Raw genomic sequence first — 54157 nt, forward strand, 5'->3', positions numbered from 1 at the left:
AGCCTACCGAAGTATGGTGCTGGTTTATTAGCACTGTTTTATGGGGATCCCTCAGTGCCGATAGCGGGCAAATAAGAATAGATGATGTGGCGCTGGATTGCGCAAAAGCGGGAAAAAAGGAGATTGAAAAACTACGGTCAAAAACCGCTATGGTTTTTCAATCGTGGAATCTTTTTCATAACCTCACCGCACTGCAAAATATTACCGAAGGGCTGATATACGCTAAAAAGCGCCCGCGGCAGGAGGCGCTGGCTATTGCTGAACGACTCTTAAAGCAGGTGGGGTTGCTGCATAAAAAAGACCACTATCCGCACAGTCTCTCCGGCGGCCAAAAGCAGCGTATCGGTATTGCGCGGGCGCTGGCCATTAACCCCGCCGTTCTGCTGCTGGATGAACCGACCTCAGCCCTGGATCCGGAAAAAGTCGGTGAAGTGCTGGAGCTTATTCAGACCATTGCCGCCGCGGGCCAGACGATGATCATCGTGACCCACGAAATGGCGTTCGCCCGTCAGGTCGCTTCCCGGGTGGTATTTATGGAAAACGGCGAAATCGTTGAACAGGGCCCGGCGGAACAGATATTTGGCGCGGCGCAGCAGGGCCGAACCCGGGCGTTTCTTGCGCAACTGCACTATCATGCCTGAGGCTGATGATGAACAATAACCCGCTGTTTAGCTGGCAGGATATCGCCGGAATAGTGCCGAAGCTGCTGGAAAATTTACCCGTGACCCTCGGTATAACGCTGGCGTCGCTGCTGCTTGGTTTAACGATCGCGCTGCTGATTGTGCTGCTGCAGTTTAGCCGCTTTAGGCCGCTCAGCGCGGCGGCAAATGGGTATACCGACATTCTGCGCGGCGCGCCTCTGGCGCTGCTGATCCTGCTGTTTTTCTTCGGCGGCAAATTAATTTTGACCGCGCTGGCGCTGCCGCCGCTGTGGATTAGCGATACCACCTTTGCGGTGCTGTCTATTTCGGTCAGCATCAGTCCCTACTTTGCAGAAATGATGCGTTCAGCGTGGCGCGCGGTGGATAGCGGCCAGAAAGAGGCCATTATCAGCCTGAATATTCCCTGGCATCAGGGAATATGGCGGATTATTTTCCCCCAGGGGCTTATTATTGCTATTCCCGTCTTTGGCAATCTTTTAATTAATCTCGTGAAAATGACCTCGCTGGTCAATATTATTGGTATTGTGGATATTTTTGGGCGGGCACAAAAGATTTCGCAAAATAGCTACGGGGCTAAACAAGTCGCGGCATTTATTAGCGTCATTATCGTCTACTGGGTGCTGAATAGTATTATTCTCTATTTTACCACTCGTATTGAAAAGAAATATCAGTTCCTGCTGGAGTGATAAATTAACATGTTTAGCCTGGCGTTCATTCGCGACAATTTTACGTTTATTTTAAGCGCGCTGCCGGTCACCCTGACGATAACGTTATTATCCTTACTGTTTTCCACTTTGCTGGGCGCAGCGCTGGCGTGGGCGATTATTCGTCAGGTACCCGGCGTTCAATGGCTGGCGAGGGTATTCCTCTCCTTTGGCCGTTCGGTCCCGGTCCTGGTGATGCTGTATTTCTTTTTTTACGTCTGGCCGTGGATTGCCGCCGGGCTGTTCGGCGGCCCGCAGGACACGATGTACCGCTATAAACTCTCGCCGCTGGCGGCGGCGGTCACCGCGCTGTCGCTGATCTTCAGCGCTTATTTCGCCGAAACCTTTCGCGCGGGATGGAATGCGGTTGATAAGGGGCAGCGCGAGGCCGCATGGTCAATCGGGCTAAGCGGATTCACGCAGTTCCGACGCATTATTTTTCCACAGGCGGCGGTATCCGCGCTGCCGAACTTTACCAGCGTGCTGATCGATCTGATTAAAGACACCTCGCTGGTTTACACCATCACCGTTGTTGATCTGATGGCGAAAGCCAATATCGCCGCCGCGCGCGGGTTTCATTTTGTCGAAGCCTACTGCGTCGTGCTGGTGATTTATATCGTGCTGTGCCTGGCGATTGCCAGAGCATTGCGCAGTGCAGAAAGGTTTCTGAGCGCCCGCTGGCAAGGAAACGCAGAAAAGAGTGTTCCACGGTTATCATTTTGGGGAAGGTATTTTGAAAAATAAAATTTTACTGGTGAGTGCGCTGGCGTTGGCAATGGGAATGAACGCCGCGCAGGCTGTTGAAAAAAGCGCAAACGCGAAAACGGTTGAGGTTGTCGTCAATGCTAACGGTTTTCCCTTTAGCTTTGTTGACGATAACAACAATATTACCGGTTACGATGGCGACCTGTTAAAGGTGCTGGACCAGCGTTTAACCGACTATACGTTTCATTTTAATGCGGTCTCGCGCGATGCGATGATCGTCGGCCTATCGACCGGCGCCTATACCCTCGCGGCGGATCACTTTTATCTCACCAAAGAGCGGGCGGAAAAATACGACCACTCCGGCGAGCCGACAGGGATCAGCGATTTGCGCCTGATTGTGCGTAACGATGAGAACGATATACATAATCTCGGCGATCTCGCCAGCGGGAAGAAAAAGCTGGTGCCGATTCATACCTCCGACGCCCGTTATACGGTGATTGAAAACTACAATAAAAAACATCCAGGCCAACAAATTAACCTGCAGCCCAACGGCGAGCAGTCCGCCGCCGATATCTTTAAAGCGGTAGCCTCCGGGGAGTACGATGCGGCGATTTACCCCATTGGCGCGCTGCTGGCGTTAAATAAGGCGCTAAATCTTAATCTGAAAGCGTCGGATTCCGTCGGCCTGTTTCCTAACGTCTATTTGTATAAAAAAAATACCGATCCGCAGCTAATCAAAGCGATTGACGCGCAGCTGGTTGCCCTGAAAAAGGACGGCACGCTCGCTGAGCTCTCGCGGAAATGGTACGCCGAAGATGTGTATGCCCTGCCGGGCGCCAGCGACGTGAAAGTGAATACCGACTGGGAATAAGCGCATGACGCAAATAAGCTCGGAACCGGCGCATAACGCCGCCACCTTAAACGATGAGGTGACCCTGGCCCTGCGCGCCATTACTGAAAAACGCGCGGCAACGATTGGTTACCTGTTGGACGAAAGCCGACAACGCCATATCGCGGATGATTCTGTCCGTGAAGCAATACGCCACTATGGCCGCGATATCGGACATAAGCTGCGCGCGCAAATGCGCGATCGAAAAGATTTGCAGGAGTTTGCCGGGCTGTTTACCCGCGGTCTGGAATCTCAGGTTTATGAGATGGAGCCCGTTAGCGCCAGCCGGGCCGAATTTATCGTCCTGTTTCACTACTGTCCCTATGTCAACTGCTGGCGGCAGCAGGGGCGAGGCGCCAGCGAAATTGAGACGCTGTGCGATATCTGCATGGAAGGCGATCGTGCGCTAACCGACGCGTTTCCGGGGCTGCATTTAGAGGTGCAGACCGCGCTGGCTCGCGGCGATGCCGCCTGTCGGCTGCGTTTTTATCAGGCAGAGGAGCGGGAGGGCGAATGGCAACCTTAACGTGGGACCACGCGGTCCAGTTTGTTAATCAGCCGGAAGCGGCGATTCAGGCGCTGAGCGGGCAAAAGCTCAACGCGGTGGCCGGTGGGCGCCACCCGGGCTGGGGGACCAGGAATGCGCTGAGCTATTTCGGCCTGACCTATATCGAATTTCTGGCGATTGACGATGATGCAGAGCTGCTTTCCGCCGCGGAGACGTTTTTACTCTGCCGGGATGCGTCGCGGCTGCTGCCGGATAATGAAGCGCTGTATCGGGTGGCGCTGCGTAGCGACGATATTGAGCGCACGCATGCGGAGTTGCACGAGCAGGGCCTGCGGGTTTCGCCGATCGTCAACGGCCAGCGCGACGATCCGCAGGGCAACGTTATCCGCTGGCGGATCTTCACCATTGACGGCGATTTTGACGGCCTGGTCTATCCCTTTATTCTGCAATGGGGGGAAGAGGATGACGCCCGGTTGAGCCGCCTGCAGGCACAGGGTCTCGCTGCGCCGCATCCTCTGGGGGAGATTGAACTGCAGCGCGCGGTTTTCACGGTACAGCATCCTCAGGCGGTGCGCGACCGCTGGCAGCTGCTGTTTGGCTTTGCCCCGCAAGGCGAGCAGGGGCTGGCGGTGGGCGGTCGAGAGTTTCTTTTCCGCCAGGGCGCGGCGAACCAACTGACTGAACTGGTGTTTCGCGTTGCTGACCCGGCGCTCAAAGGCCGACGCTTTCGCGTTGGCAACGGCGAATATCTTTTTGAATAAGGAGTAAGACTCATGACCAGGGTACATTTTTTTGGCGCCGGACAGATGGCGGAGGCGATTATTCGCGCGTCATTAAGCCACGGTGCGCTGCGGGCGGACGCGATCTCGCTGGAGGATATCGACAGCGCGCGAGTCGAGGCTCTGCGCGCCCGTTATCGGCTGTCGGGCGACGGTGGCGTAAACGAAGCCGCTTTGCTGGTGCTGGGGATCCGTCCGCAGGACGATCTGGCGGGGGTGGCGAACCGCGTGCGCCCGCAGCTAAACGGCTCGACGACGGTGGTTTCTCTGATCGCGGGGGTGACCCTGGAAAAGCTGGCCTCCCTGTTTGGTGCGGCAACGCCGATTGCCAGGGCGATCCCCAATACCCTGACCGATACCGGATTTGGCTATAGCGGCGTGACCTTAAACCCCCACGCCAGCGCGGCTGAGATCGAGCCGTTTCTGCGCGGCTTTGGCAAAGTGCTGTATCTGCCTGAGCGGTTGATCGATATCTTTACCGGCTTTGGCGTCGCGGGCCCTAACTATATTTACTACTTTATTGAGTCCCTTACCGATGCCGGCGTACTGGCGGGGCTGCCGCGGCCCCAGGCAACGGAGGTGGTGCTGGAAAACCTGCTCGGCGCGGTCGAGATGCTGCGCCAAAGCCAAAAGCATCCGCGCCAGCTTCTGGATATCAACAACTCCCCGGCGGGCGTCGGGATCCACGGTCTGTATGAGCTGAACAACAGCGATTTTGCCGCTGGGCTTCAGCGCAGCGTACTGGCGGCGGTCAGGCGCACCCGTGAACTGGGACAGTGCTAAAATCCTTCTTCCCGCGACAGATCGCGCAGCGCGCCCGGCGCCTTTCCGATAATGCGTTTAAAGGCGCGGCTGAAGGCGGCATGAGAACTGTACCCCAGCCTGAAGGCCACTTTTTCCAGCGCCTGACCCTCATGGGAAATGTACTGCACCGCGAGGCGCATACGCAGCTCGGTGAGATAGCGGGCGGGCGTGGTGCCGGTGGCGGAGAGGAAGCGTTCAGCAAATACCGAACGCGAAATTCCCGCCTCGCGGGCCAGATCCTCGACTTTCCAGTTAATGCCCGGCTGCTGATGCATAACGTAAATGGCTTTAGCCAGCTTAGGATCGCGCAGCACCTGTACCCAGCCGGTGGCGTTGCCGCAGCCACACTCCACCCAGCCGCGGACAATCAGCGCGGCGACCACATCGGCCAGCCGCGCCAGAATGCCGGCGTAGCCCGCCTGTCGAGTGAGGCTTTCGCGTTCCATGGCCGCCAGCATCGGCGGGATCTCCGGACGGCTGGTCAGCAGGCTGCTGACCAGCATCACTTCGGGCATCGCTTTGACCAGCGGCTGCATACCGCCCAGCTCAAAGTCCATACAGGCGCTGAAGATAATAGCGCTGTCGCTTTTCGCGTCGTCGCAGGCGTTTTTGACGCAGCTTACCGAGCCGCAAACCGGTTCGCTGGGCAGTCTGGACACGTTAATCACCGTTGCCTGGTCATCGGAGAGCAGCACGTGACCATCGCCGTTCGGAATAAACAGCGCATCGCCGCTCTGCAGCATCAGGCGCTGGCCGCTGACCATGCGCAGCAGTACCGGTCCCCGGCTGATAAAGTGGAACTGCGCTTTACCGGGTACGAAGCCGAATTCGACGCCAAAAGGGCGGGAGGTTTCGATGCGGCGGTAGTTGACGCCGGAAAGGCGCATGCCGCGCAGAAGTTCGCTGGTGAGATCGAGGGCGTGCTGAGTCATAACATCATTCCCGGACGAATTATCAATAATCAAGGAGTATGCATCATAGATCGTCCGAACAGAACCGCCTAATCTTAACGAAATGTTAATTGTTCTGGAGAGATGTTTATGAGTTCCTGCATTGCAGCTGAAGAGAGCCAGGCCAACGCCAGGCCCGCGTGGCGCGCCGTCTATGCGCTGGCGCTGGGGGTGTTTGGCCTGATTGTCGCCGAGTTTCTTCCTGCCAGTTTGTTGACGCCGATGGCGGCAAGCCTGGGCGTTAGCGAAGGCATGGCGGGGCAGGCGGTCACCGCGACGGCGCTGGTGGCGTTAGTTACCGGGCTGCTGATCACCACCGCGACGCGAAATATTGACCGCCGCTGGGTGCTGATGTTCTTCTCCGTTTTGCAAATTATCTCCAGCATGATGGTGGCCTTCGCCGGTTCGCTGGAGTTTTTGCTGCTTGGACGCCTGCTGCTGGGGATTGCCATCGGCGGCTTCTGGTCGATGTCGACCGCGACCACCATGCGTCTGGTTCCGGCGGCGATGGTGCCGAAAGCGCTGGCGATTATCTTTTCCGCCGTTTCCATCGCGACGGTGGTTGCCGCGCCGCTGGGCAGCTATTTCGGCGCGCTGATCGGCTGGCGCAACGTATTTCTTATCTGTGCGCTGCCGAGCGTGGTTGCGCTGCTCTGGCAGCTGTGGGTTCTGCCTTCCATGCGTCCGGAGAGCGTCGGCAGCTTCGCTACCCTGTTTAAGGTGCTGCGTCGGCCAGGTATGATTGGCGGCATGCTCGCGACAATCCTGATTTTCAGCGGCCACTTCGCCTTCTTTACCTATCTGCGTCCGTTCCTCGAAACCGTGGCGCAGGCCAGCGTCGAAGGGGTTTCTCTGATCCTGCTCGGTTTTGGGGTAGCGAACTTTATCGGCACCTCGATTGCCGGACATCTGTTAGCCCGAAGCCTGCGCCTGACGCTGGCGCTGGTGCCGCTGGCAATGAGCGTGCTGGCGCTGATGATGGTAACGTTCGGTCACGTCGCGCTGCTGGACGGTCTGCTGGTGGCGATGTGGGGCTTTGCTTTTGGTCTGGTGCCGGTGGGCTGGTCGACCTGGCTTGCCACTACGGTGCCGGATGAAGCTGAAAGCGCGGGCGGCCTGCTGGTGGCGTCTATTCAGCTGGCGATTAGCGCCGGTGCGGCTGGCGGCGGTGCGGTATTCGATCTCAACGGCGCGAGCGGCGTTTTTGTCGGCAGCGGCGTGCTGCTGGTCAGCGCCATGGTGATAGTGCTGTTTGCGGTAAGAGTTAAGCCAGTCGTGAGTGAGGAGTAGGGCTACCGGGCTACAGGGCCGCAGATTGCTGTTAACCCGTAGCCCGGGTAAGGCGTTTACGCCGCAACCCGGGGAATATGCCGTGACGTGGCATTGTTGCGGCTTCTTCCCGGCTCGCGCTGCGCTTAGCCGGGCTACCGGGCCGCAGATTGTCGGTAACCCGTAGCCCGGGTAAGGCGTTTACGCCGCAACCCGGGGAATATGCCGTGACGGGGTATTGCTGTGGCTTCTTCCCGGCTTGCGCTGCGCTTAGCCGGGCTACCGGGCCGCAGATTGCTGGTAACCCGTAGCCCGGACAGATGCGCAGCATCGCCTCCGGGGAGGGTGTTAACTCTCGTCGATATCGTCGAGCAGATGCTGAATCAGTAGCGGAATCGGCCGGCCGGAAGCGACGCTTTTACCGCCTTCGCGCCACAGCGCCGTGCCGCTGACGTCGAGATGGGCCCAGGGGATCTCCGGCGGGCAAAAATGGTGCAAAAGCCAGGCGGCGGAGGCGCTGATGGCCGCATTATTGCCGGGCGTATTGCACAGGTCGGCGATTGCGCTTTCGGTCTGCTTCTTCTGCCTGCTATCCAGCGGCAGCGACCAGACCTCATCCCCGCTTTTTATTCCTGCCCGGGTTAACCCCGCCCGCAGCGCGTCGCTTTGCGTCATCAAGCCGCTCAAATCGTAACCCAGCGCCTTAACCACCGCGCCGGTAAGGGTCGCAATATCAATAATATAGTGCGCCTGCGGATGTCGCTGGCTCGCCCAGGCAATGGCATCGGAAAGCACCAGGCGGCCTTCAGCGTCGGTATTATTGATCTCTACCGTCAGGCCATTACAGGCCCGGGCGACGCTGCCCGGCTGCATGGCGGCGGGGCCAATCGCGTTTTCCGCCAGCGCCAGTACGCCCATTACCCGCACCGGTAGCGCCAGCTCGGCGATGCTCAGCATCAGGCCAAGGACGTTGGCCGCGCCGCACATATCGTACTTCATGGTGTACATCCCGGCGCCTTCCTTGAGCCACAGTCCGCCGGTATCAAAGGTGACGCCTTTACCGACGTAGCAGCGAACCGGGCCCTCGCTGACGCCATCATAATGAATCGCCAGCAGGCGCGGCGGGCGTTCAGCGCCTTTACCCACCGCATGCAGCAGGCCGAGCCCTTGTTCGACGATCGCTTTTTCATCCAGAACTTCGCAGCGCAGCGTGGGGATATCCGCGCACAGACGCCGGGCTTCTTCCACCACGTACTGCGGGGTACACTGCTCCGCAGGCAGATCCGCCAGCCGCCGCGCGGCGAGCATGCCGTGCGCCGTGGCCCGTTGACGATGGGCGAGGGTGTCCAGCGCCGACCGCTGTTCGGGTAAGGCGTAGAGGGCGAGCTGGCGCAGGCGTGGCCTGGCGGCTTTCACCTGATGCAGGCCCAAATCATCAAGCTGCCAGTCGAGGTTAAACAGTTCGCGCAGCGCTTTGGTTAACGCGCCGCTGCTCTCTTCCAGCGAAGCGTCGAGGATAAGCGTTTCGCTCACCGGCTTTTTGCATAGCGGCCGCAGCGCCTCGGCCAGGCCATCGTTCAGCGTATCCCTCCACAGCGGTGGCGGAATGAGGGTGATGCGGGCGAAGGGGGAGCAGCCGAAGCGGGTATCCGCCACCTCGCCGCGGGCGGCCTGTTCCACCATTTCCGCGAGCAGGGGAACGGCATTGAGCGGGGCCTGGGCCAGCAGCGTACTGCCGGGCCAGGTCACCAGATGCGCGCCGGTGCAGTCGCTATCCAGTTGATTAATCAGACGATAATCCAGCATGGCTTACTCCTCGATGGGGGCGCGAATGCGTGCGGCATAGGCCTGCATCCATTCGTCGTCCACCGGCCGGTAATGGGTTTTCTCCCGAACGCGCTCGGCGCAGAACACGGTGAGCGGCTGCGTCGCGCTGGCGACGACAAAGGAGAAGGTTTTGATGTTGGTGGCGGCGCCGAATTCGCCGCGCCGGTTCATGCACACCACCGAAAGGTCGCCCGCGCGGCCAAAGCGCGACATCAGTTTGTCTTCCAGCTCGCAGACCACCGAGTCCGCCGCCTGCTGCGGCGTCATTCCCTGGGCCATTCGCCGGACGATTTCGTAGCTGGTGCAGCCTTTCATCAGATCTTCACCGACGCCGGTCGCCGTGGCGGCGCCGGTCTCGCTATCGCAGTAGAAACCGGAGCCGATAATCGGCGAATCGCCCAGCCGTCCGCGCTTTTTCATAAACAGGCCGCTGGTGGAGGTGGCAACGCTCATGGAACCCTGTTTATCAAGGCCAATAATGCCCACGGTATCGTGGCCGTCGTAAGGACTGAGACCTTTATCCAGCGTTTCGCGACAGCGCTTCCGGTAATGCTGCATCGCGCGTTCGGTCAGCATCGCTTTGGCGGCGAATCCCTGGCTTATGGCCCACTCTCTGGCGCCCTGGCCGACCAGCAGACTGTTGTAGCGCTGGCGGCTCAGGGCGTGGGCGACTTTCACCGGGTTGGCAATATCCACCAGATTACCCACCGCGCCGAAGGCCAGGGTATCGCCATGCATAAAGGCGGCATCCAGTTCGACCTCGCCGTTTTCCGTCGGCAGGCCGCCGTAGCCCACCGATTTGTACAGCGGAAAATCTTCTACCGCCGCCACCGCATTGACCACGGCGCTGGCGGTATCAGCGCCGGATGCCAGCGCCGCCGCGGCTTCGGTTACGCCTTCCAGCGCCATTCGCCAGGTGGCAATCATTCCCCACATTGGTTTACTCCTGTTTTGCAAGCGTGTTGTCCGTTTCAGCACTGGCGGTGACTTCCGCCGCGCGATACTGCTTATCGACGATGCGCATGAAGGGCAGGTACAGCATGGCGCCAATCAGCAAATTGAGGATCTGCATCACGCTGCCGCTAAGATGCCCGGTGACGATAAAACCGCTGATCACCGGCGGCAGCGTCCAGGGGATAAAGACGCCGGTGGTGACGGCCACCGCGCCGATCTTCATCGCCGCGTACTGCACCGTGACCAGCACCAGCGGCACGAGGTTAAATGGAATCAGCATAATCGGGTTCATGATCACCGGCAGGCCGAAGAGGATAGGCTCATTGATATTAAAAATGGAGGCGCCGGCGCCGAGGCGGGCAACTTCGCGCATATTTTTGCTGCGGGCGAAAATCAGCATCGCTATCACCAGCGATAGCGTTGCGCCCGCGCCGCCCATCCAGATCATATCGAAGAACTGCTCGGTGATAATGTGCGGCGGGGTGACGCCGGCCTGGATAGCGGCGATGTTGTCGGTCTGATTTTCCATCCACAGCGGACGAATGATGCCGTTGATCATCGAACCGGAGTTAATGCCGACCGACCACAGAATGGTAATGCTGAAAACGGTCATCAGCGCGCCGAAATAGGAGGTACCGTAATGGCGTACCGGCGAGGCGACGACCTCATAAATAAACTGGTGGATGGTGGCGTAGTGCGTGTGCGCAAACCCGATGCGAATCGCCAGGATCAGAATCATCACCAGCAGCGCCGGGATCAGCGCGGCGAAAGACTCCTGCACGGCGGGCGGAACGCCGTCCGGCATCTTAATCACCAGCTTTTTGCGTTTTAGCCAGCAGAAGAGTTCGGTCCACAGCAGCGAACCGATCATGGCGACGAATAAACCTTTGGTGCCGATCCACTCCACGGGGATCACCGTGATGCCGCCGTTTTCTGCGACCTTAATGAACGGCGTGAGGATCAGAAACCCCACCAGCGAGAGGATGCCGCAGGAGATGCGGTCATCGCCGTAGTGCTCCGCCAGACGGTAGGCCACCAGGAAGCTGATAAACAGCGACATTGTGGAAAATACCGCGTTGAACGGGATTTCGATAATTGCGCTCCAGCTCGCGCCGAAGGTGCTGGCCATAAACTGCTGGTAGCTCTGATTGGGGAACGACGAGATCACCAGCAGAATGGAACCGACAATAATAAAAGGCATGAATGAAACGTAGGCGCCGCGAATAGCGCCGAGGTGACGCTGCTGGGCGGTTTTCGCCGCCAGAGGCATCAGTTTGGCTTCAAGAAATCCCAGAACATTGTTCATTGTGAACTCCGTACAAGATCGACAGGGCTGTGTGTGTTATCTATGGCGGATTATGAGAGAAAGCGGTGGGCTGAAAGGTGAAGCGGTTCACATTGTATTCTCTGCAATAATATATATCTCATATGATTAGTTATATTTCCTGTAGAGGATCGTATGGAAATTAAGCTGCACGCTAATGCCACCACCACCCCCAGAACGCGTAAATATCTTCAGGAATCGACGAAAAGCGACCGGGAACTGGCGCAGGAACTGGGGATTTCCATTACTACGGTTCGCCGCTGGCGCAACCGCAGCCAGATTTCCGATAACCACACCACGCCGCATTTGATACACAAAGTACTGAGACAAGAGCAGGAGATTCTCATTAACGCCCTCCGCGATGCGCTGCGCGCCCCGCTGGACGAACTGCTGTTTATGGTGAATGAGGGGCTGGGCATCGCTATTTCCCGCGCCACGCTAAACCGCTATCTGCGTCCGGCCCATGAAGGACGGAAAAATGCCGCGCTGCAGGGGAAAAAAGCGTTAAAGGCGGGAATGCGCGCGGATACCCTGACGCTGCACTATCGCCAGCTGGCGCTGTCGATGGACGACGGCGGTGAACATCATCTGCTCTGGGCGCAGGAGCCGATCAGCGGCTGGTGCTTTGGCCGCATCTATAGCGGGATCTCTCCCTCGCTGGTCGATAGCTGGCTGACCGAGGCGCTGAACGCCTGTCCGGCGCGTATACAATGTCTTGAGATTTATGCTCATAAAGGTTTCCAGCCCGCGCGCGCGGATCTCTCTTGCCGGACGGTGGCGATGGCGGAGCGCGGAGCGGTACAGCTCAGCGAACGATTAGCCGACGTTATTCCGGCGCTGGATGAACCGGACGCGACGCTGCAGCGGCTGTGCGCGCTGTGGAACCGGGGACGGGCGCAAAAAAAGCTGGGCGACACGACGCCCCAGGGCTTTCTTGAGTCGTTGAATCAGAACTAACGGTGGCGTCGGAGGCAGGCACGGCAGCCGCGTTTTGCCCGGGCCCCAGAATCTCTGCGACAGCAAAAGAGAGCGCGTTTTTTGTTGGGCCACGCCAGCGGCCCTGGAGGGTCAACCGTTTCGCAGGCCATCAATCGCGCTGTCGCTCAGCAGCATAACCGTTTTTACGCTGACGCTGATCCTGTCGATAATGGCCTGTCGCGGGCCTTCGCGCCAGGCGGGGCTTCTGTAGAAGTGCGCCTGGGATGCGTTTAAATGCGTCAGGTCCTCATAGGCCCGGATCAGGTAATAAGCGTCGTTGTCATCAACTGAATTGCCGAAGGAGACGATATCCATTCCGGCGGCGCGATGACAGGGGGCGCTTTGTTCCTTCATTATCCGGTGAAACTCGTTCCCGGTCCCCGGTTTAAGGGTGTAAAGCAAAAACTCTACCGTTTTCATCCTGACGTTTCCTGTTCACATTCACTGAGTTTGCTGCAAGAGAGCACTGTCCGGCTATTAGAACAACTCCCCGTGGTTTTGTCGCTTCTCTTTGGCATGAGGGCAGCGCGGGTTGCATTTCTCACCCATTTTTTGATATGTTATATCATAACATTTATGGCATTATAAAATATGTGACTATTTACCTTTCTTTTTAAATGATAATGATTATCATCACTACCTGCCGATCAAAATTCAAAAGAGCGCGTGTTTCGCTCATCCACGCTGAAGAGAGAGGGAGCGGCGGCTAATGGAGGAGAGTTTGACCAAGAGTGGAAAAGCCGATGATCCCGTGCTTAGCGTCAATATCGCATCATTGCCGCGGCCCGGCGGCGGGGAAATGCTCTCCGGCATTCATTTCAGCGCCGGTAAAGGAGAGTGTCTGGCCGTCATTGGGCCCAACGGCAGCGGGAAAACCTCTTTATTACGCGCGATAGATTGCCAACTGCCGTCGCGGGAGGGCGACGTTCGGTTATATGGCCGCTCCATTGCCGCATTAACCCGGCAGCAGCGAGCCCGGCAGATCGCGGTGCTTGCGCAGAATGATACCCCCGACCTGCGTCTGGCGCTTGAGGATTATGTCGCCCTCGGGCGGATTCCCCACGCCCGGGATATGTCGCGTCGCGAACACGACATCATCGTAACCCGCGCGATTAACGATACGGGATTGCAGAGGCTGCGTAAGCGACCGCTCTCCGCGTTATCCGGTGGTGAGAGACAACGGGCGGCGCTGGCGCGGGTACTGGCCCAGGCGCCAAAACTGCTGCTGCTGGATGAGCCCACCAACCACCTTGATCCCCACGGCAGAGTGGAGCTGCTGTCATTAGTGAAAAGCCAGGGAATCACGGTCGTTGCGGTATTGCACGATCTTTCCCTGATTGACGCCTTTGCCGATCGGGTTTTGCTTTTATCGCAAGGGCGCGCCGTGGCCTGGGATGTGCCGGAGCGCGTGCTTGTTTCACAACGGCTTTACCCGGTCTTCGGCTTGACCAGCTTTACCGTACCGCATCCCATGACCGGGAAGGCGCTGCGGATTTTTGAGGTGCCAGGCTATGCCTGATAAATTACCGGAGGATAACGCAGCATGAATAAATGGTTTGCAGGGACGATGGCGTTTCTTTTTATTTCAGCGGCGAACGCGGCGGATTTTCCCGTCACGATTGATAGCTGCGGAACGCCGGTGACCTTCACTCAGGCGCCGAAAAGGGCGGTCATCCACGACCTTAATATGTCTGAAATGGCTTTTGCTCTCGGGTTGCAGGACCGCATCGTTGGCTTAACCGGCATTACCGGATGGTACAAAATGACCCCGGAATTTAAACATCAGATGAGATCAATTCCCGAGCTGGCGCCGAAATATCCCTCTCTGGAGACGCTGCTGGCGGCAAATCCTGATTTCTTTTTCGCCGGCTGGAATTACGGCATGAAGGTCGGCGGGGAGGTCACGCCTTCCGTGCTCGAAACATACGGCATCAAAACCTTTGTGCTGAGCGAGAGCTGCGTCTTTACCGCCTCTCAGAAACAAAAAGCGAGTATGGACCTGCTGTATAACGATGAGCTGACGCTGGGTAAGATTTTTGGCAAGCAGCAAGAGGCCCGTACGCTGGTCGACGGCTGGAAAAAAACGCTGAATGCGCTGCCTAAGCCGTCGCAGGGCGTGCAGCCATTAAAGGTGTTTGTCTATGATTCTGGCGAAGATAAGCCCTTTACCAGCGGACGGTACGCCATGCCGACCGCGATTATCGAAGCGGCGGGAGGGAAAAACGTGATGGACGACCTGGAGATGAGCTGGGGGACCACCTCCTGGGAGAGCGTGGCGACGGCGGAACCCGATTTTATTATTCTTCTCGATTATCAGACCGGCAGCGGCGCTGATTCGCTGCGCCGTTTCCTCGAAAATCATCCGTTAATGAAACAGACGCCGGCGGTGAAGCAGCAGCGTTATCTGAAGCTGCAATATGCTGAGTTGACGCCCGGCCCGGCGAATATCAACGCGGCCGAAAAGCTGGCTCATGCGATGTATCCTGCGGCCCACCAATGAGCGGGACTCACTATCGCTACTACTGGGCCGCGTGGGGGGCGCTGCCGTTATTAGCCGGCTTGATGCTGCTCAGCGTGGCTAAAGGCAGCGTGCCGCTGTCGCTTACCCAGGTTCTCGGCGCCTTGCGGCTGCTGGATGTGCCGGTTTCGGAGATGATCGGACGTATTGTCATTGATTTGCGCGTGCCAAGAACGCTGCTGGCGGTGCTGGCGGGCGCGGTGCTGGCCATCGTGGGCGGTCTACTACAGACCACCACGCGCAACGATCTGGCCGATCCTTTTTTATTCGGGCTTTCCTCCGGCGCATCGGCGGGAGCGGTACTGGTGATCACCCGATTCGGTGAGCGGCTTGGCGCGCTGACGCTGCCGGTGTCGGCATTCGTTGGCGGCATCTGCTCGGCGGTGGCGGTGATGCTGCTGTTTCATTTTAAAAAGCAGCGTGGCGCAGAGCACCTGGTGATCTGCGGGTTGGCGATCTCCTTTTTATTCGGCGCGCTGACCAGCTATCTGATTTTCTCGGGCGACCAGCGGGCCGCCAGCTCGGTGCTGTTCTGGTCGCTGGGTGGGCTCGGTCTGGCGCGCTGGGATAATTTGCCCTACGCCCTGTTCAGTCTGCTGCTTCTAGGCGCATTCATACTCCTGCGCTGGCGCTCCCTGGATGGCTTACTGGCCGGTGAGCAGACCGCGCAGTCGCTGGGCATTAACGTTACCCGCCTGCGAATGGAGGTGTTTTTCTGCTGCGCGTTAGCAACGTCGCTGCTGGTGGCCCTGACCGGGGTGATTGGCTTTATCGGCCTGATGGTGCCGCATATGTGCCGCTATTTTTCTGGCGTAAAACATCTGCTGCTGCTTCCTTTATGCGGCCTGTGGGGCGCGGTGTTACTGTGCGGCGGCGATATCGTCAGCAGGACGCTGCTGGCTCCGCAGGAGCTGCCTATCGGGATCATTACGGCCGGCATCGGCGGTCTCTTCATTATTATTTTGCTGGCCAGAAACCGTTCATAAACTGAGTCGCGCCGGGTCGCTGCCTGGCGCAGACTTAAACGAAGGGCAAACAAATGCCCGGAAGTCAGCGCGCGCATGCGCTTCGGTTTACGCGCAATACACCCGTGCATGGTTTTATCTTTTGATAAACTGAATTTTTCAATTTTATTCGTTGAATATAATCTTTATCGCAGAGTGATATGCTGCTGATTTCTCTTTAACCGATGTCTCGTAAGAAAAATCCTAAAGTAAGTGTGGGGATGAGTGCTGTCTCCGGGCCAGTGAAAATCCCATGGTTTACATTTCGCAGGGATTTTTCTGAAATTCACTCGTCTGGACAATAAATATTAAACAAACTTATAATTCACCCACTTCACTCATGGGTATATCCCCATGGCGCCTATTATACGTATTTCTATAAAGGATGATTGCACTTTCATGAGGGAAAGGAATGTTAACTATTTTCAGCCATAATCATTTTTTTAAGAAAGCCATACGTCTGAAAATAAACGACATAAAAGCGGTCAGAAAGGCGAATCTGGTCGATTTGTGCTTAACAAAGTACGCATCCAGCAGCTGCGCGCAGTTTCATTTTTTGATAAATAGCTTTGAAATGAAAAAGAATTTTGTTTGTTTCCGGGTTGAAGGTAATATTATTTGTTTGATAAACAAAAGGCGCACCGCACATATCGCCAGTATTATCGCCAGAGTGACTGATGGCATCCCCGTGGGAGAGGACATCACGTTAACAGAGAGAGAGTTTCAGTATATTTTTATTATGAAATTTACCGTACTGGCAAAAGATTACCCGGAGCTGCTCGGCATTTCGCCCAAGGCCTACAGCAGCTATAAAAGAAGATTAATTGAGAAGTTCGGCTTTAACTCATTTCATGCGCTACTGGCGCTGTCTAATTATTTACACGCTTTTTCGCTGCTCGATAAATTTACGCCGGATTAATTGCTGCACCTGCATGCGTGACTATACCTTTATCTTCGCACTCTCATCTTATTTTTCCGCCTGCCACGACTGTTAAGGAGCGCACTCACAAAGTGACTCTTTTTCATGTCATCTATCCCATGTCTTACCTCAAAGGGCGAGCGGGGGACAACCGAACCCCACCACGATCTGTTCTCGTCATTTCTGGCGCTTTGGGACCGCGGCATCAGCGTCTATAATCCGCACAGCGATGTGTTCCGCGAGCGGCGAAGCTAATCGTCTGTTGAAAATAGCATTAAGCCTTACGACAACCTGATTGCCGTAAGCTGCCCAACTACAATAAAGGCTTATATGAAACAAATGACGTTGAGTGACCTTCGGCAACAAAGCGAACAGGCTGCAGCTTCGCCTCGCCTACGTGCCCATCGTAATTTCCACCCTGACTTAAGCGATCCGGTGCAACGCCTGGCCGTCGCTATGGAGCCGGGTACCTATGTTCGGCCTCACCGCCACCCGCACACTTTTGAACTGCTGACATCCCTTAGCGGACGTTTTGTGGTGTTGACCTTTGATGATGCTGGCAACGTGACCGAGCGCGTGGTGTTAGGCGAAGAGTGTAAGGCGCTGGAGATGGCGGCGGGTACCTGGCATGCCGTGCTGTCGATGGATAAAGGCGGCGTAATTTTTGAGGTTAAATACGGGGGTTACCAGCCGGTTTCTGAGCAAGACGCGGCCCCGTGGGCGCCAGCTGAAAACGCGCCGGGAACCGCCGAGCTAATGAAGTGGTACGCCCGGGCGCAAGTGGGTGATGGCGGTTTTACCCTGTAATCCAGGCATTGCGCGGGGAGCAGCCCCGCGCCAGCTTCCTTTACCCCCGATACAGATAAGCCGTTCCCGGCGCGTCAGCGGCTTATCAAACTGGTGACAAGCTCCTGGCTCTATTTATTCATAGCATTTATTCATAGTTAAACTTATCCCCTGAAATAGGGCTGACGATATCCCTTTCACGAAAGTGTTAAACACATCTTAAACCACTATGCTATAATTTTTACGGTTTTTGTAAAGAATCTTCAATAAAGAAATGTGGTCATTTCGGCACTATAATTTATCTGCGGGGAAGGATCGGAATATACTTATTAATAGCCGATCAGGGGAATCAGTGGCTTTATGAATAAACATTAATGATTGGTTGTGTAAATTATAAACTATTGATTTTTATTGTTTTTAACAAATTGCAATCTTTAATTTATCTAATCATTAGAATTTCCTTATGATAATTTATCTATTTTAGTCAAACCTTCTGCATCTCTGGGTTGCGTAAGGCGTGATTCGGAATATTTACCAACGCAAGCAGTGAATGATTGATGTACATCAATTAACAACCGCTGCTGTCGTCACAGTTATGGTATTTGGTCTAAAAAACTGGAACTTTTAATTTCAAGTCTCTTTGCGAATTATCGCATAATAGCCTCGCTCAGAAGGCATCTGAGATTTGATATTTTATTAATAGTTAGGGACGAAATAATATGAAATTAAAATTACTAACAGTGGCCGTCTCTACACTTCTTGCTGCAGGAACCGTGCAGGCAGCTGAGGTGTATAACAAGGACGGAAACAAACTCGACCTCTACGGGAAAGTGACCGGCCTGCATTATTTCTCCAGCGATAAGTCAGAAGATGGCGATCAGACCTATGCCCGTCTGGGCTTCAAGGGTGAAACCCAGATCAACGACCAGCTGATCGGCTACGGCCAGTGGGAATATAACTTCAGCGCCAATAACGTTGAAGGCGACAACTCCGGCGACAAAACGCGTCTCGCGTTTGCCGGCCTCAAGTTTGGCGAATTTGGCTCTCTGGACTACGGCCGTAACTACGGCGTCGCCTATGATATCGGCGCCTGGACCGATATGCTGCCGGAGTTCGGCGGCGATACCTGGACCCAGACCGATGTCTTCGCCACCGCGCGTACCACCGGCGTTGCCACCTACCGTAACAGCGGTTTCTTCGGCCTGGTTGACGGCCTGAACGTCGCCGTACAGTACCAGGGCAAAGAAGAGGGCAACGGTCGCGATCTGGCGAAACAGCATGGCGACGGCTGGGGTCTGGCCTCGACCTATGAGTACGAAGGATTTGGCGTAGGCGCGGCCTATGCGGCATCCGATCGCACCGATGCGCAGGTCAGGGAAGGGCGCGTGAATCCTGACTTCTACGCCCGTGGCGAAAAAGCGGAAGTGTGGGCGGCCGGTCTGAAGTACGATGCTAATAACATCTACCTGGCAACCACCTATGCGGAAACCCGCAACATGACGAAGTTTGGTAAAGGCTATATCGCCAATACCGCGCAGAACTTTGAAGTTGTGGCCCAGTATCAGTTCGATTTCGGCCTGCGTCCGTCCATCGCCTACCTGAAATCAAAAGGCAAAGATCTGGGCCGCTACGGCGACCAGGATCTGGTTGAATACGTAGATGTCGGCGCGACTTACTACTTCAATAAAAACATGTCTACCTATGTGGACTACAAAATCAACCTGCTGGATGACACCAGGTTCACCAAAGATGCCAGCATCAGCACCGATAACATCGTTGCCGTGGGCATAACCTACCAGTTCTAAGACAACGCCTTTTATTGAACCATGCCTGCCAGCTTACCCTCCTGGCAGGCATTTTTTGTGTTTGAACGCAGGGCGAGACGAAAAAGCCCGACGCCGTTTCCCGCGCCGGGCTGAGTGAGAAAAGAGGGAGTTTACGGCGCGGTACTGAAAAACTCGCCGAATTTCACCGCCAGCCAGCCCACCGGGGTGGTGGCTCCGCCCACGATATTAGTGATTTCCGCCATCCCTTCCGGCACCGGAATGTTAGAGTTGACCGCCGCCTGGGTGTATTCCCGCGAAATATCCGTCCCGACGTACAAAATACAGGTGACCACCAGCGTGCCGGTGATAAACATGCGGAACATATTGCGTTTGCAGAACGGCGTCACCATCGCCAGCAGGAACATCAGCGAGGCCAGATCGACAAACGGCAGCACGCGGTTGCCCGGCAAAATAATCGCCAGCACCACCGCCATGGGGATCAGCAGCAGCCCGGTCGCCAGCACCGAGGGTTCGCCAATAAGCAGCGCGGTATCCATGCCGATATAGAAGTCGCGGTTGGGAAATTTCGCTTTCAGCTTCGCTTCCGCGGCATCGCGCACGATAAGCAGACCCTGCACTAAAATTTCGATCATTTTCGGCAGCAGCAGCATGGCGGCGGAAACTTTAATCGCCAGCGACACCGCGGCTGCAACATCGTATCCGGCAAGGAAGGCCAGCAGCAGCCCCAGCACGAAGCCCAGGGTCAGCGGTTCACCGAAGACGCCGAATTTTTTATTAATACTTTCCGGGTCGAAATTAATTTTATTAATCAGCGGGATCTTATCAATAATATAGTTACAGGCAATACCAAACGGCACGTAGGTTATACAGGTAAGATGGGGGAATGATATCCCTTTAAGATTATAGTTTTTTTGCAAATACGGTGCGGTTAAATCCGCCGCCAGCAGGGTTAAGATAAATATGCCGAAGGTAATGCCAACGGAGAGCCAGTAGTTACCGGTGCCGGCATACACGACCGACCCCATAATCAGGAAAATCCAGTAGTTGAATATATCGATATTTACCGTTTTGGTTAATTTAAGCAGCAGCATGGCGATATTGATAACAATAAATCCCACGACCACTGGCAGCATCAGCGGCGAGCCCCAGCCGATAGTGGAGGCGGTCGGCCAGCCGGTATCGACCACCGTCAGGTGCAGACCGATGCGTTCAACCATGGCCTGCGACGCCGGGCCGAGGTTGGTCAACAGCAGGCCGATCACCAGACCCACCCCTTCAAAACCGATACCGACCAGCATCCCGGCTTTAAATGCGGTGCCAATTTTAACGCCGAAGCACAGGGCGATAATAAAGAATATTACTGGCATCATCACTGATGCCCCCAGACTAATAATGCTGTTGATAATATCCATAATATTTCCTTAAAAGGCGGCCGAATTGGGCGCGAGCGAACCCGTGCCCAATGGGCCGTAGCAAAAACCTTACGCGGCTCTTTTAATATTTAACCGAGTTGCTTCAGCAAGATCTCAGAAAAAATCTTCGGCGAATTGCTGAAGGCATCAATAGTACTGCCGGCAATATGCGGCGTTATCGTGACGTTATTCAGCGAATAAAACGCGCTATCCTCCGGCAGCGGCTCATCATCAAAAGTGTCGAGGGCGGCGCCCATGATTTTACCGTCCCGCAGCGCGGCGATCAGATCGCCTTCATTAATTAAGCCGGAGCGTGCGGTATTGACGATAATGGCGCTCTCCTTCATTAATTCAAAATGATGCGCGTTAATCAGGTTTTCCGTTTCCGGGGTCATGCGGGCATGCAGCGAAATCACATCCGCACGGCGAACCAGCTCATCGAGAGAATCCACCTTTTCATAGCTGTCATGGCCGGGGACGTACTTATCGTAAAAGATAATCTCGCTGCCGAAACCGCGCAGGAAGCCGGCCACCAGCTGAGCGATATGCCCCAGCCCGACCAGACCCACCACTTTGCCGCCCAGTTCAGGAATGGCCCGGTGGTTAGGACTCTCTTTGCGCCAGAACTTATCGCGCAGCGCATCGTGCGAGCGGGCGATGTTGCGCATTTCCGCCAGAATCATGCCGACGGTAAACTCCGCCACGCTGCGGGCATTACGTCCTGGCGTGTTCATTACCTCAACTCCGCGCGCTTTGGCCTCCGCCTGATTAACGTTTTCAATGCCGCCGCGCAGCACGCCAACGTATTTAAGCTTTGGCAGCTTGTCGAATACCGCCGCGTTAACCGGGGCGAACTGGACGATCAGGATCTCAACCTCCTCAGCGCCCTGAAGCAGGGCGGCAGGCAGCGCCACCGCTTCGGAGCCTTGCTGTTCAACCAGTAAATTATCCTCCTGCAGTTTTTCAATCGACTCGTGCGACCATTCGCGCACTTCCACTGTAATACCTTTATCTTTCAGCGCTTTCAGACCCGCGTCCATCATCGCTGCATTGATAAACAGATCGGCAATTGCCAGACATTTCATAATGATTCTCCATAAATTAACGCATCAACATACCGCCGGTGACATCCAGAGTCGCTCCCGTCATATAGCTGGTTTTCGGAGAGACCATGAAGACGCCGATGTCGGCAATTTCGTGCGGCTGGGCTACCCGGCCCACCGGAATACGGCTGACGTAATAGTCAGGATTCTGCTCAATGTTTTTACGGATCATCGCGGTATCCATAATGCCGACGGCGATGTTGTTGACATTGATTTTCTGTTTCGCCACCTCGCGCGCCAGCGAGATAGAAAATGCCACCAGGCCCGCTTTACTGGCCGCGTAATGCGCATGACCGGTGGTCGAACCGTGGAAGGCCGCCTGAGAAGTGATATTCAGAATGCTGCCGGCCCGATCTTTCGCCAGGCAGTGGTTGACAAACAGCTGGCTCAGGTGGAAAACCGCCTTCAGGTTGACGTTCATCACGCTGTCCCACTCCTGCTGGGTGATTTCAGTGACGTAGCCGCTTAGCCAGATCCCGGCATTGTTGACCAGAATATCGGCGTTCCCCAGCCGCTCAATGCAGGTCGCGAACAGATTCTCCCGGCTTTGCTCATCGGAAAGATCGGTTTTCACCGCAATAATCTCGACGCTGGCGCTATTTTTTACCGTATCGATCAGCTGCTCCGGGCGCTCCTCATCATGCATATAGGTGAAGCAGATGTTGACCCCTTCTCTGGCGAGGGAAAGGACAAACTCTTTGCCCAGTCCCGTTGCGCCGCCGGTGACGATAGCCGTGCGGTGGTGTAAATTCAGATCCATACTTTCCTCGCTTAATGCGTAATGTAGTTACTGCAGCTTTTCCACGGAGACTGCATTTCCGATAGCAGATTTTTGTAGAGCTGATACTTATCCTGATAGACCTTGTTATTGTCCGGGTTCGGCGTGACCGTTCGCGAAACGTGAACCATCTTATTTGAGGCGGCAAAGACATCATCAAACCAGCCAACCATGACCGCGGCGGTCATCGCGGTGCCCAGGGTGCCGTGCTCTTTCACGTCGACAATCTCCAGAGTGGACTGGAAAATATCGGCGAATATCTGCAGCCAGACCGCAGAGTTAGTGACGCCGCCCGCAATTCGAATGGTGCGGCTTAGATCAGGGTTGATGTTGCGCAGACGTTCGGTGTGATAAAGGTGGCTGAAGGCGACCCCCTCGTAGATAGCGCGCAGAAAATGCGCTTTTTTATGGAAGCTATTCAGGCCGATAAACCCCGCGGAGGCGTCCGGGATGGTGTTGGAGCCGAAGACAAACGGGAAGAACAGCAGGTGGCTCTCGGCGGGCGTTGTCGTGGAGACCAGATCATTGCACAGATCGTAGACTGACGATCCCTGCGCCGCCGCGGCGGTGCGATCGCCTTCCATAAAGTTATTGATAAACCACTCCAGATTACTGGCGGATGTGGGGCTGGCCTCGGTAATTAACCATTTGCCCTCAATCGGATAAATCGAGGTCATAAAGAGATCCCGGTCGATAACCGGATGGTCGGTCACGTATTCATTGATGCTCCAGGTGCCGGTAATAATCGCCAGCTTATTCAGAGTATTGATGCCGGAAGCGACGGATGACGCCGAGATATCAAACACGCCACCCGAGACAGGCGTTCCGGCACACAAACCGGTTAGCTGCGCGACGTCGTCGGTAATGTAGCCGCAGCAATCGGTGGAGCGTTTAATGGGCGGAAGCTTGTCGCGCAGATCGCCGAGCCCCCACCAGGCCAGCAGCGAGACATCATAGTCACGGTCGCGAACGTTGATCAGGTTAGTCCCTGAGATATCGGTAAGTTCGAGAAAGGCTTCGCCGGTCAGATAAAAACGAATCAGATCTTTGACCATGAATATGTAGCGCGCGTTGTTCAGCGCTTCAGGCTCGTTCTCTTTCAGCCAGGCGAGGAGGGCGACGGGCTGGCCTGCCCAGATGGACTGCATGGTTTTGGGCAAAATGTCGCTGACAAACGTCGGGTCGCGGTACCACTTTTCAACCCAGCCCTTAGCCCGGCTATCGGTGGAAATGATCCCGTTGCGCACCGGGGCGCCCGCTTCATCCACCATATACAGCCCGTTGCCGTGGCCGGTGACCGCCACGCCTTTGATCTGGCTGGCGTCGATCCCCGACTGCGCGAGGGCCGTTTTAATGACTTCAACGTTGGCCGCCCAGAGTTCGTTGATATCTCGCTCGGTGTGAAATTCCTTCGGGGTCAGCATTTGCGTTGACTTCGACGCGCTGGCCACCACGTTGCCGGCGCGATCGTAAATCGCCGCTTTTGTGACGGTGCCGCCGTTATCAATGCCCATGACGTAGTGTTGTTTCATTGGCGTGGACTCCTTATGCGTTACCATAAACCGGGTTCGCTGGTGGTAATGCCTTTAAATCCGGCATGGAAAATTTTATCTACAAGGTATTTCCGCTTTACAAAGCCTCCGGCGATGAATATCACGTCAAAGCCTTTTAAATTCCGGCTAATCAATTCCAGACACTGGCAGGCATATTCAGCAGGTAAGATTTCAATAGCATCTGGCGGGTTATGCTTAACAATATCGATGGAGTGATCCAGCGAACGCGAGTCGATGAGCAATACCCGGAAGATAGTTAACAACCCCTCTTTTTTGGCATAGCGTAGGGCCGAGAGATTGGACGAAATAACACCATCAACCTTGTAGTAATTTTTGAGCAGACTGATCCCCGTCTGGTCGGGTTTAAAACCGCCCAGTAGCTCCAGGTGAATAAGCACTTTTTTGCCGCGCTGATGGCATTTGCCAATCAGCGATTGCAGGTTGCCGATATTTGCTTCGGACAGCAGTACGTATTCTGATGCGCAGGCCAACGCCTGTTCAAAATGTTTATATTTTCTGACGGAAGGAATGATGGTGTTATTTAAGAACATATTAATATCCGATGTTATTTAGCCATGTAGAGGCTGTAGGCATCTTCCGCTGTGGCATTTTCATGGATGATGGCGTTCAGACCTGCTACTACTTTTGCCGGCTGTGGGTCCTGAGTAATATTGCGGCCCACCGCCACGCCTTTTGCACCCACCTGCATACAGTGCTGCACAAATTTAAAATAACCGTCGATGCCGGTTTTCGGGCCGCCCAGCGCGAGTACCGGCACGCCGGCCGCTTCGACGATAAGCCGATCATCTTCGGTACCGGTAAAGCGGGTTTTGATCACGTCAGCCCCCAGCTCAACGGCGATGCGGGCCGAGGCGGCGATAACGGCCGGGTTGTTGGAGTCGTCGCTGGTGACGGGATAGCCGTACGGCAGGGATTCCACGATCAGCGGCACGTTCCAGCGATCGGCGGCCTGCGCCAGCTGCATCGCCATGATGTGCGTTTTCTCTTCATTGAACGCGCCGGGGAAGGTCATGCACACTACGCCTTCCGCAGCCACTTTCAGCGCATCCTCAATGGAAAAGACGGGAGTCGTATCGGGAACGGTATTATCAAAAATATTCACTGTGCTATCGACGCGTAATACAACGGGAACGCAATTGAAAACTTCGCGGAAATTTTTCAACATGCCATAAGTGACCAGCGCGCAGTCCAGGCCGCTTTCAACAAGGGCCGGAAGCTGATTTATCGTATTATCAATACCATTTGTTTTGCTTGAAAAATAGTAGCCATCCAGCGCCAGCGTGACGGATTTACCATCTTTTGCGAAAATGCGAGAGAGACGACGTTCTTTAGACATTTTTTGACTCCTGAGATAGAAAAAAACAAAAAAGGCCCTCAGAGACTTTCGTCTCTGAGGGCCTTCGATTCACTTACCCTTTTGATAATCGTTCAGTAATCCAAACCATTATCAATTAATTTTTCAGCCTGACGGGTAGGGTTTAAATGGTGTTTAATTTAAATCCGTTCCCTTGCTTGAATTAATTACTAGCATGCCTGCGTTCTTTTTGTCTAGCCGTTATTGATAAACTGAGATGCTTATCACGAATTAAACTTGAGTTTAATCTTATCGGCGCTTGCGAATTTGAACACCAACAGCCGATTTTATTGTGCTTATGCTAAGAGTAAAAACTCTATCGTCAACTGCGCCAGCAGCAGCAGCAGGGCAATCAGCGCCAGCCATTTCGCCGGACGCAGCTTATGCTGCGGAATAGAGGAATTACGCAAACGCACGAACCATGGATTGTTTTTCATTATTGACGTCCTGTCCCTGATGTCTGTTAACGGGATCGACAGAAACTGAATGACGATCTAATTAGCTGATATTAATGGATTAGTCGGCAATAACCCATGAATAAATGAAGCTGGTTTAGCTTTCATTCAATAATTGGGACTCAAATCATATACAACATAAATCAGGATAAGGGTCCGTCAATAAACGCTGTTTCAGACCCTCATCTGGCTGTCGGTTGCTGACAGAGCGTCCGCTGTCTTCAGAGTTCATGATCCCAGGGCGGGTTAGCGCCCGGCCTGGAAACCGTCACCGCGGCGGCGCGCATCCCCAGATCCACCGCCTGGCGAACCTGCTCACGTGACAGTGTCACTAGTTTCTCCTTCTCCAGGAGCCCGGCCTGCGAGAGGCTGGCGAGAATACCGGCATTCACCGTATCGCCCGCGCCGACGGTATCGGCCACCGCTACGCGAATAGCGGGCACATGCAGATGAAAATCAGCGGTCCAGGCATCAGCGCCGTCAGCGCCGCGGGTGACCACGATGAGCTTCGGCCCCCGCGCCAGCCAGCGGCCTATCACCTCATGCTCTTCGCCGGGTTCGGCAAACCACGCGAGGTCCTCATCGGAAAGCTTGACGATATCCGCCAGCGCAATCATGCGCCTCATGCGCGCCAGGTGTTTCTGCCGGTCCGGAATGAAAATTTCACGAATATTAGGGTCGAGGAACATCACCCGACGCGGCGCTTCCCTTACCATCAGCGCTTCATAAACGCTGCCGCACGGTTCGGCGATCAGGCTGATGCAGCCGAACAGAACGGCGGAGACGTCATCCCCGAGCGTCGGCAGGTCGTTTTCAGTCAGCATTCGACCGGCGCTATTCTCATCGTAAAAGGTATAGCGGGCCTGACCGCCTACCAGCCTGACGAAGGCGAGGGTGGTGGGCAGCGGCGCGCGGGTTGAGGGCGAATAATCCACGCCGGAGGCGTCAAGCGTGTGGCGCAGCATGTCACCCATAAAATCGTCCGATAAACCGGAAAACAGCGCGACCGCCATCCCCTGGCGACCCAGGGCGACGGCGGTATTGAACGCCGCCCCGCCAACGCAGGGAGTAAAGGCGGGGGCGTTCTCGCGGCTCCGACAGGGCAGCATATCGATGAGGGCTTCTCCGCAGCAGAGGATCATGGCTTTTCTCCCCGGCTCACCGCGACCACCGGCGGGGTTTCCAGCCGATCGGCTACCTGCATCCAGTTTTCGGCAAAACGTCCGCAGGCGGTCTTGATATCGACGCCGACGGGGAGCTCCGGACACTCGTTTTCGCCGTTGCTGCCCCAGTTAACCCATCCTGACTGGCGGCGCTGGACTATCTGAAACGCGCCGGAGGGGCGGGAGGTCCACCAGATCATCGCCCGGCCGCTCGCTGAATCATACTCGACGGTTTTACTGGCCGGCCCGGGAAAGATGGTTTCATCCGCGACGGCGGAAACGTCAACGGGCGAATCGGTCAGCAGCCATTCCCGCTCGGTGAGATCGGCTCTGCGATGCGCCCGGGCGCGAACCTGGCTCAGCCGTTCGCGAATCTCCGCCTCATCGAGCACGTTCTCCCAGCGGCAGAACATCCGCCAGTAGAGATCCCAGTGGGCGGAGGCCATATCGGCGAGCTGTTCGCGGAATTCGGTAAATTTCGGGCTCTGGTTTTCCGAGGTGGTGACGGTATTGGCCACCATGGCGACCAGCTCTTCGGCATAGGGGTCGCCCGCGCGATAGCGGGTGCCGCCGTACGCCGCGAAGCGATCGAACAGCAGTTTTCCCGGGCCGCTCTCAAATTCGTCGCCGACGGTGATCTTGTTGGTCACCGAACGGCCGTTAATCACCGTTGAAAAATCATCTACGCAGTAGCGCCGCTGAAACCAGGGCGTGTTCCAGCTAAATTTCCAGTCGATGGAGAAACGTTTACCGCGCAGCTCCGGTAATAATCCGTCGGGGATCGCGCCGCGCATGCGGTAGTGATGATAGACCGGGCCTTCCTCGAGGATCTCAATATCAACGAGGGTATGCTCCGGCGGGTTTATCAGCCCATTTTCCGGGGTGAAAAACGGGCCGTAAAACCCGCCAATGGCGTTATTTCCGGAAGGAAGCAGCTCGACGTTGTCCTGCAGCGCGCGAAAATGGCGCAGCCCCCACTTGGATGCACCGACGCCCTGGGCGGTTCCCCGACACATTTCCAGATCGAAACAGCCGGTATTGAGACGGACAAAACAGTCCTTTTCCCGGCCAGGCAGCCGGTGGATACCGGCGATTTCACCGACTTCCGCCGCCGTGAGCGGGCGGTCAAGCCGCATCTTGAGGGTACCGCTGAAGCTGACCGTCGCGATAAAAGCGGTACTGTTTTGCGTCGACTCATGGGTGAGGCGCTGGCAAAGGATCCGCTGGTCCTCGCTGGTGATTGCCCACCACAGGGGCTCCTGCAGTTTCTCCGGGAGAGTAAACGTAATCGGTTCGCGATCACGGGTACCGTTCATCGGGTCCGTCAGCGTAATGTGATATGTCATGAGGGTATACTCCATTAAAATTTAAGCGTGCGAAGACCCGCCGCCAGCGCGGCGGATAAACAAAGCGTCAGGGAAAGCTAGCGGGTACGGGCGATCTCTTTTTTCCGCCAGAAGGTAAACAGCTCCGGATGCTGCTTCAGCCCGTCAATCGCCACGGCAAGAATGATGACGATGCCTTTAATCAATAGCTGGGTGAAAAAGGGCACGCTCAGCAGAATCAGGCCGGTGCTGAGTACGCCAAGAATAATTGACCCAATCAGGGTGCCGATAATCCGCCCGCGTCCACCGGCGAGGCTGGTGCCTCCCAGCACTACCGCCGCAATGGCGTCCAGCTCATATCCCGTACCCGCCGTGGGCTGGGCGGAAATCACCCTGGCGGCGAAGATAATTCCCGCCAGACCCGCGCAGACGCCGGCAATCATGTAGACCGCCGCCAGCACGCGTTTGACCCGTACGCCGGCCAGGCGCGCGGCCTGGGCGTTGCCGCCGACGGCATAGATATGACGGCCGAACCGCGTGCGCTCAAGAATGAACCACGCCAGCAGATAAACAATCAGCATAATAATGACCGGCACGGGGATACCGGCAAGATAGCCATTTCCCAGCTCGCGGAAGCTCAGGCTACTCGACACAATAGGCTGCCCTTCGGTAATGGTGTAGGCCATACCGCGCAGGAAGGTCATGGTGCCGAGAGTGACGATAAAGGGCGCGAGAGCGAGATAGGCGGTGAGCACGCCGTTAAGCAGACCGCACAGCGCGCCCACGCCAACGCCGGCCAGAATCGCCAGCGGCGCAGGGAGCCCGGCCATCGCCGCGACCACGGAGACTACGCCGGAAACGGCGACGATTGACCCGACGGATAAATCAATGCCGCTGGTTAAAATGACGAAGGTCATGCCCGCCGCCAGAATAGCGTTGACGGAAATCGAGCGGGCGATATTCAGTAGATTATCGACGCGGTTAAAGTTTGGCGCGAAGGTGGACATCAGGATCAGCAGCACCAGCAGAACGATTAAGATCCCCACCCGATCCCACCATTTCGCAAAATCAAACGGCGCTTTGACCGGCAGTTCCGTCACAGGTTTATTGTTGTCCATGGCATTCTCCGGATTGACTGGTAAAGGTTCCTGTTGCGTGCAGCATCACTTCTTCTTCCGTGGCTGAAAACGAGGGTAACTGATGAACGATTCGCCCGGCGCGCATGACCAGCACGCGGTCGCTAATGCCGATGGCCTCCGGTAAATCGGAGGAGATCACCAGAATGGCTTTCCCGGCGCGGGCGAGCTTGTCGATCAGTTCGTAGATTTCCCTTTTGGCGCCGATATCCACGCCGCGGGTCGGTTCATCGAGAATAAGCAGCCTCGAATCGCGCAGCAGCCAGCGCGCCAGCGCCGCTTTCTGCTGGTTTCCGCCGGACAGGGCGCTGACGGGCAGTGCAACCGCATTTTCCCGCAGCCGCAGCCTGCGCATCTGCTCAAGGACGGCGGCGCGAATCGTCTTGCGTTTCACCACGCCGCCGGCGACAAAGTTATCCAGCGAGCTGATATCAATGTTGTGCTCAACCGAATGCCCGAGAAACAGTCCCTGAGTTTTGCGGTCTTCGGTCACCATCCCGATACCGTCGGCGATAGCGGCGGTGGGGTCTACCGGATTGCTCGTCCGGCCGTCAATGCGCACGCTTCCCTGGGTGCGCGGGTCGGCGCCGAAGAGCAGGCGAGCGACTTCGGTTCGCCCGGAGCCCACCAGACCGGACATGCTGACCACTTCGCCCGCGTTGACCTCAAAGGAGACCGGGCCGGTCGCACTGCCTGCCAGGTCCCTGACTTCCAGCAGTACCTTGCCGGGCGTACGCGGCTCGTGCTGATAGAGATCGACGATTTGCCGGCCGACCATCATGCGGACGATATCGGTGGTTGAGACGTTGCCGAGGATTTCCGTGCCGATCCACGTGCCGTCCCTGAAGACCGTGACCCGGTTTGCCAGCTGCCATACCTCTTCCATGCGGTGCGAGATATAGACCATCCCGACGCCATCCTGACGCATCTGCTCGATCAGCCGGTATAGCTGGAGAGTCTCCGCCCGCGACAGGGCGGCGGTCGGCTCATCAAGCACCAGCACTTTGGCGTTTTCACTGACGGCGCGGGCGATCTCGACCATTTGCTGACGCCCGATACTCAACGAGCCGAGCGGCGCCTGCGGGTCGATGTCCGCGTTAATCCGGTCCAGCTTCTCCCGGGCCTCCCGGTGCATCCGTTTGCGATCGAGAATACCGGCGAAAGCGGTCGGTTCCTGGCCGAGAAACAGGTTTTCCGCCACCGTCATATCGGGAACCGTATTCAGCTCCTGGTGGATAATGGCGATGCCATATTTGCGGGCATCCCTGGGCGTGCGAATATCAATCTCCTGCCCGTCGATAAAAATAACGCCGCTATCGCGCTGCTCGTTACCGGAGAGGATCTTCATCAGCGTGGATTTGCCCGCGCCGTTTTCCCCCATCAGGGCATGGACCTCTCCGGCGAATAAATCAAAGCGTACGTTGTTCAGCGCCAGGGTCGCGCCGTAGCGTTTTGAAATCCCTTCCAGCCTGAGCAAGGGAGGTGATGTTGTATCGGCCATTGTCTTTGCCCTCCGGGATGAACCTGAGCGTCATCCCGTTTTTGCCTCTTAAAGTGACGAAGTGATTACCAGCCCGGATAGCTGTCGACGTTATCGCGGGTGACCAGTACGCTGGGGATCAGGACGGTATGGGAGGCGATCGGTTTGCCGTCGACCATATCCTGAGCAAGCGTGATGGCCTGGCGCACCATTTCGCCCGGATTTTGCGTTGCGGTACCGATAAACGGCGAGCCGCTGCGCTTAAGTTCTTCAACCGCTTCCGGGCTACCGTCGACGCCGGTAACTTTGATCGCGCCCGCTTTGCCCGCCTGTTCAACGGCCAGTACCGCACCGAGCGCGGAAGGATCGTTCATGCCGAAAATACCGGCGACGTCCGGATTGGCCGTGAGCATGTCGGTGGTCACCATCAGGCCGGAAGCGCGGTCGTTGCGCGATGCCTGCTGGCCGACGATTTTGATATCCGGGTATTTTTGCGCGACGTTTTTACAGCCTTTGATGCGGTCGATAATGGTCTGAATCGGCGTGCCATCCACCAGCAGCACTTTGCCTTTGCCGCCCATCTGGCTGAACAGGTATTCGCAGGAGGTTTCCCCGGCCTGGATGGCGTTGGTCATGATCGCCGCGTCTGCGCCTTTCGCGGGCGTATCGACCGCGATAACGATAATTCCGGCGGCTTTTGCCCGCTGAATGGCCGGCTCGATCCCGGACTCATCGACGGCGGAAATAATAATGAGATCCACTTTCTGCTGAATAAACGCGTCAATCTGCGTGTTCTGGTTTGCCAGATCGACCTGCGCATCCTGTACGTTAAGGGTTGCGCCGATTTGCGCCGCGGCCTGCTTAGCGTTCCTTTCCATTGCCGAGAAGAAGGGGTTGGACATGTCCTGCACCATTAAGCCGATGCGGGAGATTTTTTTGCCATCCTGCGGCGCGGCGCTGGCTGCGGGAATAAACCCTGTCATGGTGGTGATTACCGCGCTAACCGCGACAGCCAGCCATGCTTTGCGAAGTTTGGTCATATTCTGCTCCTTTCATTATCGTGTGGTATAAGGTACGGCCAGGTGTGGGGAAGCCTCAGAAATAATCCCCTGATGTTGTTTTTCGGTAGCGACTGAAATTCAGCCGTTATTTACATCGCTAAAATGATGAGCGCGTATAGCACGCCGTAGCCCGCTTTTTTGTCGGGTGGCGCCTTACCCGGCCGACGAAAACCGCAAGCGCCGTTTCTGTCGGCCCGTGCAGGGGAAGCGCCGCCGGGCAATGCCGTCCGGGCGGTACGTTGTCAGCAATCTTTTTAATAGTTATTCATTTTCTACAGCCGCAGGACTGGCGAATAACCAGTTCGGCGGGAACTTTACGCTGGGTATTAATTTCTCCTTTTCCTTCCGGATTAATTAACTGGATAAGCATTTCAGCCGACTGCCTGCCAATCTCTTCGCTGTTTTCATTGAGCACCGTTAGCGGCGGATTTAATAGCGGCGCCCAGTCGAATTCATCGTAGGCGATAAGCGCCATATCGTCGGGGATGGCTATCTGGCGCTGCTGAAGCTGTTTAAGTGAACCCAGCAGAATAGGGTTGTTACCGGCAATAAGCGCGTCCGGCAGCGATGTCTGGCGGTCCAGGTATCGGCTCAGGGTGTCCGCAGCCGACTGCGCGTCGTTCTCCGTTTCGACAACTTCAAGCGTTGCGCCGCAGCGCTCTGCGGCCTCGCGAATACCGCGCTCGCGTTCAAAACGCGTGGTCCAGCGGTCCGGGTAGATGAGGAGCAGCCAGCTTTTATAGCCGTGCTGCGCCAGATGGTTCCCCACCAGCAGGCTGGCCTGATAATTGTCGGTCGTGACGCTGGGAAAGTTGTGCTCGCCGCGGGGAGGTGAGTCAACGAAGACGATCGGAATATCCCATTTCGCCAGCAGGCTCAGGCTTTCCGGATGAAGCGTCACCGTCGAAATGATCCCGGCCATTCGCGACTCGATCAGGCGGTTAATCATGCGATCTTCCTGCGCACGGTCGTAGGTACCGTTGACCGCGATATCGCCAAGCACTACGGTCCACTGCGACGGCTGCAGCATCTGCTGAATACCGGACATCAGGTTGAGGTAGTAAGAGTTCGAGGCATGGGCGGTAATCACCGCCACCGAGTCCCTGCTTGAGCGGCGTAGCGCCTGGGCCGCGCGGTTAGGTACGTAGCCGAGTTCTCGCGCCACTTTTAAAATCAGCTCCCGGCTGTCGTCAGCAACGCCATCGCCACCGTTTAGCGCGCGTGAAACGGTAAACATAGAAAATCCCGTCGCTTCACTCACATCCCGCATCGTTGCTTTACGCATATTTCGCTCTCTGTATTTATGAAATTACCCGCGATACAGACGGCTATTTCCTTGACCTAAACGTTTATGAGGCTAAACATAAACGTTTAGGTTTGTTTGATCAGTGAGCCGCTTCTCGTTTTGTGAACAGAAGGTAAACAACGTCGTTTGTGAATGATTTCTATGTATTTATTGATTTAATGCATATTTAGCCCGCTTGGCGTTTTGCTACTCTTGAACGCATTCATTCACGGTCAGACAGGGTCGTCGCGTTGGAAATCTTTTTTTAACCCACTGAAAAGTATTCTCTAAATATTTTTCACATCGCAAAAATTACGGTCCGTTTTCGACGGATCCGCTTTTGTATGGGTTAAAAAAAGGTTCACCATGAAAATTACATGGAACGTCAGGCCAGTCGGCTATCAGCTGATTAGCAAGCGCTGCCCCGCCTGTCATGGGCAGCAGGATTTCATCCCATCCGGCGCCTTCCGGGTCAACTCGCAAAAAAAAGTGCTCGATGTCTGGAGTATCTATAAGTGCGTGCGCTGCGCGTATACCTGGAACATCAGCCTGTTCTCGCGTTTGCCCGTCAGCAAAATCAACCCGCAGCTCTACGCGCGATTTATCGCTAACGATAAATCTGCCGTCGAAGCTTACTCTCACGATCCGGTCGTTCTGCGGCGTAATCGCGCGGCGCTATCGGGTACGCCTGACTTTGTGGTTCAGGAACGCTGGCGCATCAACCTTGTTCGCGCTTCTCAGGTGAGGGTGGATGTCAGGGTCACGCGCGCCTTTCAGACCAGCCTGCTGTCGGTCCTGAGACGAGCGCTGCGGCTTAGCGGTAGCGCGATCCGTCAACGTCTTCAATCGGGAGATATCGTCGGTATTACGCTGAAAGAACTGCGGGCACCCAGGCTGCGGCCGGAGGGATATACGCTGTACATCACGAGAGAGGTTCTCCTGGCGCGCAGGCCTATTTCATTAAACGCGGGCTCAGCGCGCGGGAGACGATAGCTATTGCCCCGGATAGTTTTCTATCCGGGGAGCTGACTCGCAAAAATCGATTCGGGTTGCCGCAAGGGGCAAAATAGCCTTGCCTTTTATACTGTTAATTTATACAGTTTTTGGCGGCAGTACGGCGATAGTGTCCATCGGTACCCGGATGCTGCGACGGCAAATTCTGTTAATAAAAGGAGAGTGCGATGTCTATGGATACGCGTAAAGAAGTGCTGTTTGTCCTCATCCAGGAGTACGCCGACTGGGAGTTCGCGCTGCTGGCACCGGCGCTGCGCCGCGGGTTTGGCGTATGGGAACCGCGATACGAAGTCAGAACCGTGGCTGCCGATGAGGGGCCGGTGAGGTCAATTGGCGGGGTGCGCTGCCTGCCGGATTATACCTTCGAGACGATACCCGATGATTACGCCGCGCTGGTGCTGGTAGGCGGAATGAACTGGTGGGGAGAGGAGGCCCGGCGGGTTGTACCTTTGGTAGAACAAGCGCAGGCCCGGCAGATTGTGGTAGGCGCGATATGCGACGCTTCGGCCTTTCTTGGCGCGCATGGCTTTCTCAATGATGTCGACCACACCTCGAACGGGCTGGCCTACCTGCAGAGCCGGGCGGGGTCAGCCTACAGCGGCGCCGCGCGGTACAGAAACGAGCCTTCGGTACGCGACGGTAACCTGGTGACCGCCAACGGCGTTGGCTTTGTGGATTTTACCTGCAATATGCTTTCTGCCTTAAAGGCGGCCCGCCAGCAAGAGATCGAAGCCATGAGGGAGACGTTCAGGTCGGGAATGTTTACGGAAGGCTGATGCAGACAAGGCCGCGATTTGCATGGCCATTTGCCGAAATCGAATCATCTGGCTGAGAGCATCCGTCGCGATATTGAGAGATGCGCAGGGTTTCGCCATGCGCTAACCCTGCCTTAACTTTCCGGCGTGGGGCTTAGTCTGCGTTTGCGTAATAAACAAACGCCAGCTTATTGCCGTCCGGATCTCTGACGTAGGCGCTGTGGAAACCTTCACCGTACTGCGGGCGGTGTCCTGGGGCGCCTTCATCACTTCCTCCCAGGCGTAGCGCCAACTGATGCAGCTGCTGAATATGCTCAACCGAACGTGCGTTCAGGGCCACCATAGCGCCGTTGCCCACTGTTGCCTGCTGCTGGTTGAACGGTTTGCCAACGCACAGCCCGATGGTGCGGTTTCCGCTGAATGTCCCCCACGATGCGCCTTGCTCGCTGCGGCCGCTCCGGGGCTGCCCCAGCATCTCCATCAACGGGTCGTAAAAACGAATCGCGCGCGGCAGATCGTTAGTGCCGAGCATGATGTAGGAAAACATGACTCCTCCTCATTTTTCGCCTGAAGGTTGCTGCTGCCAATCTAGCAGCAAGGCGCGAGCACGGGCAGCCCGAGGAGCCAGAAATCATACCTCCGTCGCGATTCTTCAGCGATTTTGCCCGCGCGCGAGCCGACTGCTCAGCTCAGATCGTGCAAATCTTTATCATTCGGCGGCAGCAGTGATATCTGGTCGAAAGTAACCCGCAGGCCGCTGCGCTGCGGCGTGCAGCACATGATGCCGACCTTCGCCGCGCCGCCCGGAAAAGGGCACAGCCGCAGCAGCGGCCACAGTTGGCCATCCGTTGAATACTGCAGGCGCAGCGCTTCTCCGCGGCGGGTCAGACGCAGCCAGAACTCACCGGGGTCGCCCGGGAAAATACCGGTTGCCCAGTCTGATGTTCCCTGCGTCAGTACGCTACCGATAGCGGGCGCGCCGTCGTTGTACTCGATACCGGCCTTAATCCAGCGCCTGGCGTCCTGCATTAACATGATCCCTGCCTGGTCATACAGCGTACTGAAATCTGCTCGCACCCTTACCTGAAAGGTGAAGTCCCCCGCGGCTTCCGTGGCGTAGATATGCCCGGAAAAACGCTCAAACCCGTACCAGGTTTCGCGCCAGAAGTCGGTTTGCGCATCGGTCACTACGCGCAGTTCGCCGTCCTCTTCTGACCATGTCGCGGGTTCGTTAATCCATTGAAATATCTGATGCATCAGGCCTCCTGTCTTTGCTGAATAAGCGTTAAAAACCGCAGCGTGTCTTCGTCCGCCTGCTGCGCAAGGCGCGCATCCCACGCCGGACTGTCGGCATCGCAAAAGCCGTGCTGCGCATTGAACATCCGGCAGGCCACGGAGGGATATTTCTCCAGCTCGTTTTGCAGGGCGCGGGGATCGAACGCCGGTTCATGGCGGGCGAGAATCACCTGCGTTGGGCACGGAGGCGCCGCATCGCAGTACTGGCGGATCCGTGAACCGTAGTGGCAAACCGCACCGTCGCAGAGTCCGCTCCTGGCAGCCAGCCAGGCTAAGGTGGCGCCTACGCTGTAGCCGATAAGGATTAGCGTGCCGTATTTCGCTCTTAGTTCGGCCAGCAGCGACACGATGGCGGCGGTATCAAATCCGACGTTATCGGAAAAGTGGTGCCAGGCCTGCTCCTGCTGCTCATAGGCGAACGGCGCAGAGTGAGGGAAAAGCGCTGGCGTGTACGCATCGTAGCCGCGGCTGCGCCAGGTCGCGGCGGTTCGCTGAATATGCGCGTTGATGCCGTAGATTTCATGCAGCAGGACGATGGCTTTATCGCAATCAGGTAACATAAATGCGCCTCTGGCGGATAAAATGGGTTTATCTCCGGTCGGAAGGTCAGTTTATCAAGGCTGACGCCTGTAGTATAAACATACCGCCCGGAAGATTGCTCGTGCATCCAGGTCTTTGAGTTTCCTGGTCGGATCAACGTCACGATACGCCATCACATCAAAGTAACGTTGTTTTTTCAGCTTAAAGTCTATCCAGTTAGCGAGACCGTATGAATATAACCCGTGCCGACATGGCCGATCTTGTCTATTTTTTCGCCATAGCCCGCCATCAGAGTTTTAGTAAAGCTGCCGTTGAACTTGGGGTGAGCGCATCGACGCTGAGCCACGCGATCAAGGGATTTGAGGCGCGGCTGGGCGTGCGTCTGCTGAACCGTACGACCAAAAGCGTAACCCTGACGGCGGCAGGTGAGAGTCTGGCCAGCGCGGTGAGCGAGCCGGTGGCCGCCATAGATGGCGCGATTGAACAGCTCAACCAGTTTCGCGACTCGCCTGCGGGACATATTCGGCTCAACGTCGCCGTCGAGGCGGCCACGCTGCTGCTGGCCCCGGTCCTGCCTGTTTTTGCTGAACGTTACCCCGATATTGAGCTGGATATCGTGGCCAGCAACCGCATTGTTGATGTAACGGAAGCGCGGTTTGACGCAGGGATCCGCTATGGCGGAACCGTGCCTGAAGATATGGTGGCGCAGCGGCTGTCCGCCGATGTGCGCTGGGTGGTCGCCGCATCCCCGGAATATCTTGCCCGCTTTGGCGAGCCCCGGCATCCTCACGATCTTCAACAGCACCGCTGCGTCAGCAATCGTCTGGGAAACAACCGCATTTATAAATGGGAGTTTGAACGTGGCGAAGAGCAGCTCACCGTCAAAGTACCGCCGCTGTTAACGGTCGATCTGGCGGAGACGGGCGTGGTGGCCATTCTGCAGGGGTTTGGCCTGATGTACCTGCCGGAACCGCTGATAGCAGAGCACGTCAGCGCAGGGCGCCTGCGTCTGGTGCTGACCGACTGGGCCTCATACGGACCGGGATTCTATATCTATTACTCCAGCCGTCATCAGGTTCCCACCGGGCTGCGCCTGTTAATCTCCCTTGTGCGGGAAATGAAGCCGCTCGGTCTGTAGCCTGATTGATGAAAATAACTCACAGCCCCATTCGATAGCGAGGGCTGGCTCCTTCTTATTCCGCGCCTTACCCTGTGGCAAAAGATAAGGAGAGCTTGATGAACTATTCGCACCGCTGTATTCCCGGTCTGTTCTGGCTTTTGGCCGTCACCGCATTTCTGTTTAGCTTTACCTCTACCAGCCGCGCGGCAGAGGCTAACACGCTGGTTATCGTCTCTCATCCGTATCCCGAGCAATCTGTCATGACCAAAGGTCTTGAGGCCGCAGCGCAAAGCGTACCCGGCGTGACCGTACGCAATCTCGAGGCGCTTTACGGTTTTGACACCCGAAATATCAATGCCGATGAAGAGCGACGGCTCATGCGGGAACACTCGCGCATCGTTTTTATCTTCCCGACCCACTGGTTCAACATCACCCCGATGATGAAGGCCTGGCTGAACGATACCTGGGGCAGCGTAGGGCCGGGAGTATGGCAGGGCAAAGAGATGCTGATTGTCACGACGGCTGCAGGCGGTGACGCGACATACGGCGAGACCGGGCGAACGGGCGTCAGCCTGGCCGACGTCTTTACGCCAATGAAGGCCAGCGCGCTGCATGCGGGAATGACCTGGCTGCCTCCGCTGGTTTTTCAGCGCGCCAGCCGCGATCAACTGCCTGAATACCAGCGTCAACTGGTGGAAAGGCTGAAGAATTAACGTTCCGGGAAGGTGTTCAGAATGAAAGCTTTTATTGCCGTAGCTGCAATGTCGTTAATGCTGGGCGCGCCAGCCCTGGCAGAAGAAAAAAGAGGTGAAAAAATGGCTCCACGTAGTCCATCCGTATTGTCCGCTGAGGATATTCAATCCGTCGCGCCGGCGCTTGCCCGTTTCGGCAGCGAGGTGCTGATAGGGGATCTCTGGCAGAGAACAGAACTCTCGCGTCGCGACCGCAGCATCGTGACCGTGGCGATTCTTATCGCCCGTAATCAGCCGGCGGAGCTAAAACATAACGTTGAAGTTGCTCTGGATAACGACGTCACGGCGGCTGAAATCTCAGAGATCGTCACGCATCTGGCTTTTTATTCCGGCTGGCCCAACGCGATGGCCGCCGTTGCGGTGACGAAAGATATTTTTGTCGCGCGCGGCATTGGCCGCGAGCAGCTGGCTGCTGCCTCCCCGGAGCTGCTCCCTCTTAATCAGGCGGTGGAGAACCAGCGTTCAACAACCGTAGAACAGAACTTCGGCGCGATTTCCCCTGGACTGGTGAAGTTTACGACTCAACCGCTGTTTCTTGACCTGTGGCAGCGACCGGGGCTGAAGCCGCGCGACCGCAGCCTGGTCACGGTCAGCGCGTTGATTGCCGCCGGGCAAAGCGCGCAAATTGGCTACCACCTTAACCGGGCGATGGATAACGGCCTCACCGCGCAACAGGCGGGGGAGATCGTTGCGCATGCTGCTTTCTATGCCGGCTGGCCAAATGCCTTTTCGGCGGTAGCGGTGGTGAGTGAAGTCCTGCGCGCTCGTGGCCTGGCAGGGTGAGCGGATGTTCAACTCTCTTAGCGCCACGTTATTGATTTTTATTGCTACGACGGGGGCGGCATTTGCCGCCGGGCGGGAGAACGCGGTGAAGATTCAGTTTGAGTTCAATGGCGTCACGGTTGTCGGCTCGCTGGATGAGAGCGCAGCGGCTAATGAGTTCCTGGCGCAGCTGCCGATGACGGTGAAGCTCGAGGATTATGGTTCCACGGAAAAAATCGCCTGGCTGCCGACGAAACTGCGCCGCGCGGATTCTGGCGCCTCAATGACCCCACGGCGCGGCGACATCGCCTATTACGCGCCGTGGGGCAATCTGGCCATTTTTCGCGAGGATTTTCGCCACTCCCCCGGGCTGATAAGCCTCGGGCGGATAGAGGAGGGACTCGCCGCGCTCGACCAGGCGGGAGCCGAAACGGTAACCATCCGGCGTTATTAAGTTCGTGCTGCGTTAAATTTTCCTTTCTGCATGCTTAACCGGGCTGTTAACAGCCCATTTATCGGATACAAAGCGAACGCTCAGTATCGGCAAAAATCATCTACACTTTTCCAGCCAGGTCATTTTCACACCTAACGAGACGCTATCGTCCAGAGATAGCATCCCGCCTTTAGACCCGACCCACTGCAGGCGTCAGGCCCGCAGCCTTGTTTTCTCACGAGAGGAGTTTGTAACATGGCATTTGTGACAACCAAAGACGGCGTCAATATCTTCTTTAAAGACTGGGGCCCGAAGGAGGCGCAGCCGATCGTATTTCATCATGGCTGGCCTTTAAGCGCCGATGATTGGGATAACCAGATGCTGTTTTTCCTGGCAGAAGGGTTCCGGGTAATTGCGATTGACCGACGCGGTCATGGTCGTTCAGATCAGGTGAGTGACGGACACGATATGGATCATTATGCCGCTGATGCCTCAGCGGTGGCGGAGCATCTGGATCTGCATAACGCCGTGCATATCGGACATTCTACCGGCGGTGGGCAGGTTGCGCGCTACGTTGCGCAGTATGGTCAGCCGCAGGGGCGCGTGGCCAAAGCGGTGCTGATCAGCGCGGTTCCGCCATTGATGGTAAAAACGGAGAGTAATCCGGGCGGTACGCCAATCGAGGTGTTTGATGGTTTTCGCAAAGCGCTGGCCGCCAACCGCTCGCAGTTTTATCTCGACGTGGCGTCCGGGCCGTTCTACGGCTTTAACCGTGAAGGCGCGGAGGTGTCCCAGGGCACGATTCAGAACTGGTGGCGGCAGGGCATGACCGGTAGCGCAAAAGCGCACTATGAGGGGATTAAGGCGTTTTCGGAAACCGACCAGACCGAAGATTTAAAAGCCATTACGCTGCCGGTGCTGGTGATGCAGGGCGATGATGATCAGGTTGTGCCTTATCAAAACGCCGCGATACTGCAGGATAAGCTGCTGCCGAACAGCCAGCTAAAAATTTATCCCGGCTTTCCGCACGGTATGCATACCTCGCACGCCGATGTGATTAACGCCGATCTGCTGGCGTTTATTCGCTCGTAGCCTGGTGCTATAAGAAGGCCGCCATCCGGCGGCCTTCTCGTTTACATCAGGCTTTCATGCTGGAGGATTTTGAGCATTTCGTCCTTCAACATAAGTTTTTCTTTCTTCATCTGTACAAGCTCGAGACTGTATCCTTTGCCATCGACTCCTTCTATGCGCGAAATGTCGTGATCGAGTGCATTATGTTTTTCGAATAGCGACTGAAAGCGCGGGTGCGTGGTTTTCAATCGAGAAATCAGCTCTCTGTATTCTGGAAACATGTACCTTCCTTGTTGATGGTGAAAAGTGTGTACGCTGACACACACATTCAGATTACCCATATGAATAAAATGGTAATGCGAACGAAGTCGCGTTTATGTTACGTACCAATGAAATCTCAGGGGCCGGAAGCGGCCTGGAGGCATAGATGACAGTTGAAGAACCCACCGTTGCGCTGATCGGTCCGGGCGCAATTGGTACCACCATCGCCGCGGCGCTGCACGAGGTTGGCCGTACGCCTCTGGTATGCGGCCGCCGCGCGCACCCGCAGCTGTCGCTGCGTTTTGATGGCGGAAAAATTGTGGTGCCGGGACCTGTCTTGACGGAGCCGGCATCGGTCGCCGCGCCGTACGACCTGGTATTTGTGGCGGTAAAAGCGACACAAATTGCGGCTATTGCTCCGTGGCTGCAAGCGCTGTGTCACGATCGAACGGTAGTCTGCGTGCTCCAAAACGGCGTTGAACAAAAAACGCTGTTCGCGCCGTACGTGGCGGAAGCTACCGTGCTGCCATCGGTCGTCTGGTTCCCCGCCCAGCGTGAACCTGAAGCGTCGGTCTGGCTGCGGGCGAAACCGCGCCTGACGCTGCCGGATGTTGAGGGGGCCGAGCGGGTGCGGCACGCGCTACGGGACACGCGCTGTGAAGTGGATATCAGTGCGGATTTTCTCTCCGTTGCGTGGCGCAAACTGCTGCAGAATGCGGTCGCCGGTCTGATGGTGCTGACGGGGAGGCGGGCAGGGATGTTTGCCCGCGACGATATTACGGCGCTTGCTTTAGCCTATTTGCAGGAGGGGCTGACGGTGGCGCGCGCCGCAGGCGCCAGCCTGGGCGACGGCGTGCCGCAGGAAATTCTCGCCGGTTTTCACCGTGCGCCTCCGGATTTAAGCACTTCAATACTGACGGATCGCGAGGCCGGGCTGCCGCTGGAGTGGGATATTCGCAACGGGGTCGTTCAGCGATATGGCCGTATTCACCATATCCCCACGCCGTTAAGCGATGTTATTGTGCCGCTGCTGGCCGCCGCCAGCGACGGGCCGGGCTAAAGGCGCGGGACGCCGGCGTGAAAACGTTCCCCGGGATCAGATTGATTCCGCCAGCCGGTCGACAACCACTTTGCCGCTATTATCAAACTGGGTGATGCGGTAATTCACGCAATAGGAACGGCGGGTGGTAAATTGATTGAATAACGCCACCCGGCCTTTTTTATCACCATTTTTATTCACAATAATCCATTCGGTGACGTCCGTTGAATTCGCTTTACCGCTGCTGGCGTCCTGTTGTTCGACCAGACGATCCTCTTTTTCTACCTTCAAAAAATCACGTAACATTTATTTATCTCCGCTCATCATTGTTTTTAACAATACTCTCTTTATCGATTCATTCAATTAAACATTTTAATCAATGATGTTGATTATTAGTCTGAGATTAAACGTACTGAGATCTTCTGTAACGTGTTGTTTATAAAAAATAAAATTATTCACCTCCTTGGTGGGGAAAGCGATTTTTCCATGAGCAGCGGTATTCTCTTTGAAAAATTACTATGTGACAACGTCACTTTTATGCTGAACATTCTCCCCCGGTTGGAGCGCTAAGGTAGAGCATTGCCACGGTGTTGCTGCTAAATTATCCACCAGATTTCCCGCCGGCGGTTGATGTCCTCGTGAGGCTCACAGGAAGCCTTGACCTCCTGTGAAACCCTTTGTCATCACGCACAGCAACGATCGTTCCAGCTATCACGATAGATAATATTTCCTTCCGTATACTTCCAGGTGATCGCCTCATAACGCAATTCGAGCGTTTCAAGATGAGTACTACTTATACCGTTTGGAGAGAGGTACGGTGCAACCGTTGTAAACTTGACGTTTTCCAGAATGATATTGAAATATTCGGCTTCAATACCTGATTCGAGAATACGATACATTTTGATTGTCGCCGTCTTCATGGTTCGGCCTTCGCAGACTGCGCGATACAGAAGCGGTGTTGTCTGATCAAATTCTTTTACTATCGTGATAGGGCGGTGAACGCGGGTACCCGTAAGTTTTCCCCAACTGGGATCTACCGGAATAGTGATACCGTGGGAGAAGGATTTTAACTCGATAGATCCCATTCGTAGCGGCATTAAACAGCTACCCATAATTGGAGAACCATTTTCGTCCTCAAGCCATAAATGTGCGGGTGTAGACATACTATTTCCTTATATATTCAGGAGGGTAATAATTTTCAGGAATTACCATGTTACGTATCGTTAAAAAATAAAAATCACAAATAAGAAAAAAACGGGGATAAGCCAGGCAGGACTCTCCGGAAACCATAGACCTTGAATTAAAGCAAATACTATTGTTAGCGCGGCGGGGCCATAATACGACACCAGGGATCTAAATATTCGCCTGAGCAATCTTTTAATCAAATCCATCATAATTATTGGATCATCCTCCTGATGATATCTGCAATTTCATCATCCGATACCCATTGTGCTTTAAACGTCTCGGCGCGTTCAAACAAAGGTTCTATCAGAAAATACATCATTTCCAGCTCTTTCGCGTATAGCGCTGAGTAGTAAGCAGGATAAGTCATGTGAAGACGATGTGCACTATTAACCGCTTTCTGGACAACGCCGTATATGGCAATAGCGCCTACAATCCCACCTGCTTTTTGCCCTGCCAGTGCGCTGAACTCAAGACTGAGTCTTGTGCCTACTGCGACAAATGATGCTGTTGCTAAAGCAAATCCCGCGCTTGTCAGTGAACTGGCGGCAATATGGATATTAACCGCCATAAGCTTTTTTTTAATGTATTCCAATTGATCGTTGGTTTTAAATTTGAATATTTGTTCAAAATATATTTTTAGCAAGTCATACACGAGATTACCATGTCGCAACAAATAAATAACACCTTGTTTAAATCGAAGGTCTTCGTTTTTTTGTTGCTGGCATACATCCTGATACTCATCAGTAAAGCAGGAGGTATAATACAGCATACGCATCGCGCCTGCGCCTATGCTTTCAATCTGATTTGATACCGCTTTTTCGACGCCCGTTAAGGCACGGTCGAGTTTTAACGCAAGAATTTTATTCGTCTGTAAATAACTGATCACTTCATTCCTGTAGAACATCACTGCTCCTTGATCGTGTTCATTAAATCCCGTTTTTGAATTTTATCCAGCGAAAGCTTCCGATGGTTAAAGGGAAAATAATTCAGTCCCATCCTGTTTGTCCGTGAAGTCACTGGCATAACCTTTAGGTAGTGTTTTATTACGGGAACGTTCGGGAGCATGAAAGGTATTTTTACCATTCCCTTTATAGCAGCCAGCGTCAGCCGTAATTTTCACCGAAGTATGAAAAGCTTTATACCGTCCCCGTCACGATCCTCTTACAGATATAATTTCTGTTTCCTGGAAGTCAGTCGCGTAGTGCGCTCTTATCGCGTTTTAAATATCTACCGAGCTCACAGATAGAAATTTTATATGACGGATGCGAACTTGATCACTTGACTGGTCAAGTGGGGCGCGCCTATGTTGAAAGCACCTTCTTATCCGTTCCGGGGAGCAAGAAACATGGGCATCATTCGAACGTTAAACGGGGATATTTCCGCTAATCAGCTGGGCGTCACCTACAGCCACGACCATATCTACTGTATTCCGCCCTATTGGGCCGAGCGTCAGGATGACGATCTGTTACTCGACGATCCGCAGGCTTCAGAGCGTGAATTAAGCGACTTCCGCCGGGCGGGCGGTAACGCCATCTACGACGCCACCGCGCCGGATTATGGTCGTCAGGCCGCAGCCGTCGCCGCCATGGCGCAGCGCCAGCAGCTGCACATTATCGCCACTGCGGGTTTTAACAAAGGCTTTCTGTGGAGCAGCAAGCGGCCGGGCTCCGCGCAGACTTTCGCCGAGTGGATTGCACATTCAGACGTTGATGAACTGGTTGAACATGTCTGTCGCGAGGTCACTGAGGGGATAGAGGGCACCGAACATCGGGCCGGCGTGGTGAAATGCGGTACCGGCTATAACGCCATTTCCCCTCTGGAACAAAAAACCATGGAGGTTATCGTTCGCGCCCAGCAGCGCACCGGGGCGCCGATGCACAGCCATACGGAAATGGGGACGATGGGACTCGAGCAGGCGCAGCTCTTTAAAAAATGGGGGCTGGATCTCTCCCGCTTATGTTTTGCTCATATGGATCGTAACCCCGATCCCTGGCTGCACCGTCAGATCGCCAACACCGGGGCGTTTCTCTCTTTCGACGGTATCAGCCGCATCAAATATCATCCCGAGCACATCCGTACCCAGGCCATCCTGGCGCTCTGCCAGCGCGGTTATCAAAAGCAGATCTTAATCGGCGGCGATTTTGCCCGTAAATCCATGAGCGCGCATTACGGCAAAGGGGGGCTGGGGCTGAAATTTATCCTTAGCGACTGGCGGCCAAGATTCATTGACGAGGCCCGGGAAGCCGGGTTTGACGGCGAAGCGCTGCTGCATGATTTCTTCGTCGACAACCCGGCGCGTTACCTCGCTTTTGCCTGAGGAGATGTTATGAAGCTGCATCGTTTAAACGAAAGCGAGGCCCGGCGGGCGTTACAAAAGGCGCGGATCGCCTTATTGCCGCTCGGCGCCGTCGAGCCGCACGGCGACCACCTGCCGCTGGATACCGATAACCTGCTGGCCGAGCGGTTTTGCGCGCTGCTTGACGAGCAGCTGGGCGAGTGCGCCCTGAGCCTGCCGGTCGTTTCCTACAGCCAGGTCTGGTCCCTGCGCGGCCACGCGGGCGCGATTGATATCGGTCATGAACGGCTGACGTCGCTGCTGGTGTCGCTGGCGGAAAACATGGCCAGCTACGGTATCACCACCACGGCGGTGATTAACGCGCATTACGGCAATTTTGATGCGATGAAAGCGGCCTCCCGGCAGCTAAAAGAGCAGGGTATTACCTTGCTTAGCTATAGCTGGGCGGGGATGGATGAGGAGGTAAAACGACGGCAAACCACCGCGGTGGCTTACCCCGGCTATATGCATGCTGATGAGGTCGAAACCTCGCTGATGCTGGCGCTGGCGCCGGAGTTCGTCACCATGACCAACGCCCGCGCGCACTATCCGGCTTTCCCGAACAATTTTCGCTATCAGCCGATACCCTGGACCGAGTTTTCTGACTATGCGGTGCTGGGCGATCCAACTGCCGCCAGCGAAGAGAAAGGGCGCGCGTTCGTCCAGCGGGCGCTGGCGACCACGCTTGCCTCTATCCGTCATCACCTAACCCAAGGAGCCTCCGATGATTGAGCGTCAGGCGATACGTGTAGACTGCCCGGCCGCTACCCCTGAGGAGGCCATCCGCGAGGCGGGGAACGCGCTGTGCCGTGCGGGAGCCTGTAGCCCGCAATACGTCCAGGCAATGGTCGATAGCTACCGCGAGCTGGGCCCCTATTTTGTCATTGCCCCCGGGCTGGCGCTGCCGCATGCCCGCCCGGAGCAGGGGGCGATGAAAGCGCAGATCAGCGCGGTCAGGCTGCGTGAACCGCTGGCGTTTGGTCATGCGGAAAACGACCCGGTGCAGGTGGTGCTGGGGCTTTCGGCAACCAGCAGCGATGCGCATATCCACCTTATCCAGCATATCGTGACCGTACTCAGCGATGAAAATAACCTGCATACCCTGATGCATTCGAACGATCCAGAACAACTTTATCGGCTGTTAGCCAGCGGCTCGCAGCGTTTGTAGCGTGATGAACACGGAGTGAATAGCGATGAAAATTCTGACAGTCTGTGGTTTAGGTATGGGCTCCAGCCTGATTTTAAAAATGAACGTTGAGGCGGTGTTAAAACAGCACGGGATTCAGGCCTCCGTGGAACATATGGATGTCTCTTCCGCCGCTTCGGCCAACGCCGATGTGGTGATAACCAACGCGGAGCTGGTGGACAACCTTAAGCATCTGTCCTGTCCGGTGGTGGTGGTGAACAACTATATCGATAACGCCGAAATCACCGCGGCGCTGACCCAGGCGAAAATTCTGCCCGCAGGAGAGCCGTCATGAGCGAGTTTCTTGGCGTGCTGCGCTGGATCACCATCAATATATTTGGTGAAGCGTCGATCTTAATTGGCCTGATTGTGCTGCTGGGGCTAGTGCTGCAAAAGAAATCGCTGGCGGACATTGTGTCCGGCACCCTGAAAGGCATTCTGGGCTTTCTGATCATCGGCGCGGGGGCCGGGATTATCGTCTCCGCGCTGCTGATATTTCAGCCGATCTGGACCGAAGTTTTCGGTCTCAGCTCCATGAACCTGACCAATATTATCGGCCAGGCGCGCTTCAGCGAACGCTACGGCAGCAGCGTGACCATCGCCATTGCCGGCGGATTCGCCATCAATTTGCTGCTGGCCCGGCTGACGCGCTTTAAATACATCTACCTGACAGGACATATGATGTTCTGGACGACGATGATCTTTGCCGGGGTGATGGTGAACACCGATCCCGCTATTTCAGCGGTGCAGCTGACGCTGATGCTAACGGTGATTATGGGGCTCTACTGGACCCTACAGCCCGCGCTGGTTCAGCCCTGGGTGCGAAAAATCACCGGCAACGACAACGTGGCGCTGGGGCATACTTCCGCCTCCGTCGCGCTGCTGGGGGCGATTTTTGGCCAGATTTTCGCCCGCAACAAAATCAGCTCCGAAGATATCAAAGTCCCTAAAAAGCTGGGTTTTCTGCGCGACTCCAACGTGGTGACGGCGTTGACCATGGCGCTGCTGTTCTTTATTGGCACCTTTATTCTGCAGATTAAAGGTACGCCGAAAGCGGCGGAGATCCTGGCGCAATCCGGCGACCTGAGCTTCTACATCTATGCCCTCAAACAATCGCTGATGTTTACCGGCGGCATTGCCGTCGTGCTGCTCGGCGTACGGATGTTTATTGGCGAAATGGTGCCGGCGTTTAACGGCATCGGATCGCGGCTGGTGCCCGGCGCAAAACCGGCGCTGGACTGCCCGATACTGTTTAACTTTGCGCCAAACGCGGTGGTGCTGGGGTTTGTCGGCGCTTTCGTCGGCTCGCTGCTGTGGCTGACCCTGATCGGCCGCTATACCGGCTACGTTTTTATTCCCAGCATGATTGTGATTTTCTTTCACGCCGGTACGGCGGGGGTCTTCGGCAATATTACCGGAGGCTATAAAGGCGCTCTGCTGGCGGGGTTTATCACCTCGACCGTGGTCGCCTGGGGGCAGTATTTCTGCGTCACCGGCTTTATCGACAATACGATCCCGGATACCGCGCTATGGGCAGGCGACAGCGATATGTTTGTCCTCGCGCCAGTCATTCATCTTTTGACCCGCCTGCTGGCGTTCTGATATCGGGAGGAAGTCTATGAGTCAGGCCCTGAAACAGTACTACAGTCAGATCCGCCAGAAGCTGGCTTTTCTTGAGCAGCGCCCCGATGAACTCACCCGGGCGGCGGAAATCATGTCCCACAGCATTATGGGGCAGCGCAACATCTTCGTCTTTGGCGCCAGCCACGCCGGGATTCTGGCGGAGGAGATGAGCTATCGCGCGGGCGGTCTGGCCATCATCAATCCGCTTTTTACCCCTGCGCTAATGCTTAACGTCAGGCCGTTAACCCTCACCAGCGCGGTGGAAAATGTGGAAAACCTCGGCCGGGTACTGGTGGAGCAGTCGCCGCTAAGGGCTGAAGATACGCTGCTGATCCACTCGGTTTCCGGGCGGAATGCCATTACCATTGACGTCGCGCTGGCGGCGAAAGCCTGCGGCGCAACGGTTATCGCGATTACCAGCCTGGCGACGGCGGCGCGCGTCACGTCGCGCCACTCCAGCGGCAAGCTGCTGGTGGATGTGGCCGATATCACCATTGATAACCACTGCGAATATGGCGATGCGGCGGTGAGCCTGCCGGGGATGGCGCAGAAAGCCGCGCCGCTCTCCACCATCATGGGCGCGACTATCGCCAACAGCCTGGTATTACGTATTTGCGAAATCATGCTGGAAAATGCGCGCACGCCGCCCATTCTCGCCAGCGCAAACATAGACGGTAATCAGGAGATAAATCAGGATATACTTAGCGCTTACAGGAGCCAGATACACTACCTCTGAGTTGGAGCACAAGTATGTTTGAGTCGGATGGACTCCCTCTCTATTTAAGGATAAAAGACGTTATCCTGCAGCGGATCCTCTCTTTTACCTATGACGATAAACTCCCGGGCGAACTGCTGCTCGCCGGGGAGTTTAAGGTCGCGCGCGGTACCATTAAACAGGCGATAGATTCGCTGGCCAGTATTGGCATGGTGTACCGCGAACAGGGTAAAGGGACGTTTATTAACCGCGATGCGCTGCAGAAATACTACACCGACCTCCCGGACGTACTGACCACCTTTGCTCCGCCGGGGGAGATAGCCGTGGAAGTTCTGTCGCTGATTTCGACCATGGCCGACCGCCAGGTGGCGGAGCAAATGGGGCTGGATTTAGGCTGCCAGCTGATGCGTCTGGAGCGGCTGTTAGTGCAGGGCGACCGGCCGGTTGGCCATGTGCTGACCTGGCTTAATGGCCGTATCTATAACGATCTGAGCCACGTGGACGGCAGCCGATCGCTGTATAAGCAGCTGCGGGAAACGTTCGGCTACTCGCCGGCCAACGCCACGGAACGCTATACGCCGGTGAGCTGCGATAGCCGCACGGCGGGATTGCTCAATATTGAACCCGGCCAGGCTCTGTTTCGCATTGAGCGCGTCGCCCGCGATCTGGATGATGTGGTGCTTGAATACAGCGTCACGCATACCCTTGACGCCAGCCTGTCGCTGCAAATCGCCACCAGCCAGAGCAGCATGAGCCAGCAGTGGGCCTGCACGATCGAGAAAGGGCGTTAATCCGCCTCCCAGGCGAGAATATCGCCTGGCTGGCACTCCAGCGCCTGGCAGATTTTTGCCAGCGTATCGAAGCGGATACCTTTCTGTACTCTGAAATCATCAGAAGCATAAGGATGCTGCAATTTGGAGTAATATCATCCACTACGTTTTGTATTTATACGCAGAAAATGGTTGGTAAATCATGATGCCGGGAGAACCCGGCTTTTTTACGTCCTGGAATAATCATTACCCCGGATACCAGAGCGCGCGAGGAAGAGGCGAAAAACTGAATCGTGGGTTGCTCGCGCGACGCCGGCTGACGGTTAAAGCATGCTGTTTCAGGGGATAATCCGCGCGGCTCTCAGCTGAGCGAACAGGCGGAAAAACATGTCGTCGGTGGCCTGCATTTCAGTGAAGCCCGCCCGGCGCAGTTTGCTGCCATCGCCAAACATGTCGTAGTTCCAGCCAAAGACGAAATCAGCAAATTTACCGTCGCTGAGCCTTAAGATGTCCGCTTCCACCAGACTCTGCCCGGCCAGTTCGCGCCAGTGCGAGCGGTAATCCACAAACAGCTGGTTAAATGACAGTCTGACCGGCGGGGCGGATGCCAGTTCAAACCAGCTCGCGATGCGCGGCCACAGCTCGCACCAGCGCCAGATGTCGCCGTTATTGACGTTGAACGCCTGGTTTTGCGCCGTTGGCGAGGTCGCGGCCCAGAGCGTGGCATCAGCCAGCAACCCGGCGTCCGTGTGATCGACAATGCTGTGCCAGGTTTTTTCCGAACCGGGGAAACGCAGCGGTAGATCCTGCGCTTTACATAGCGAAGCATAGATCGCGATGCTGAGTGCGAGATTCATGGCGTTGCCGGGCACCGTACTGCCGACCACGCCCGGCCTGATCGCGTTCCAGCGCCACGTTTTTCCGCGCTGGAAATGGCTGAGCCAGGTGAGCTGAGCGGCGTTAAATTCGGCCCCGGGTACGCCGGGATCGCTTTCACGCGCCGGGGTTTTGAACGGACCAAGATGCGCGCCGTACACTTTGTATCCCTGCATCAGGCTTACCGTCCGTAGCGGTGCGGTTTGCTCGATGTTGCTGACCAGGTTGCGCAGCATGGTGACGTTCGGTTCAACCATTTCCGCCCAGTTCCCGGCGTTGGCCCATGCGCTGTAAAAAATGTGGGTGACGCCGTTGAGCGAATGCAGTTTTTGCGCGCTGTGCTGCGCATCCAGTAAATCGACGTGAATGAAGGGAATGTTTTCCGGGTGGGACGATGCATGGCGGCTGAGGCCGATAACCTCCCAGCGATTGCGTAACAGCGTTTTCACCAGTTCTCTGCCAATAATGCCGCTGGCGCCGGCGACCAGGGCGATTTTGGGTTGCGGTATCTTATTCACGTTGCTTCTCCAGGGTGGGTGACAGAGGCAGTGTGGTATATTATTTTTTTCACGCATATCCCGTAAAACTGATGGCACTTATAAGCAGAATCATTAAATGAATAATAAGCTCAACGCCATTGCCACCTTCCTGCGCGTGGTAGAAGCGGGATCCTTTTCAGCGGCAGCCCGCCAGTGCGGAATGAAACAATCCGCCGTCAGTCAGCAGATCGCGGCGCTTGAGGAGGAGCTTGGGGTGGTGTTGCTGCACCGAACCACGCGTGCGATGGCGCTGACCGAGCAGGGAGAGATTTACCGGCGCGATATGCAGCTTTTGCTGGAAGCGATGTATGAAGCGGAAAGGCGCTTACAGCCAACCGATCGCCAGTGGCAAGGCCGGGTGCACGTGCAGCTGCCGAGCGGCCTGGGGCAGCTCTTTTTGCCGCATCTGCTGGCGCTGCAGAAAATGCACCCCGAGCTGCGTCTGACGCTTTCTCTTGATGACCGCATTGCCGATCTGGTTGCTGAAGGAGTGGATGTCGCGCTGCGGTTGAGCAGTGAACCGCCGCCGGGGAGTGCGGCGCGCGTGCTGGCGCGTATTGAAACTGCGCTCTTTGCCGCCCCCGGTTTTAAAACGGTGCATGCCGTCAGCGAGCTGGCCGCCCACCCGCACGTGCGGTTCAGCGGCATCGCGCAGGACGCGCCGCTGCGGCTGGTCTCGGGTGATAAAACGGTTGATATGAAAGTCAATACCGTGTTTCGGGCTAACACCAGCGAAGCGCTGCTGCAGGCGTTAGAGTCCGGCATCGGTATCGGCGGCATGCAGTTACCCCTTGCGGCCCACGCTTTGCAGTCCGGCAGGCTGGTACCGGTATTACCCGCCTGGCGATTACCCGATCGCGTTCTCTATGCGGTCTATCCTGACGCCCGCTTTATCCCACCGCGGGTAAGAAGTATTATCGACGTGATTGAACAATTGCTGCCTGAGATGACGGAGCGTGTCTGACGGTTGGTTTTTCTCCTGCCTCTACCGCGCGTAAAGTGACGAGCGTTGCTGCTGACAAAGGCGTCTTAATTATGAACCGCTATGAAAAAGAGTATCGGCAGTTGCTGGCAAATGGCGCTATCGCCTGGGCTGGCGAAGGTTATTCCCGGGCCAAAGAACAGCAGGAGCGCGTTTTTAGCTGGCTTCACTTACAGCACTATTTCCCCCAACCCGGCGCGCCTGTCCTTGAACTGGGGTGCGGGAATGGCGCGATGGCCGCGCAGTATTTTGCGGAACGAGGCTATTCGGTGTGGGGGATAGATTGGTCCGAAACCGCGATCCGATGGGCACAAAATCGTTTTCAGCAAGCGGGTCTCCCGGCAAATTTTTTTGTCGGAGATGTCCGCCATATTCATCAGTGTCAGGATGCGACGTTTGAGCTCATTGTTGATGGCAGCTGTGTGCATTGCCTGATTGACGATGGCCGCCACCTCTGCTTTGCCGAAGTCAGAAGATTACTGAAACCCGGAGGACGACTGGTGATCGGCTCCATGTGCGGAACCCCGCGTCATCCCGAGGATATTCTCGCGTACGATCCTATTCGCCATCATTTACTTAAAGAGGGCAAACCCTGGCGTACGTTGCGACCGCTCCAGGCCCTGCTGGACGAGATTCGGGCGGAGCAATTTACGGTTCTTGAGGTGAATATTAATGAGAACGCATGGTGGGATCATGCCACCGTGGTATGTAGAGTCGATTAACCTTCACGCCTCCCGTCCGCTCTGGCCTGGAGCGGACGGGGAGCTTATGGGTAAACGTGAACGTTCTGCCGCCGGCGACGGTGCCAGGCCCCTGATTCAGGCGCTCAGTACCGACGGGATCCAGACCGGCGTTAATGCAGTGCCTTCGCTATCGCGCTAAACATCAGCGAGGCTTCCAGCGGTTGGGCGCTGAAGGCGGGCTCAGCCTGCGGCCAGGTCGACCACTGGACGATGACCAGATTTTCCGCCTGATTAACCATTATCATCTGACCAAAAATGCCCAGCGCCCACAGCGAATGTTGAAGGGATGCCTGGGGAGCAGGTTCAACATTGGCCGCATTGGCCGGCACTTCATTGTTCCACCACTGGTAGCCGTAAATACCGTGTGGATGCGCCGCGGACACCGAGCCTGCCGCCCGAGTCCAGCGTGATGACTCGGCAACCCAGTTTTCCGGCAAGATCTGCTCGCCGTTCGGCAGCAGGCCGTTATGCAGAATGAACTCACCGAAGCGCCCCCAATCCTCTAACGTGGCGTTAAAGCCGTGCGCGCCCACATCGTGCTCACCTTTTGTGTAGGCATGCCACACGCCGTCGCTCGCCATACCGTAGGGTTGCCAGATACTTTTTTCCAGATATGCCGCCAGCGTCATGCCGGTGGCGCGTTCCAGCACATCCCCCAGCAGCCATG

61 protein-coding genes (1 of these 61 cut by a window edge) are annotated in these 54157 nt (G+C 55.9%); 32 read left to right on the top strand and 29 right to left on the bottom strand.

Going from position 1 to position 54157, the window contains the following annotated elements; translation table 11 throughout:
* The 7 genes from SIK97_RS22910 to SIK97_RS22940 form a co-directional block, all read left to right on the top strand.
* The coding region (locus tag SIK97_RS22910; protein WP_319610974.1) for an amino acid ABC transporter ATP-binding protein at positions 1-641 on the top strand (641 nt) is incomplete at its 5' end.
* An 8-nt stretch (positions 642-649) separates the two neighbouring features.
* A complete protein-coding gene (locus SIK97_RS22915) occupies positions 650-1348 on the top strand; it encodes an ABC transporter permease subunit (RefSeq protein WP_057173796.1) in 699 nt (232 codons plus the stop codon).
* Between the two features lie 9 nt (positions 1349-1357).
* Entirely contained in the window at positions 1358-2110 is a 753-nt protein-coding gene (locus SIK97_RS22920) for an amino acid ABC transporter permease (RefSeq protein WP_025105727.1), read from the top strand.
* Complete coding sequence (locus SIK97_RS22925) at positions 2100-2942, top strand: transporter substrate-binding domain-containing protein (protein WP_014229459.1); 843 nt, start codon at positions 2100-2102, stop codon at positions 2940-2942. Before SIK97_RS22920 ends, SIK97_RS22925 begins: the two co-directional genes overlap by 11 nt.
* A 4-nt stretch (positions 2943-2946) precedes the next feature.
* A complete protein-coding gene (locus SIK97_RS22930) occupies positions 2947-3486 on the top strand; it encodes an L-2-amino-thiazoline-4-carboxylic acid hydrolase (RefSeq protein WP_032694933.1) in 540 nt (179 codons plus the stop codon).
* Complete coding sequence (locus tag SIK97_RS22935) at positions 3474-4229, top strand: VOC family protein (RefSeq protein WP_057173797.1); 756 nt, start codon at positions 3474-3476, stop codon at positions 4227-4229. The genes SIK97_RS22930 and SIK97_RS22935 overlap by 13 nt, the downstream gene beginning before the upstream one ends.
* A 12-nt stretch (positions 4230-4241) precedes the next feature.
* Positions 4242-5030 carry a pyrroline-5-carboxylate reductase family protein gene (locus tag SIK97_RS22940; RefSeq protein ID WP_032749054.1) on the top strand — a complete coding sequence of 263 codons (789 nt, stop codon included), beginning with the start codon at positions 4242-4244 and terminating at the stop codon, positions 5028-5030.
* Here the strand turns inward: SIK97_RS22940 and SIK97_RS22945 are convergent.
* Positions 5027-5983: an AraC family transcriptional regulator gene (locus SIK97_RS22945; protein ID WP_047723778.1), complete on the bottom strand. Its 957-nt coding sequence runs from the start codon at positions 5981-5983 to the stop codon at positions 5027-5029. The genes SIK97_RS22940 and SIK97_RS22945 overlap by 4 nt on opposite strands.
* 108 nt (positions 5984-6091) lie before the next feature.
* Here SIK97_RS22945 and SIK97_RS22950 point away from each other — a divergent pair, with 108 nt between their 5' ends.
* On the top strand, positions 6092-7291 hold the full coding sequence (locus SIK97_RS22950) for an MFS transporter (RefSeq protein ID WP_014838552.1): 1200 nt from the start codon (positions 6092-6094) through the stop codon (positions 7289-7291).
* Positions 7292-7618: 327 nt separating this feature from the next.
* On the opposite strand, the gene SIK97_RS22955 is transcribed toward SIK97_RS22950, so the two are convergent.
* From SIK97_RS22955 to celB, 3 genes are read right to left on the bottom strand one after another with little or no spacing between them, the layout of a single operon-like run.
* On the bottom strand, positions 7619-9076 hold the full coding sequence (locus tag SIK97_RS22955; protein ID WP_057173799.1) for a leucyl aminopeptidase family protein: 1458 nt from the start codon (positions 9074-9076) through the stop codon (positions 7619-7621).
* A 3-nt stretch (positions 9077-9079) separates the two neighbouring features.
* Positions 9080-10033 carry a N(4)-(beta-N-acetylglucosaminyl)-L-asparaginase gene (locus SIK97_RS22960; RefSeq protein ID WP_009652191.1) on the bottom strand — a complete coding sequence of 318 codons (954 nt, stop codon included), beginning with the start codon at positions 10031-10033 and terminating at the stop codon, positions 9080-9082.
* 4 nt (positions 10034-10037) lie between these two features.
* Positions 10038-11357: a PTS cellobiose transporter subunit IIC gene (gene celB, locus SIK97_RS22965; protein ID WP_047723780.1), complete on the bottom strand. Its 1320-nt coding sequence runs from the start codon at positions 11355-11357 to the stop codon at positions 10038-10040.
* A gap of 153 nt (positions 11358-11510) precedes the next feature.
* On the opposite strand from celB, the gene SIK97_RS22970 reads away from it, so the two are divergent.
* The gene (locus tag SIK97_RS22970; RefSeq protein WP_057173801.1) at positions 11511-12332 is read left to right on the top strand and encodes a hypothetical protein; all 822 of its coding nucleotides are present in this window, start codon (positions 11511-11513) and stop codon (positions 12330-12332) included.
* Between the two features lie 111 nt (positions 12333-12443).
* On the opposite strand, the gene SIK97_RS22975 is transcribed toward SIK97_RS22970, so the two are convergent.
* Positions 12444-12773: an NIPSNAP family protein gene (locus tag SIK97_RS22975; RefSeq protein ID WP_049102975.1), complete on the bottom strand. Its 330-nt coding sequence runs from the start codon at positions 12771-12773 to the stop codon at positions 12444-12446.
* 289 nt (positions 12774-13062) lie between these two features.
* Between SIK97_RS22975 and SIK97_RS22980 the strand changes: the two genes are divergently transcribed.
* The 6 genes from SIK97_RS22980 to ompC all read left to right on the top strand — a co-directional run bounded on the left by SIK97_RS22980 (position 13063) and on the right by ompC (position 19385).
* A complete protein-coding gene (locus SIK97_RS22980) occupies positions 13063-13872 on the top strand; it encodes an ABC transporter ATP-binding protein (protein ID WP_014229450.1) in 810 nt (269 codons plus the stop codon).
* A 24-nt stretch (positions 13873-13896) separates the two neighbouring features.
* A complete protein-coding gene (locus SIK97_RS22985) occupies positions 13897-14853 on the top strand; it encodes an ABC transporter substrate-binding protein (protein ID WP_057173803.1) in 957 nt (318 codons plus the stop codon).
* Positions 14850-15857: a FecCD family ABC transporter permease gene (locus SIK97_RS22990; protein ID WP_049079373.1), complete on the top strand. Its 1008-nt coding sequence runs from the start codon at positions 14850-14852 to the stop codon at positions 15855-15857. Before SIK97_RS22985 ends, SIK97_RS22990 begins: the two co-directional genes overlap by 4 nt.
* A gap of 430 nt (positions 15858-16287) precedes the next feature.
* Positions 16288-16794: a hypothetical protein gene (locus SIK97_RS22995; RefSeq protein WP_014229447.1), complete on the top strand. Its 507-nt coding sequence runs from the start codon at positions 16288-16290 to the stop codon at positions 16792-16794.
* Positions 16795-17124: 330 nt separating this feature from the next.
* A complete protein-coding gene (locus SIK97_RS23000; protein WP_047723783.1) occupies positions 17125-17601 on the top strand; it encodes a WbuC family cupin fold metalloprotein in 477 nt (158 codons plus the stop codon).
* Positions 17602-18299: 698 nt separating this feature from the next.
* Positions 18300-19385 (top strand): porin OmpC, encoded by a 1086-nt coding sequence (ompC, locus tag SIK97_RS23005; RefSeq protein WP_025106268.1) that lies wholly within the window; start codon positions 18300-18302, stop codon positions 19383-19385.
* Positions 19386-19516: 131 nt separating this feature from the next.
* On the opposite strand, the gene SIK97_RS23010 is transcribed toward ompC, so the two are convergent.
* From SIK97_RS23010 to SIK97_RS23070, 13 genes are all read right to left on the bottom strand, one after another.
* Positions 19517-20779, bottom strand: coding sequence for a PTS galactitol transporter subunit IIC (locus tag SIK97_RS23010; RefSeq protein WP_004851075.1), 1263 nt, complete (start codon positions 20777-20779; stop codon positions 19517-19519).
* A gap of 89 nt (positions 20780-20868) precedes the next feature.
* Positions 20869-21864 (bottom strand): 2-hydroxyacid dehydrogenase, encoded by a 996-nt coding sequence (locus SIK97_RS23015; protein ID WP_014838545.1) that lies wholly within the window; start codon positions 21862-21864, stop codon positions 20869-20871.
* A 16-nt stretch (positions 21865-21880) separates the two neighbouring features.
* Positions 21881-22642 carry an SDR family NAD(P)-dependent oxidoreductase gene (locus SIK97_RS23020; protein ID WP_047723785.1) on the bottom strand — a complete coding sequence of 254 codons (762 nt, stop codon included), beginning with the start codon at positions 22640-22642 and terminating at the stop codon, positions 21881-21883.
* A gap of 11 nt (positions 22643-22653) precedes the next feature.
* Complete coding sequence (locus SIK97_RS23025; RefSeq protein WP_057173805.1) at positions 22654-24192, bottom strand: FGGY-family carbohydrate kinase; 1539 nt, start codon at positions 24190-24192, stop codon at positions 22654-22656.
* A gap of 20 nt (positions 24193-24212) precedes the next feature.
* Complete coding sequence (locus SIK97_RS23030; RefSeq protein WP_057173807.1) at positions 24213-24764, bottom strand: glycerol-3-phosphate responsive antiterminator; 552 nt, start codon at positions 24762-24764, stop codon at positions 24213-24215.
* Between the two features lie 14 nt (positions 24765-24778).
* Complete coding sequence (locus SIK97_RS23035) at positions 24779-25570, bottom strand: class I fructose-bisphosphate aldolase (RefSeq protein ID WP_004851066.1); 792 nt, start codon at positions 25568-25570, stop codon at positions 24779-24781.
* A 314-nt stretch (positions 25571-25884) separates the two neighbouring features.
* On the bottom strand, positions 25885-26025 hold the full coding sequence (locus SIK97_RS23040) for a hypothetical protein (RefSeq protein ID WP_192845380.1): 141 nt from the start codon (positions 26023-26025) through the stop codon (positions 25885-25887).
* Positions 26026-26264: 239 nt separating this feature from the next.
* Positions 26265-27185 (bottom strand): carbohydrate kinase family protein, encoded by a 921-nt coding sequence (locus tag SIK97_RS23045; protein ID WP_025106272.1) that lies wholly within the window; start codon positions 27183-27185, stop codon positions 26265-26267.
* Positions 27182-28552 carry a hypothetical protein gene (locus SIK97_RS23050; RefSeq protein ID WP_046877984.1) on the bottom strand — a complete coding sequence of 457 codons (1371 nt, stop codon included), beginning with the start codon at positions 28550-28552 and terminating at the stop codon, positions 27182-27184. Before SIK97_RS23050 ends, SIK97_RS23045 begins: the two co-directional genes overlap by 4 nt.
* Before the next feature lie 77 nt (positions 28553-28629).
* Positions 28630-29649: an ABC transporter permease subunit gene (locus tag SIK97_RS23055; RefSeq protein WP_004851056.1), complete on the bottom strand. Its 1020-nt coding sequence runs from the start codon at positions 29647-29649 to the stop codon at positions 28630-28632.
* The gene (locus SIK97_RS23060) at positions 29636-31168 is read right to left on the bottom strand and encodes a sugar ABC transporter ATP-binding protein (RefSeq protein WP_057173808.1); all 1533 of its coding nucleotides are present in this window, start codon (positions 31166-31168) and stop codon (positions 29636-29638) included. Before SIK97_RS23060 ends, SIK97_RS23055 begins: the two co-directional genes overlap by 14 nt.
* 65 nt (positions 31169-31233) lie before the next feature.
* Entirely contained in the window at positions 31234-32187 is a 954-nt protein-coding gene (locus tag SIK97_RS23065) for an ABC transporter substrate-binding protein (protein ID WP_014229437.1), read from the bottom strand.
* A 286-nt stretch (positions 32188-32473) separates the two neighbouring features.
* Positions 32474-33493: a LacI family DNA-binding transcriptional regulator gene (locus SIK97_RS23070; RefSeq protein WP_057173809.1), complete on the bottom strand. Its 1020-nt coding sequence runs from the start codon at positions 33491-33493 to the stop codon at positions 32474-32476.
* A 366-nt stretch (positions 33494-33859) separates the two neighbouring features.
* Here SIK97_RS23070 and SIK97_RS23075 point away from each other — a divergent pair, with 366 nt between their 5' ends.
* Positions 33860-34486 (top strand): DUF1062 domain-containing protein, encoded by a 627-nt coding sequence (locus SIK97_RS23075; RefSeq protein WP_057173810.1) that lies wholly within the window; start codon positions 33860-33862, stop codon positions 34484-34486.
* A 188-nt stretch (positions 34487-34674) separates the two neighbouring features.
* On the top strand, positions 34675-35283 hold the full coding sequence (locus SIK97_RS23080) for a DJ-1/PfpI family protein (RefSeq protein ID WP_057173811.1): 609 nt from the start codon (positions 34675-34677) through the stop codon (positions 35281-35283).
* 133 nt (positions 35284-35416) lie between these two features.
* Here SIK97_RS23080 and SIK97_RS23085 read toward each other — a convergent pair whose 3' ends face one another.
* From SIK97_RS23085 to SIK97_RS23095, 3 genes are all read right to left on the bottom strand, one after another.
* Positions 35417-35809 (bottom strand): VOC family protein, encoded by a 393-nt coding sequence (locus tag SIK97_RS23085; RefSeq protein ID WP_057173812.1) that lies wholly within the window; start codon positions 35807-35809, stop codon positions 35417-35419.
* Between the two features lie 137 nt (positions 35810-35946).
* Positions 35947-36519 carry a DUF1349 domain-containing protein gene (locus SIK97_RS23090; RefSeq protein ID WP_004851043.1) on the bottom strand — a complete coding sequence of 191 codons (573 nt, stop codon included), beginning with the start codon at positions 36517-36519 and terminating at the stop codon, positions 35947-35949.
* Positions 36519-37118 (bottom strand): dienelactone hydrolase family protein, encoded by a 600-nt coding sequence (locus SIK97_RS23095; protein ID WP_057173813.1) that lies wholly within the window; start codon positions 37116-37118, stop codon positions 36519-36521. The genes SIK97_RS23090 and SIK97_RS23095 overlap by 1 nt, the downstream gene beginning before the upstream one ends.
* Before the next feature lie 209 nt (positions 37119-37327).
* On the opposite strand from SIK97_RS23095, the gene SIK97_RS23100 reads away from it, so the two are divergent.
* The 5 genes from SIK97_RS23100 (at position 37328) to SIK97_RS23120 (ending at position 41257) form a co-directional block, all read left to right on the top strand.
* Complete coding sequence (locus SIK97_RS23100) at positions 37328-38236, top strand: LysR family transcriptional regulator (protein ID WP_048252265.1); 909 nt, start codon at positions 37328-37330, stop codon at positions 38234-38236.
* 98 nt (positions 38237-38334) lie between these two features.
* Positions 38335-38931 carry an NAD(P)H-dependent oxidoreductase gene (locus tag SIK97_RS23105; protein ID WP_014229429.1) on the top strand — a complete coding sequence of 199 codons (597 nt, stop codon included), beginning with the start codon at positions 38335-38337 and terminating at the stop codon, positions 38929-38931.
* A 21-nt stretch (positions 38932-38952) separates the two neighbouring features.
* Positions 38953-39753: a carboxymuconolactone decarboxylase family protein gene (locus tag SIK97_RS23110; protein ID WP_057173814.1), complete on the top strand. Its 801-nt coding sequence runs from the start codon at positions 38953-38955 to the stop codon at positions 39751-39753.
* A 4-nt stretch (positions 39754-39757) separates the two neighbouring features.
* On the top strand, positions 39758-40186 hold the full coding sequence (locus SIK97_RS23115) for a cyclophilin-like fold protein (RefSeq protein ID WP_057173815.1): 429 nt from the start codon (positions 39758-39760) through the stop codon (positions 40184-40186).
* A 234-nt stretch (positions 40187-40420) separates the two neighbouring features.
* A complete protein-coding gene (locus SIK97_RS23120) occupies positions 40421-41257 on the top strand; it encodes an alpha/beta fold hydrolase (protein ID WP_014838530.1) in 837 nt (278 codons plus the stop codon).
* 41 nt (positions 41258-41298) lie between these two features.
* Here the strand turns inward: SIK97_RS23120 and SIK97_RS23125 are convergent, their stop codons facing one another.
* Entirely contained in the window at positions 41299-41517 is a 219-nt protein-coding gene (locus SIK97_RS23125; RefSeq protein WP_004102179.1) for a YdcH family protein, read from the bottom strand.
* Positions 41518-41663: 146 nt separating this feature from the next.
* On the opposite strand from SIK97_RS23125, the gene SIK97_RS23130 reads away from it, so the two are divergent.
* Entirely contained in the window at positions 41664-42557 is an 894-nt protein-coding gene (locus SIK97_RS23130) for an oxidoreductase (RefSeq protein ID WP_047723792.1), read from the top strand.
* Between the two features lie 36 nt (positions 42558-42593).
* Here SIK97_RS23130 and SIK97_RS23135 read toward each other — a convergent pair whose 3' ends face one another.
* The 4 genes from SIK97_RS23135 to SIK97_RS23150 all read right to left on the bottom strand — a co-directional run bounded on the left by SIK97_RS23135 (position 42594) and on the right by SIK97_RS23150 (position 44625).
* Positions 42594-42842, bottom strand: a complete 249-nt coding sequence (locus SIK97_RS23135; RefSeq protein WP_004120166.1) for a hypothetical protein — start codon at positions 42840-42842, stop codon at positions 42594-42596.
* A 377-nt stretch (positions 42843-43219) separates the two neighbouring features.
* Positions 43220-43699 (bottom strand): Hcp family type VI secretion system effector, encoded by a 480-nt coding sequence (locus SIK97_RS23140; RefSeq protein ID WP_014229423.1) that lies wholly within the window; start codon positions 43697-43699, stop codon positions 43220-43222.
* 60 nt (positions 43700-43759) lie between these two features.
* Positions 43760-43930 carry a hypothetical protein gene (locus SIK97_RS23145; protein WP_305955821.1) on the bottom strand — a complete coding sequence of 57 codons (171 nt, stop codon included), beginning with the start codon at positions 43928-43930 and terminating at the stop codon, positions 43760-43762.
* A gap of 2 nt (positions 43931-43932) precedes the next feature.
* The gene (locus SIK97_RS23150; RefSeq protein ID WP_057173816.1) at positions 43933-44625 is read right to left on the bottom strand and encodes a hypothetical protein; all 693 of its coding nucleotides are present in this window, start codon (positions 44623-44625) and stop codon (positions 43933-43935) included.
* A 441-nt stretch (positions 44626-45066) separates the two neighbouring features.
* Here SIK97_RS23150 and SIK97_RS23155 point away from each other — a divergent pair, with 441 nt between their 5' ends.
* The 7 genes from SIK97_RS23155 to SIK97_RS23185 are packed head-to-tail and all read left to right on the top strand — an operon-like array spanning position 45067 to position 50371.
* Positions 45067-46038: a phosphotriesterase gene (locus SIK97_RS23155; RefSeq protein ID WP_004851020.1), complete on the top strand. Its 972-nt coding sequence runs from the start codon at positions 45067-45069 to the stop codon at positions 46036-46038.
* A gap of 9 nt (positions 46039-46047) precedes the next feature.
* The gene (locus SIK97_RS23160) at positions 46048-46788 is read left to right on the top strand and encodes a creatininase family protein (RefSeq protein WP_047723795.1); all 741 of its coding nucleotides are present in this window, start codon (positions 46048-46050) and stop codon (positions 46786-46788) included.
* Entirely contained in the window at positions 46781-47224 is a 444-nt protein-coding gene (locus SIK97_RS23165) for a PTS sugar transporter subunit IIA (protein WP_014229418.1), read from the top strand. Before SIK97_RS23160 ends, SIK97_RS23165 begins: the two co-directional genes overlap by 8 nt.
* A 25-nt stretch (positions 47225-47249) precedes the next feature.
* Positions 47250-47537, top strand: coding sequence for a PTS sugar transporter subunit IIB (locus tag SIK97_RS23170; RefSeq protein ID WP_004851015.1), 288 nt, complete (start codon positions 47250-47252; stop codon positions 47535-47537).
* Positions 47534-48844, top strand: a complete 1311-nt coding sequence (locus SIK97_RS23175; protein WP_057173817.1) for a PTS ascorbate transporter subunit IIC — start codon at positions 47534-47536, stop codon at positions 48842-48844. The genes SIK97_RS23170 and SIK97_RS23175 overlap by 4 nt, the downstream gene beginning before the upstream one ends.
* A 16-nt stretch (positions 48845-48860) precedes the next feature.
* Positions 48861-49601 (top strand): sugar isomerase domain-containing protein, encoded by a 741-nt coding sequence (locus tag SIK97_RS23180; protein WP_057173818.1) that lies wholly within the window; start codon positions 48861-48863, stop codon positions 49599-49601.
* 14 nt (positions 49602-49615) lie between these two features.
* Positions 49616-50371: a GntR family transcriptional regulator gene (locus SIK97_RS23185; RefSeq protein ID WP_047723797.1), complete on the top strand. Its 756-nt coding sequence runs from the start codon at positions 49616-49618 to the stop codon at positions 50369-50371.
* Here SIK97_RS23185 and SIK97_RS23190 read toward each other — a convergent pair.
* On the bottom strand, positions 50368-50493 hold the full coding sequence (locus SIK97_RS23190; protein WP_032694962.1) for a helix-turn-helix domain-containing protein: 126 nt from the start codon (positions 50491-50493) through the stop codon (positions 50368-50370). The genes SIK97_RS23185 and SIK97_RS23190 overlap by 4 nt on opposite strands.
* 195 nt (positions 50494-50688) lie before the next feature.
* Complete coding sequence (locus SIK97_RS23195) at positions 50689-51744, bottom strand: SDR family oxidoreductase (RefSeq protein WP_025106295.1); 1056 nt, start codon at positions 51742-51744, stop codon at positions 50689-50691.
* Between the two features lie 97 nt (positions 51745-51841).
* Here SIK97_RS23195 and SIK97_RS23200 point away from each other — a divergent pair, with 97 nt between their 5' ends.
* Positions 51842-52729 carry a LysR family transcriptional regulator gene (locus tag SIK97_RS23200; protein WP_057173819.1) on the top strand — a complete coding sequence of 296 codons (888 nt, stop codon included), beginning with the start codon at positions 51842-51844 and terminating at the stop codon, positions 52727-52729.
* A gap of 71 nt (positions 52730-52800) precedes the next feature.
* Positions 52801-53469, top strand: coding sequence for a class I SAM-dependent methyltransferase (locus SIK97_RS23205; RefSeq protein WP_047723799.1), 669 nt, complete (start codon positions 52801-52803; stop codon positions 53467-53469).
* Positions 53470-53600: 131 nt separating this feature from the next.
* Here SIK97_RS23205 and SIK97_RS23210 read toward each other — a convergent pair whose 3' ends face one another.
* Positions 53601-54157, bottom strand: partial view of a serine hydrolase domain-containing protein gene (locus SIK97_RS23210; RefSeq protein ID WP_057173820.1) — the 3' end only. Its footprint extends 751 nt past the window's final position; the window shows 557 of its 1308 coding nt (coding positions 752-1308); the start codon falls outside the window, past its right edge; the stop codon is at positions 53601-53603.

Source organism: Klebsiella sp. JN_Kp126 (assembly GCF_033843325.1).
Lineage (GTDB): Bacteria > Pseudomonadota > Gammaproteobacteria > Enterobacterales > Enterobacteriaceae > Klebsiella > Klebsiella michiganensis.

What these genes read in the sequence shown, in the direction of transcription:
- SIK97_RS22915 (WP_057173796.1), top strand. Translation starts at nt 650, where the DNA reads ATGAACAATAACCCGCTGTTTAGCTGGCAGGATATCGCCGGAATAGTG.
- SIK97_RS22920 (WP_025105727.1), top strand. Translation starts at nt 1,358, where the DNA reads ATGTTTAGCCTGGCGTTCATTCGCGACAATTTTACGTTTATTTTAAGC.
- SIK97_RS22930 (WP_032694933.1), top strand. Translation starts at nt 2,947, where the DNA reads ATGACGCAAATAAGCTCGGAACCGGCGCATAACGCCGCCACCTTAAAC.
- SIK97_RS22935 (WP_057173797.1), top strand. Translation starts at nt 3,474, where the DNA reads ATGGCAACCTTAACGTGGGACCACGCGGTCCAGTTTGTTAATCAGCCG.
- SIK97_RS22940 (WP_032749054.1), top strand. Translation starts at nt 4,242, where the DNA reads ATGACCAGGGTACATTTTTTTGGCGCCGGACAGATGGCGGAGGCGATT.
- SIK97_RS22945 (WP_047723778.1), bottom strand. Translation starts at nt 5,983, where the DNA reads ATGACTCAGCACGCCCTCGATCTCACCAGCGAACTTCTGCGCGGCATG.
- SIK97_RS22950 (WP_014838552.1), top strand. Translation starts at nt 6,092, where the DNA reads ATGAGTTCCTGCATTGCAGCTGAAGAGAGCCAGGCCAACGCCAGGCCC.
- SIK97_RS22955 (WP_057173799.1), bottom strand. Translation starts at nt 9,076, where the DNA reads ATGCTGGATTATCGTCTGATTAATCAACTGGATAGCGACTGCACCGGC.
- SIK97_RS22960 (WP_009652191.1), bottom strand. Translation starts at nt 10,033, where the DNA reads ATGTGGGGAATGATTGCCACCTGGCGAATGGCGCTGGAAGGCGTAACC.
- celB (WP_047723780.1), bottom strand. Translation starts at nt 11,357, where the DNA reads ATGAACAATGTTCTGGGATTTCTTGAAGCCAAACTGATGCCTCTGGCG.
- SIK97_RS22970 (WP_057173801.1), top strand. Translation starts at nt 11,511, where the DNA reads ATGGAAATTAAGCTGCACGCTAATGCCACCACCACCCCCAGAACGCGT.
- SIK97_RS22975 (WP_049102975.1), bottom strand. Translation starts at nt 12,773, where the DNA reads ATGAAAACGGTAGAGTTTTTGCTTTACACCCTTAAACCGGGGACCGGG.
- SIK97_RS22980 (WP_014229450.1), top strand. Translation starts at nt 13,063, where the DNA reads ATGGAGGAGAGTTTGACCAAGAGTGGAAAAGCCGATGATCCCGTGCTT.
- SIK97_RS22985 (WP_057173803.1), top strand. Translation starts at nt 13,897, where the DNA reads ATGAATAAATGGTTTGCAGGGACGATGGCGTTTCTTTTTATTTCAGCG.
- SIK97_RS22990 (WP_049079373.1), top strand. Translation starts at nt 14,850, where the DNA reads ATGAGCGGGACTCACTATCGCTACTACTGGGCCGCGTGGGGGGCGCTG.
- SIK97_RS22995 (WP_014229447.1), top strand. Translation starts at nt 16,288, where the DNA reads ATGTTAACTATTTTCAGCCATAATCATTTTTTTAAGAAAGCCATACGT.
- SIK97_RS23000 (WP_047723783.1), top strand. Translation starts at nt 17,125, where the DNA reads ATGAAACAAATGACGTTGAGTGACCTTCGGCAACAAAGCGAACAGGCT.
- ompC (WP_025106268.1), top strand. Translation starts at nt 18,300, where the DNA reads ATGAAATTAAAATTACTAACAGTGGCCGTCTCTACACTTCTTGCTGCA.
- SIK97_RS23010 (WP_004851075.1), bottom strand. Translation starts at nt 20,779, where the DNA reads ATGGATATTATCAACAGCATTATTAGTCTGGGGGCATCAGTGATGATG.
- SIK97_RS23015 (WP_014838545.1), bottom strand. Translation starts at nt 21,864, where the DNA reads ATGAAATGTCTGGCAATTGCCGATCTGTTTATCAATGCAGCGATGATG.
- SIK97_RS23020 (WP_047723785.1), bottom strand. Translation starts at nt 22,642, where the DNA reads ATGGATCTGAATTTACACCACCGCACGGCTATCGTCACCGGCGGCGCA.
- SIK97_RS23025 (WP_057173805.1), bottom strand. Translation starts at nt 24,192, where the DNA reads ATGAAACAACACTACGTCATGGGCATTGATAACGGCGGCACCGTCACA.
- SIK97_RS23030 (WP_057173807.1), bottom strand. Translation starts at nt 24,764, where the DNA reads ATGTTCTTAAATAACACCATCATTCCTTCCGTCAGAAAATATAAACAT.
- SIK97_RS23035 (WP_004851066.1), bottom strand. Translation starts at nt 25,570, where the DNA reads ATGTCTAAAGAACGTCGTCTCTCTCGCATTTTCGCAAAAGATGGTAAA.
- SIK97_RS23040 (WP_192845380.1), bottom strand. Translation starts at nt 26,025, where the DNA reads ATGAAAAACAATCCATGGTTCGTGCGTTTGCGTAATTCCTCTATTCCG.
- SIK97_RS23045 (WP_025106272.1), bottom strand. Translation starts at nt 27,185, where the DNA reads ATGATCCTCTGCTGCGGAGAAGCCCTCATCGATATGCTGCCCTGTCGG.
- SIK97_RS23050 (WP_046877984.1), bottom strand. Translation starts at nt 28,552, where the DNA reads ATGACATATCACATTACGCTGACGGACCCGATGAACGGTACCCGTGAT.
- SIK97_RS23055 (WP_004851056.1), bottom strand. Translation starts at nt 29,649, where the DNA reads ATGGACAACAATAAACCTGTGACGGAACTGCCGGTCAAAGCGCCGTTT.
- SIK97_RS23060 (WP_057173808.1), bottom strand. Translation starts at nt 31,168, where the DNA reads ATGGCCGATACAACATCACCTCCCTTGCTCAGGCTGGAAGGGATTTCA.
- SIK97_RS23065 (WP_014229437.1), bottom strand. Translation starts at nt 32,187, where the DNA reads ATGACCAAACTTCGCAAAGCATGGCTGGCTGTCGCGGTTAGCGCGGTA.
- SIK97_RS23070 (WP_057173809.1), bottom strand. Translation starts at nt 33,493, where the DNA reads ATGCGTAAAGCAACGATGCGGGATGTGAGTGAAGCGACGGGATTTTCT.
- SIK97_RS23075 (WP_057173810.1), top strand. Translation starts at nt 33,860, where the DNA reads ATGAAAATTACATGGAACGTCAGGCCAGTCGGCTATCAGCTGATTAGC.
- SIK97_RS23080 (WP_057173811.1), top strand. Translation starts at nt 34,675, where the DNA reads ATGTCTATGGATACGCGTAAAGAAGTGCTGTTTGTCCTCATCCAGGAG.
- SIK97_RS23085 (WP_057173812.1), bottom strand. Translation starts at nt 35,809, where the DNA reads ATGTTTTCCTACATCATGCTCGGCACTAACGATCTGCCGCGCGCGATT.
- SIK97_RS23090 (WP_004851043.1), bottom strand. Translation starts at nt 36,519, where the DNA reads ATGCATCAGATATTTCAATGGATTAACGAACCCGCGACATGGTCAGAA.
- SIK97_RS23095 (WP_057173813.1), bottom strand. Translation starts at nt 37,118, where the DNA reads ATGTTACCTGATTGCGATAAAGCCATCGTCCTGCTGCATGAAATCTAC.
- SIK97_RS23100 (WP_048252265.1), top strand. Translation starts at nt 37,328, where the DNA reads ATGAATATAACCCGTGCCGACATGGCCGATCTTGTCTATTTTTTCGCC.
- SIK97_RS23105 (WP_014229429.1), top strand. Translation starts at nt 38,335, where the DNA reads ATGAACTATTCGCACCGCTGTATTCCCGGTCTGTTCTGGCTTTTGGCC.
- SIK97_RS23110 (WP_057173814.1), top strand. Translation starts at nt 38,953, where the DNA reads ATGAAAGCTTTTATTGCCGTAGCTGCAATGTCGTTAATGCTGGGCGCG.
- SIK97_RS23115 (WP_057173815.1), top strand. Translation starts at nt 39,758, where the DNA reads ATGTTCAACTCTCTTAGCGCCACGTTATTGATTTTTATTGCTACGACG.
- SIK97_RS23120 (WP_014838530.1), top strand. Translation starts at nt 40,421, where the DNA reads ATGGCATTTGTGACAACCAAAGACGGCGTCAATATCTTCTTTAAAGAC.
- SIK97_RS23125 (WP_004102179.1), bottom strand. Translation starts at nt 41,517, where the DNA reads ATGTTTCCAGAATACAGAGAGCTGATTTCTCGATTGAAAACCACGCAC.
- SIK97_RS23130 (WP_047723792.1), top strand. Translation starts at nt 41,664, where the DNA reads ATGACAGTTGAAGAACCCACCGTTGCGCTGATCGGTCCGGGCGCAATT.
- SIK97_RS23135 (WP_004120166.1), bottom strand. Translation starts at nt 42,842, where the DNA reads ATGTTACGTGATTTTTTGAAGGTAGAAAAAGAGGATCGTCTGGTCGAA.
- SIK97_RS23140 (WP_014229423.1), bottom strand. Translation starts at nt 43,699, where the DNA reads ATGTCTACACCCGCACATTTATGGCTTGAGGACGAAAATGGTTCTCCA.
- SIK97_RS23145 (WP_305955821.1), bottom strand. Translation starts at nt 43,930, where the DNA reads ATGATGGATTTGATTAAAAGATTGCTCAGGCGAATATTTAGATCCCTG.
- SIK97_RS23150 (WP_057173816.1), bottom strand. Translation starts at nt 44,625, where the DNA reads ATGTTCTACAGGAATGAAGTGATCAGTTATTTACAGACGAATAAAATT.
- SIK97_RS23155 (WP_004851020.1), top strand. Translation starts at nt 45,067, where the DNA reads ATGGGCATCATTCGAACGTTAAACGGGGATATTTCCGCTAATCAGCTG.
- SIK97_RS23160 (WP_047723795.1), top strand. Translation starts at nt 46,048, where the DNA reads ATGAAGCTGCATCGTTTAAACGAAAGCGAGGCCCGGCGGGCGTTACAA.
- SIK97_RS23165 (WP_014229418.1), top strand. Translation starts at nt 46,781, where the DNA reads ATGATTGAGCGTCAGGCGATACGTGTAGACTGCCCGGCCGCTACCCCT.
- SIK97_RS23170 (WP_004851015.1), top strand. Translation starts at nt 47,250, where the DNA reads ATGAAAATTCTGACAGTCTGTGGTTTAGGTATGGGCTCCAGCCTGATT.
- SIK97_RS23175 (WP_057173817.1), top strand. Translation starts at nt 47,534, where the DNA reads ATGAGCGAGTTTCTTGGCGTGCTGCGCTGGATCACCATCAATATATTT.
- SIK97_RS23180 (WP_057173818.1), top strand. Translation starts at nt 48,861, where the DNA reads ATGAGTCAGGCCCTGAAACAGTACTACAGTCAGATCCGCCAGAAGCTG.
- SIK97_RS23185 (WP_047723797.1), top strand. Translation starts at nt 49,616, where the DNA reads ATGTTTGAGTCGGATGGACTCCCTCTCTATTTAAGGATAAAAGACGTT.
- SIK97_RS23200 (WP_057173819.1), top strand. Translation starts at nt 51,842, where the DNA reads ATGAATAATAAGCTCAACGCCATTGCCACCTTCCTGCGCGTGGTAGAA.
- SIK97_RS23205 (WP_047723799.1), top strand. Translation starts at nt 52,801, where the DNA reads ATGAACCGCTATGAAAAAGAGTATCGGCAGTTGCTGGCAAATGGCGCT.